We start from the raw sequence: 55,980 nt of genomic DNA on the forward strand, positions 1-55,980 counted from the left end.
TTCTTCTGCAAACTCAAAGAGTTCAAGCGCATCGCCATGCGCGCCTGCAAAACCGATCTAAGCTTCTCCGCAATGATCTACCTCGCCGCAGCCGTCATCAACTCGCGATGAATCCCCACAACCCCTAGAGCGTAGCAAGCTTGCGCTGGAGCGTTCTCGTAAGCGGCTTGCTGATGCCGAGGTCAAAATAGCAGTGGCCGCGCCGCGCCAGAAGCTTGACCCGGAAACGTAGAGTGGTATTATGATACCATGACGAGCCGTGACGCTTTGCCGCGCATCCGCTGGCACGCCGAGATCGGCGCGAACGGCTTTGACCATCTCGCGCCGGATGTAGCCCAGTGGAACGCCGAGCGTAGCCTGCGATCGATTTGCCGAGTGTTAGACGAGATTGACGATACAGACAGTCTTGCCCGCATAATCGGGGTTAGCGGGATCGAACCCCGCAATGGGCGTAAAGGGGCGGTCGGTTAGGACGCTCACCCCCGAAAGATCGTTGACCGTGAAGGTGTCGATCTTCGGTTTGTTCGGAGCCTTGCCGTCACGCTCAACCACAACACCGTCAAGCTGCTGCGCTCCCTGATGGCCGGTGTACACGACATACGGCGCGATGATCAGCGTGTGCTTCTTCTCCACGACGGAAATGCACACCCCGGCCGTGATCGCATCGCATATCGGTCCCTTGGAAACATTGGGCCGCGCTCCGCTGCCAATTCCCAACCCCAAACCTAACCCCAAGCCGACCATGATCATCTCCCGATTCGTTACGGGAATGATGCGCTTTTAGGGATGTGTTTGCAAACTACATAATCGTCCCTACAAGTCAAGAACAAAAAGAGAACTTTGTCTGAGTTCGCCCCTCACTCCGCCGCCGGCAGGTAAATCTCTCCACCCTTCTCCTTGAAGACCTCGCTCATCGCCCGCATGCCCTGTTCGGCATCGCCTGCCGCGATGAAAGTTTCGACCGGGGCGTTCTGGGTCGCGGCGAAGTCGCGCACCTCTTGCGTGATCTTCATCGAGCAGAATTTCGGGCCGCACATCGAGCAGAAGTGCGCGGTCTTCGCGCCTTCCGCCGGGAGGGTCTGGTCGTGATACTGCTCCGCCGTGTCGGGATCGAGCGACAGGTTGAACTGGTCGCGCCAGCGGAATTCGAAGCGGGCGCGGCTTAGCGCGTCGTCGCGGAGCTTCGCGGCGGGGTGGCCCTTGGCGAGGTCGGCGGCGTGAGCGGCGAGCTTGTAGGTGACGACGCCGACCTTCACGTCGTCGCGGTCGGGCAGGCCGAGATGCTCCTTCGGGGTGACGTAGCAGAGCATCGCCGTGCCGAACCAGCCGATCATCGCTGCGCCGATCGCGCTGGTGATATGGTCGTAGCCCGGCGCGATGTCGGTGGTCAGCGGCCCGAGCGTGTAGAAGGGGGCCTCGCCGCACGCTTCGAGCTGCTTGTCCATGTTCGCCTTGATCTTGTGCATCGGCACATGGCCGGGGCCTTCGATCATCACCTGCACGTCATGCTTCCAGGCGATCTGGGTCAGCTCGCCCAGCGTCTTCAATTCGCTGAACTGGGCTTCGTCATTGGCATCGGCGATCGATCCGGGGCGCAGGCCATCGCCCAGCGAGAAGGCGACGTCATAGGTCTTCATGATCTCGCAGATTTCCTCGAAACGCTCGTAGAGGAAGCTCTCCTTATGATGCGCGAGGCACCATTTCGCCATGATCGATCCGCCGCGGCTGACGATGCCGGTGACGCGCTTGGCGGTCATCGGGATGAAGGGCAGTCGGACGCCGGCATGGATGGTGAAATAGTCGACGCCCTGTTCGGCCTGCTCGATCAGCGTGTCGCGGAAGATTTCCCAGGTCAGGTCCTCGGCGACGCCGTTGACCTTCTCCAGTGCCTGATAGATCGGCACGGTGCCGATCGGCACCGGCGAGTTGCGCATGATCCATTCGCGGGTGTCGTGGATGTTGCGACCGGTCGACAGGTCCATGACGGTGTCGGCACCCCAGCGGATCGACCAGACCATCTTGTCGACTTCGGCGGCGACGTCGGAGGCGACGGCGCTGTTGCCGATGTTCGCGTTGATCTTGACCAGGAAGTTGCGGCCGATCGCCATCGGCTCGGATTCGGGGTGATTGATGTTGTTCGGGATGATCGCGCGGCCGCGCGCGACTTCGCTGCGCACGAATTCCGCGGTCACATAGTCGGGGATTTCCGCGCCGAAATCCTCGCCGTCGCGCAGCAGCTTTTCCTTGAGCGCGGCGCGGCCGATATTCTCGCGGATCGCGACATATTCCATCTCGGCGGTGATGATGCCGCGCCGGGCATAATACATCTGGCTGACATTATGGCCGGCCTTGGCGCGCAGCGGACGCTGAACGACATTGGGGAAGGGGGTGACGCCGCCCGAACGGTCGGGGCCCTTGAGGCCGTTATCCTCGGGCTTCACGCCCCGGCCTTCATATTCCTCGACATCGCCGCGCGCCATGATCCAGTCGCGGCGCAGCGCGGGCAGGCCGGCCATGATGTCGATGCGGGCATTGTCGTCGGTATAGGGGCCGGAGCAATCGTAGACGCGGACCGGCGGCTCGTTCGCGGTCGGCTCCAGCGCGATCTCGCGCATCGCAACGCGGATGGGCTTGCCGGAAGAATCGGCTGGCCCCTCGACATGGATCTTGCGCGATCCCCGGATCGGGCCGGTCGTCACCTTCATTTCGGTACGCGCGGGAATATCGGCCATGTCGTCTCACTCCATCTGGCGATTTCGACGCAGGCGCTGCCCGGCACGGAAATCGCGGCAATCGAATATCTGGCCGACATCGACGGGAAGAGAGGCCGCATGCGGCGATTCCCTTCCTACGCCGGTGCAAACCGGATCAGGTTCAACGGGTCGTGGGCATTTCAGCACCACCTCTCAGCCTTCGGCTCCCCGGGGATGGAAACAATCGTAACGGAAGACCGCCTTGTGCGAAAGCCTTCTCTGCGAGGCTGTGCAGGGGGAGACAGCTCGCCTATAGGCTGGCCTGATGACCGGCGTAGCGTGCGATCTCGCGATTATAGGCGGCGGCTTGTCCGGCGGGCTCATCGCCATGGCCGCGCGGCGTGCGCAGCCCGAGCGGCGAATCATCCTGATCGAGGCGGCGCCGAGCTTGGGCGGCAACCATCTCTGGTCGTTCATCGACAGCGATGTCGGCCCGGCGGAAAAGGCGCTGCTCCAGCCGCTGGTCAATTATGGCTGGCGTGAATTTTCGGTGGTGTTCCCGCGCTACAAGCGGTCGCTGCCGCAGCCTTTCTACTCGATCCGTTCGGACCGCTTCGATGCGGCGCTGCGCGAGGCGATGCCCGCCGAGAGCATATTGACCGGCCGCCGCGCCGCCGGGGTCAGCCCCGATGGCCTCGTGCTGGAAGACGGTACGCTGATCGCGGCGCATGGCGTGGTCGACGCGCGCGGGCCGGCGGATCTGTCGCTGCTCGATCTGCATTACCGCAAGTTCGTCGGCTATGAGCTGACCCTCGACGGGCCGCACAGCGTGCGCCGCGCCACCCTGATCGACGCCGCCGCCGATCCGGCCGAGGGCTTCCAATATATGATGATGCTGCCGATCGACAGCGACCGGCTGTTCATCGAGGATGTCCGTTACGAGGCGCATGCCGATCTCGACATGACCGATCACGGCAACCGCATCGTCAATCATGCCGCGCGCTTCGGCTGGCGCATCCGCAGCTCGGCGCGGGGACAGGCGGGGATCGTGCCGGTCGCGGTCGGCGGCGATTTCGAGAATTACTGGCGGTCGGGGGGCGACGGGGTCGCCAAGGTCGGGCTGCGCGCCGGCCTGTTCCACCCGGTCAGCGGCAACTCGCTGGGCGATGCCGCGCGCACTGCGTTGTTGATCGCGCAGGCGAAGGACTGGTCGGGCGCGGCGCTGCACAAGATGCTCCACGCCCATGCCGCGAAAGCCTGGGCGAAGCGCGACTATTATCGCCGCTTCGCGCGGCGGATGCTGCGCGATACCCCGGCCGCGGACAGCTATAAATTCCTCGAGGCTCTCTACACGATGGACACCGACCTGATCGCGCGCTTCCATAGCATGACGCTGGGCTTCACCGACCGGCTGGCGCTCAGCCTGGGTGACGGGCCGATGCCGCTCGGCGCGGCGATGAAGGGGTAAGGCGCGGTTACGGCCTCCCCTGTCATCAATCCAGCGCAGGCTGGAATCTCTTGAGGCTGGGGCGTGCATTCTCCTCCTGAGATGCCAGCCGTCGCTGGCATGACGGATGGGAGCGGAGGTGTGTGGCGAATGGATTGGGTTCGATGATCAAACGTCTCTGCGTCTTCTGCGGCTCCAGCCCCGGCCATGATCCGGTTCACGCCGACGCCGCCCGCGCGCTCGGCGGGGCGCTCGGCGCGGCGGGGATCGATCTCGTCTATGGCGGCGGGCGGGTCGGGCTGATGGGGATCGTCGCCGATTCGGCGATGGCGGCGGGGGCGAAGGCCTATGGCGTCATCCCGCACGCGCTGGCGCGGCTGGAGGTCGAGCATCGCGGGCTGACCGAGCTTCACCTCGTCGATTCGATGCATGCGCGCAAGGCGATGATGGCCGATATGTCGGACGGCTTCATCGCGCTGTCGGGCGGGATCGGCACCTTCGAGGAGCTGTTCGAGGTCTGGACCTGGGGGCAGCTCGGCGACCACCGCAAGCCGGTCGCGCTGCTCAACGTCGCGGGCTTCTACGACAAGCTGACCGGCTTCATTGACGATGTCGTCGAAGCGGGCTTCCTGCGCGATGCGCACCGCGCGATGCTGATGGTCGAGGATGATCCAGCCCGGCTGGTCGCGCGGATGCAGGCCTATGCGCCGCCCAGCGTCGAAAAATGGATCGGGCGCGAGCAGCGATAGGCCTACTCGCCATCTTGTGCGGGTGGGGCGGAAGCGGCGCCCGCAGGGCTATTGGTTGAGGCTGGAAGCAGACCGCGATCGGCGAATAAGCCCGCGATCGCGCAAGGCTTGCTATTCCTAACTTTGTTAAATGCACGTGGGCCTGAAAGGGGCTTTTTTATGAGCCAGACAGGAGATCGCCATGACTGAACATGACAGCCGTTATTATCACGACCGGCTGATCGAGGAGCGCGAGAGGGCGCTGCGGGCGGTGACGCCGGAGGCCAGCGCCGTCCACCGTGCGCTCGCCCAGCTGTATAAGCAAAGACTGGACGGCGAGATCGTCGACGCCGGGCCATCGGCATTCCGCCGCGCGGGCGAGTAAACGGCGTCCTTCGCCTCGGGGAAGCTCGTTAGTTCAGCTTGTTAGATGGAACTAACCTCGATCAATTCGGTATAGATTTACCGTCGGACCATGATGAGCGCCTGCGGCTGAGAGACTCATGTGCTCCCGCTCGACGGGGGTTTTGTGCAGAAGCGGCTATCCATATTGATCGTGGAAGACGAACCGGTGATCGCTCTCGGTCTGTCCTTCGCAGCTGAGGATGCCGGCGCCGAGGTGATCGGTCCGTTCGATTCGATCGCCGATGCGCTTGCGCTGCTCGACAAGGCCAGCGTCGACGCCGCCATTCTCGACGTAAATCTGCGCGATCGCGACATCACCCCGGTGATATTGGCGCTGCTCGGCCGGGCGGTGCCCTTCGTCGTTCAGACCGGAACCGCACTGCCACCCGAAGTGGCGGCGGCCTATCCCGATATCCCGGTGATGAGCAAGCCATCGGCCCCCGATGCGGTGGTGACGCGGCTGCTGCAGGCAATCGGCGGGTCGGAAGCCATCCCGGCCGCTTAATAGGTGATCCAGCGCGCCAGCAGGCCGCGCGCCGCGCCGCTGTCGATAGCTTCGGCCGCGACCGTGACTCCCTCATGCCAGACGGCCGCCTTGCCGGCGACGATCAGTGCGGCGGCGGCATTGAGCAGCACGGCGTCGCGATAGGCGCCGCGCTCGCCATCGAGCAGCCGGGTAAGCGCGGCGGCGTTATAGCCGGCGTCCCCGCCGCGTATCGCATCGAGCGGGTGGCGCGGCAGGCCCGCCATGGCAGGCTCGAAACGCTCGGGGCCGAAGCCGGCCCCGCCAAGACGGAAGATGCTGCTCGGCCCCGCGATCGACAGCTCGTCGAGTGGTTCGTCGCCTGCGACGAGCATTACCGCATCGCAGCCGATCCGTTCGATCGCGCCCGCGTAGGCCGGCAGGAAGTCGGGCCGGGCGACGCCGATGAGCTGGCGTGAGACCCGCGCCGGATTACAGATAGGCCCGAGCAGATTGAAGATCGTCCGCCGGCCGATGCGTTTGCGGATCGGGCCGAGCGGCCTGAGCGCGGGATGATGCTTCTGCGCGAACAGGAAGCACAGGCCGATTTCGGCGAGCGAGCCTTCGGCGCGGTCCGAGGCGCGGTCGAGATCGAGGCCCAGCGCCTCCAGCGTGTCGGCTCCCCCCGCTTTTGACGATGCCGCGCGATTGCCATGTTTGGCGACCGGCACACCCGCGCCCGCGACGACGATCGCGACGGCGGTCGAGACGTTCAGGCTGTGCGCGCCGTCGCCACCGGTGCCGCATACGTCGATCGCGCCGGGCGGGGTGGCGATCGTCACCATGCGCTCGCGCATCGCGATAGCCGCGCCCGCGATCTCCGCGCTGGTCTCGTCGCGTTCGGCCATCGTGGTCAGGAAGGTGGTGAGGCTGTCCTCGTCGTGCGCGCCGTCGAAGATCGCCGAGAATGTCTCGTAGGCGGTCTTCTGGTCGAGCGGGAAAAGGGGGTCCGGCAGCGTGCCCAAGTCAGGCGCGCTCCTTCACCTTCATACCCGCCGCGCGCATGAAATTGGCGAGCATCGCATGGCCATGTTCGGTGGCGATGCTTTCGGGATGGAACTGGACGCCGTGGATCGGCAGCGTGGCGTGGCGCACGCCCATGACCTGGCCATCGGGGGTCCGTGCATTGATCAGCAGATCGGCGGGAAGCCCCTCCTCCGGCACGATCAGCGAGTGATAGCGGGTCGCGGTGAAGGGCGAAGGCAGGCCCTCGTAAAGTCCGGTATTGTCGTGGAGGATCGGGCTGGTCTTGCCATGCATCAGCTGTGGCGCGCGGACGACCTGCCCGCCGAAATGCTGGCCGATCGATTGGTGCCCCAGGCACACGCCGAGCAGCGGCCGCCCGTTCGCGGCGCAGGCGGCGACCATCTCCAGCGAGATGCCCGCTTCATTGGGGGTGCACGGGCCCGGCGAGATCAGGAAGGCCTCTGCCCCGCTCGACATTGCCTGGCCGACGCCGATCGCGTCGTTACGCACGACCTCTACCTCGGCCCCCAGCTCCATCAGATAATGGACTAGGTTCCAGGTGAAGCTGTCATAATTGTCGATGACGAGGATCATGAACGGGCCTGTAGCGGGTCCGTGATCGCGGCGAAAGCCGGAAGTCCTGCGGCGTTGCTTTATCGGGTGCGGGGGCTATGCTTCGCCCGTCCGCCGATGGCGGGCGCCCGCGCAGGGAGAGTCCGGTACAGCCGGCGCCGAAGGAGCAACCGCCCCGGAAACTCTCAGGCACCAGGACCGGCGCGGGCCAAGCTCTGGAAAGAGACGCCGGGTGGCGTCCGCCGACGGGATAGCGATCTCAGGCACCAAGGACAGAGGGGGCACGCAGCCGGCAATGTCGCCGGAATGGAGTGCCTTATGCCCATGGCCGTTACAGACCAGCGCCCCCGCGAGCGATCACGGATCGACAGCAGCGTCGCGATCAGCGTCGCCGACCTGTTCACGATCGGCATCGGGCCGTCGAGCTCACATACCGTGGGGCCGATGCGCGCGGCGCGCGCCTTTACCGAGGTGGTGGCGAAGGCTGGCCAAAGCCCCACCCATATCACTGCCGACCTGTTCGGCTCGCTCGCGCTGACCGGACATGGCCATGCCACCGACAGCGCGATCCTGCTCGGTCTTGCCGGCGAAAAGCCCGAGACGGTCGATCCGGCTGCGATCGTCGGGATGGTCGAGGGCATCGCCGCGACGAAGCGGATCGGGACGATCGCGGGCCCGGTGGACTTCGATCCGGCGAGTGACCTGCGCTTCCGCAAGGGCGAGTTCCTCGAAGGCCATTCGAACGCGATCCGCTTCGCGGCGACCCTTGCCGACGGAACGGTGCTCGCGCGCGAATATCATTCGATCGGCGGCGGCGCGATCGTCGCGGTCGGCGAGCAGCCGGGGCGGATCGGCCATAATTTCGTCCAGCGTCACCCCTTCTCCTCGGGGGCCGAGATGCTCGCGGCGGGCGAGGAAACCGGCCTGTCGATCGCGGCGATCGTCGCGAAAAACGAAGAGGCGTGGCGGCCCCGCGCCGAGACCGAAGCGCTGCTCGACCGGATCGCCGATGCGATGGATGCGTCGATAGAACGCGGCATGCGCGAGGAGGGGTTGCTGCCCGGCGGGCTCAAGGTGCGGCGGCGCGCGAAGGCGATCCACGCCCGGCTGCGCGCCCAGCCGCCCGAGCAACAATTTGCGCGGGTGTTCGAATGGGTCAGTCTGTTCGCGCTGGCGGTGAACGAGGAGAATGCGGCGGGCGGCCGCGTCGTCACCGCGCCGACCAATGGCGCGGCGGGGGTGATCCCGGCGGTCATCCGCTATTATCGCGACTTCATCCCCGGCGCGGATGCCGAAGGGGTGCGGACCTTCCTGCTCACCGCATCGGCGATCGGCTTCCTCTACAAGAAGCGCGCCTCGATCTCGGCGGCCGAAATGGGCTGCCAGGGCGAGGTCGGCGTCGCCTGCTCGATGGCTGCAGCGGGGCTCGCGGCGGTGCTGGGCGGCACCAACGCCCAGATCGAAAATGCCGCGGAGATCGGCATGGAGCATAATCTCGGGCTGACCTGCGATCCGATCGGCGGGCTCGTCCAGATCCCCTGCATCGAGCGGAATACGATGGGCGCGGTGAAGGCGATCAACGCCGCCTATCTCGCGCTTCAGGGCGACGGCCGCCATGTCGTCAGCCTCGATGCGGTGATCGAGACGATGCGCCAGACCGGCGAGGACATGCAGAGTCGCTACAAGGAGACCAGCCTCGGCGGCCTTGCCGTCAATGTGGTGGAGTGTTGAGAGCGTAGATTCCTCCCCGGAACGGGGAGGGGGAGGAATCAATCCACCGTCATCTCGCACGTCGCGCGGAAATGGGCGTTGATCTCGTCGCAGGTCGCCAGCCACACCCCGTCATGGCCGGTGATATGTTCGAAGGCGCGGCGGAGATGCCGGATGCGGTAGGCGTGGCCCGAGATGAAGGGGTGGAGCGAGATCGGCATGACGCGCGGGATGGTAGCGCCCTCCTCATACATCTCGTCGAACTGGTCGATCAGCATGTCTGCGAAATCGCGTGCGGTGAGACCCTTGCCCAGCACCCCCGGCACGTCGTTACATTCGAGCGCATAGGGCATCGACAGCAGGTCGCCCGACGCCACCCGCATCGGGAAAGGCTGGTCGTCGCACGCATAGTCGCTGATGAACTCGATCCCCGCCTCGGCGAGCAGGTCGGGCGTGGTGGGCGTCTCGGCGAGGTGCGATCCCATCCAGCCCTTCGGGCGGCGTCCGGTCGCCTGGGCAATGGTGTCGATCGTCTCGCCGACGATCGCGCGGACCTGATCGTCGGTCATGTTGGTGAGGATATCCGCCGAGGTGCGCCCCTGCGCGTTCCAGTCCCATTTCAGCGCCTCGCCTGCGCGGATCAGCTCGGGATATTCGCGGCACACATCCGAATGGAGATTGACGCTCGCGCGGATGCCGAGCCCTGACAGCAGGTCCATCATCCGCCAGATGCCGACCCGGTTGCCATAGTCGCGCCAGCCATAGTTGAGGATGTCGGGCACCATATGCTGGGTACCCGGATAGATGGTGTGCGCGGGGAAGGGCACGTCGATCGGGAAATGCTCGATGTTGAGATAGATCAGCAGCGCGACCCGCGCGCCGCCCGGCAGCGCGAAGCGGCGGTCGCGCGTGATCGGCCAATAGGGGTAGCGCGGCGTCTGGGTCAGCGCGGTCATGACGATCCTCTCGTGGATGCAAGCGCATCCACTTTGCCGATTTACAAGCTACTGTCCAGAGGGGTTGAACCGGCGGCGGCGGCGTTCGTTGGCGCCGGCAGGGAGAGGATATGGCCGATTGGGATATCGTCGTCATTGGCGCGGGCGCGGCGGGGATCGGCGCGGCCCGCACCCTCGCGGGACGCGGCCTGTCGGTGCTGATGGTCGAAGCGCGCGACCGCATCGGCGGCCGGGCGCAAACCGTCCGGCTGGGGGATGCGGCGGTCGACATGGGATGCGGCTATCTGCATTCGGCCGAACGCAACGCCTGGGCGGAGATCGGCGCCGGGCTAGGGTTTACCATCGACCAGTCCGATCCGGGCTGGCGCACCCAATATCGCAATCTGGGCTTTCCAGCGGTCGACCGGCATGAAGCGGGTGAAGCGTTCGCGCGCTTCAGCGGGAGGCTGCGTGACAATCCCCCGCCATCGGATCGCGCCGCCGACGCGCTCGACCCCGATTGCCGGTGGAACGCCTATATCGAGGCGTTATCGGCCTATATCAACGGCGCGGCTCTCGCCGATGTCTCGGTGCGCGACTATCTCGCCTATGACGACGCCGCGAGCGAGCGGAACTGGGGGGTGCGTGAAGGCTATGGTGCGCTAATCGCCAGCGCGCTGCCTCGGCGCGTCGAGCTGCGGCTCGATACCGCTGTGACGTTGATCGATCATAGCGGGCCGGTACTCAGGCTCGAAACGGTGGCGGGCACGATCCGGACGGATCGCGCGATAGTCACCATTCCCACGCCGGTGCTCGCTGCCGGACGGCTTGCCTTCAATCCGCCGCTGGCCGCGAAGCGTGACGCGGCGGCGGCGTTGCCGCTCGGCATTGCCGACAAACTATTCCTCGCCGTCGCCAACCCCGGCGATATCCCGTGCGACGCACATCTCCTCGGCAATCCGCGCAGCGCCCACACCGGCAGCTATCAACTCCAGCCGATGGGGCATCCGGTGGTGGAGGGCTTCTTCGGCGGCGCGGCGGCGCGCGAACTCGAACGGCTCGGCCCTGAGGGCGCGGCGGCGTTCGCGATCGAAGAGCTCGCGGGACTGCTCGGCAACAGCGTTCGCCACGGGCTGCGGCCATGCGGTGGTTCAGCCTGGGGCCGTGCCGCGTGGATCGAGGGCGGCTACAGCCACGCTCTCCCGGGCGAGGCCGGGCAGCGCGCGATCCTCGCCGCGCCGGTCGACGATCGCATCTTCTTTGCGGGCGAGGCCTGTTCGCTCCAGGACTTTTCGACAGCGCATGGCGCGCACGACACCGGCCGGGCCGCCGCCCTGCTCGCTATCGGAAAACCTGATGCAGGGAACGCTTTGCCCGCCCGCGTCTTTTAGAGGTGGTGCAACGGCGGGATTAAACGTGCTCGACATCCTTCTCATGTCCGCAAGCCTTGCCGTCGCGCCGCCCATCGCTGCATCCGGCGATTTCGACGTGGACGCCGCGATCACGCGGCATATGGCGGTCGAGGAGCTTGACGAGGACCGCTGGCTGCCCTCGCTGATCGATCTACCGGAAGAGGAAGAGGGAGCACGCCTCAAGCTGCGTGGTCGCAAGATCAAGCTGAGCATGCCGATCTAGGGGGCCTCGTCCATAAAACCGAACATGGCGAGCACATGGTCGAGCGTCTGGAGCGGTTCTCCCAGCCCCATGAACAATATGACGCCAAGCGCGATGAGCAGCATGATCAGCTGGCCTCCGGGAATGCCGCCCGACTTACGCCGCCGCTGGCGCGATGAGGCCGTCCGGGGTTGCCGACGCCATCGGGTGGGACGCTGTGTCATGGTCGCGAAAATGCGCTTCTCGGCCTGAAAGGCAAGAGCTTCAAGCAACCGGCTGGCCCAATCCCGTCTCACGGTGGCTGTGCAAGGCGCGACGCTCTTCCTCCAGAATCGCTTCGCAGATTGCCTCCGGCGAGCATGTCGCCGGCCGGGCGGTGTCGATCAGCAGCACGAATTCGGCGTTGACGGGTTTCGCGGAAAACCGCTGCGAGCTTACCCGGTAGCGTTTGTACGGCTGGATGAAGCTCTGCGTCGCGCCGCGCGCGCAACTGGCCCGCGCCAGATCGAGCAGTGGAATGTTGCCGTCGGTGCTGTAACTGATCGCGATCCAGCGGGCGGCGATGCCGTCGATCAGTTCGGCGAGCGCCAGCGTGGCGAGCCGCGCGCTGTTATAAGGGCTGCGCCGCTCGGTCCGCCAATCGAGCCGGATCGCCGACTTCTCTCCGTGGCCGCCGATCTTCAGGCTGAGCGCGGGCTTGTCCCACAGCGCGACACTGTTGAGAACATGATAGTTTGAGCCATAGGGATGCTGGTTATAGGGCGGGTCGACATAGACGAAGTCATAGTCGCAGCCATGATCGCGGCCGAAGCGCTGGGCATCGAGGCGGGTGACTTCATTGGCCTGGCCATTGTCGAACAGGGCCGCGGGTTCGAGCCGCAGATCGCCGCAAATGCGGTAGCGGGCGGTGCCGTTGCTGCCGCCCCAGCCGGCATGGAAGCCCTTGAACACCCCCGATGTGTTGCTGGTGTAGCAGCATTGATAGAGCAGCGGGGCGATCAGGCAGGCGAATTGCCCGTCATCGAGATCGCCGTTCGCGCGCATCGTCTCCAGCGCCTGGCGGATCGCGTCGATCCGCATGCCATTCTTGCGCATGAAGAACATACGGTCATGGCCGATGACATAGTCGTCGTCGTCGTCGGGGCAGAGATGGTCGGTGATCCACCCCGCAACTGGCGGCAGCGCGTTGAGATAGGCGACCATCCCCGCATAATCGCGCCCGGCGAAGGACGGTGCGGCGTTGCAGCCGATATAGGCGCGGTTGATCTGCTCCGAATAAGGCTCCCAGTCGTTGGCGATGGTGCGGAAGCCCCGCGTCTTGGCGAAGCGCGCGACCACGCCGCTGCCCGAGAAGAGATCGACGAAGCTCGCGCCCGGCGCGATCCCGCTGGCCTCCACCGCATGCTGGATCAGAGGCAGCAGCTTCCGCTTGTTGCCGATATAGGGAATCAGCTGGTTGAAGACGAAATCGTCGGTGCTGCGGGCGGCGTGTTTGCGGCGGTCGTATCGCACTTCTGTCTGCCCCGGCTTTCCCCCCAATCGATAAAGCGTGGGCGGGGTGATGTCGAGCCGGGGGATGCCCGGCGCGGCCGCCGCCGACGGATGGACTAAAAATACCAACAAGGCTGGATAGGCCGGACATCGCGGGTTAAGAACGGATGTTCGAGCATGGCACGACGCCGGCAAGATGATCTGGATATACGGATCACGGCCGGTTCGGATGCGAATGCCGGGAGAGGAGTCTGTTGCGTTGGAGCCGACGAACATCGAGGCGCCGGAATATTTCCATAAGGTCGTCGATTGCCAATGGGCCTGCCCGGCCCATACGCCCGTCCCGGAATATATCCGCCTGATCGCCCAGGGCCGTCATGCCGACGCCTATATGGTCAACTGGAAATCCAACGTCTTCCCGGGAATCCTGGGGCGGACCTGTGATCGCCCGTGCGAGCCCGCCTGCCGTCGCGGCCGGGTCGACGAGGAGCCGGTCGCGATCTGCCGCCTGAAGCGCGTCGCCGCCGACAACAAGGGCGACGTCCAGGCACGGATGCCTGTCCCGCCCCAAAAGAAAATCGGCAAGAAAATTGCCTGCATCGGCGCCGGCCCCTCCTCGATGACGGTAGCGCGCGATCTCGCCCCGCTCGGCTATGACATCACCGTCTATGACGCCGACGCGAAGGCGGGCGGAATGATCCGCAGCCAAATCCCGCGCTTCCGCCTGCCCGAAAGCGTGATCGACGAGGAAATGGGCTTCATCAGCGGTCTCGGCCTGCACATGCGGATGGGCGAGCGGGTCGAAAGCCTCGCGAAGCTGCTGGCGCAGGATTATGACGCGGTCTTCATCGGCACCGGCGCGCCGCGCGGCCGCGATCTTGATCTGCCGGGCCGGCAGGAGGCCGCCGCCAATATCCATATCGGGATCGACTGGCTGTCGAGCGTGTCGTTCGAGCATGTCGACAGCATCGGCAAGCGGGTGATCGTACTCGGCGGCGGCAACACCGCGATGGATTGCTGTCGCACCTCGCGCCGGTTGGGCGGCGAGGATGTGAAGGTCATCGTCCGCTCGGGCTTCGATGAGATGAAGGCCTCGCCCTGGGAGAAGGAGGATGCCCAGCATGAGGGCATACCGATCCACAATTTCCTTGTCCCCAAGGCGTTCACCCATGAGGGCGGCAGGCTGACCGGCGTTACCTTCGAGAAGGTCGCGCCGCTGTTCGCCGACGATGGCCGCCGCAGCCTCCAGCCGACCGGCGAGCCCGACCAGCATTTCGAATGCGACGATGTCCTGATCGCGGTTGGCCAGGAGAACAGCTTCCCCTGGATCGAGCGCGATATCGGCCTCGATTTCGATAAGTGGGGTATGCCCGTCGTCGACGAGACGACTTTCCAGTCGACTGTGCCGCAGGTCTTCTTCGGTGGTGACGCCGCTTTCGGGCCCAAGAACATCATCTGGGCGGTCGCGCATGGCCATGACGCGGCGATTTCGATCGACCATTATTGCCGCGGCACCAATTTGCGGCTGCGCCCGCCGCCCGGCGTCCATGTCTCGTCGCAGAAGATGGGCATCCACGAATGGAGCTATGACAACGATATCTCGCGTGAGGATCGCCAGAAGGTGCCGCTGCTTCCGATCGCCGAGGCGCTCGCCGATGTGAAGGCCGAGGTCGAGCTGGGCTTCGACGATCCGCGCACCTGGGCGGAGACGCAGCGCTGCCTGAATTGCGACGTCCAGACGGTGTTTGCGAAGCCGCTATGTATCGAATGCGACGCCTGCGTCGATATCTGCCCGACCGACTGTATCACCTTCACCGTCAACGGCGCGGAGGAGGAGCTTCGCCCCCGGCTGAAGGCGCCCGCGCTCAACCTGACCCAGGACCTCTACGTCTCCGGCACGCTGCCGACCGGGCGGGTGATGGTGAAGGACGAGGATGTCTGCCTGCATTGCGGCCTGTGCGCCGAACGCTGCCCGACCGGGGCGTGGGACATGCAGAAGTTCCTGACCGAGATGGCGCATGCCGGCGGGACCTTGGCGGGAGGCTGCTCGAAATGACGCGTTCCGGCACGGCGGGGGCGTTCGCCCCGGGGGCGATCAGCGCGGTGAACGATTTCGTCGTCAAATTCGCCAACGTCAACGGGTCGGGGTCGGCATCGGCCAACGGCCTGTTCGTCAAGGCGATCCTGCGAATGGGCGTGCCCGTCGCGGCGCGCAACATCTTCCCGTCGAACATCCAGGGCCTGCCGACCTGGTACGAGATCCGCGTCAGCGGCCAAGGGTGGATGGGGCGGCGCGGCGGCGTCGACCTGATGGTCGCGATGAACCCGCAGACCTGGGATGGCGACATCGCCTCGATCGAGAAGGGCGGCTACCTCTTCTACGATTCGACCAAGCCGATGCCGGCGGACCGGTTTCGCGACGACATCAACATCGTCGGCATCCCACTGACCGCCTTGTGCAACGAAGCCTATGCCGAGCCATCGAAGCGCAAGGTGATGAAGAACATCATCTATCTCGGCGCGCTCACCTATCTGCTCGGCATCGAGCGCGAGGTGGTCGAGACGCTGCTGACCCAGGAATATGCCTCGAAGCCCGCCTTGATCCCGGCGAATATCGAGGCGCTGGCGATCGGCTTCGATCATGCCAGCGAGAATCTCAGGCCGCTCGGGCTGCGGCTCCAGCGCGCCGATGCTGTCGGCGACCGCATCTTCGTCGACGGCAACACCGCCGCCGGGCTGGGCGCGGTCTATGGAGGCGCGACGGTCTGCGCCTGGTATCCGATCACGCCGTCGACGTCGCTCGCCGAGGCGTTCATCGATTATTGCAAGAAGCTGCGCCACGATCCGGACAGCGGCGAGGCGCGTTATGCGATCGTGCAGGCGGAGGACGAGATCGCCTCGATCGGCATGGTCATGGGCGCTGGCTGGAACGGCGCGCGTGCCTTCACCTGCACCTCGGGGCCCGGCATCTCGCTGATGCAGGAGTTCATCGGCCTCAGCTATTTCGCCGAGATCCCGGCGGTGATCTTCGATGTGCAGCGCGGCGGCCCATCGACCGGCATGCCGACCCGCACCCAGCAATCGGACCTGCTCTCGGCCGCCTATGCCAGCCATGGCGACACCAAGCATGTCATGCTGCTGCCCGAGGGGCCCGGCGAATGCTTCGAGTTCGGTGCGCTCGCCTTCGACCTCGCCGACCGGTTGCAGACGATGGTGTTCGTCATGCTCGATCTCGACATGGGCATGAACGAGTGGCTGACCGAGCCGTTCGCATGGGACGACGAGCGCAAGCTCGATCATGGCAAGGTGATGACCGCCGAGATGCTCGAGGCCGGGGCGGACTTCGGCCGCTACAAGGATGTCGATGGCGACGGCATTCCCTATCGCACCCTGCCGGCGACGCATCCGTCGAAGGGCGCCTATTTCACCCGCGGCACCTCGCGCGATCCCTATGCGCGCTATAGCGAGGAGGGCGCGGTCTATGTCGACAATATGGAGCGGCTGCTTCGTAAGTTCGACAGCGCCAAGTCGATCGTCCCCGCGCCTGTCCACCGCAAGGCGGCCAGGCCCACCACCTATGGCGTGATCTATTATGGATCCACTTCCCCGGCGATGGACGAGGCGTTGGCGGGGCTGGAGGCGCGTGGGCTCGCCGTCGACGCGATGCGGCTACGCGCCTTCCCCTTCGCGGGCGAGGTGTTCGATTTCATCGCCGCGCATGATCTGGTCTTCGTGGTCGAACAGAATCGCGATGCCCAGCTGCGCGCGCTGCTGATCAACGAGGGCGGGGTCGATCCGGCGCGTCTCGTCAAAGTGCTCAACTATGACGGCTCGCCGATCACAGCACGCTTCATCCTCGCCGAACTGGCGAAGGGGATGGGCGTGGGGGACAAGGATAGCGTCGGGGAGATGGTGCGATGACCTATATAGCCAAGCCGGCCTTTCATCATCCGTCGCTGCACAGCAACGCGCTCGGCTTCACCCGGCGCGACTATGAGGGCAAGGTCTCGACGCTGTGCGCAGGCTGCGGCCATGACTCGATCAGCGCCGCGATCGTCCAGGCCTGTTTCGAGATCGACCTGGAGCCGCACCGGCTGGCGAAGCTCTCTGGAATCGGCTGCTCGTCGAAGACCCCGGATTATTTCCTGGGCGCGAGCCATGGCTTCAACACCGTCCATGGCCGCATGCCCTCGGTGCTCACCGGCGCCAACCTCGCCAATCGCGACCTGATCTATCTGGGCGTGTCGGGCGACGGCGACAGCGCCTCGATCGGTCTCGGCCAGTTCGCCCATGCGATCCGGCGCGGGGTCAACATGGCCTATATCGTCGAGAATAACGGGGTATATGGGCTGACCAAGGGGCAGTTCTCGGCCACCGCCGACAAGGGCAGCAAGTCGAAGAAGGGCGTGGTCAATTCCGACAGCGGGATCGACCTCGTCGCGCTCGCGCTCCAACTGGGTGCGACCTTCGTCGGGCGCAGCTTCTCGGGCGACAAGGACCAGCTGGTGCCGCTGATCAAGGCGGCGCTGCGGCACAAGGGCGCGGCGTTCATCGACGTGCTCAGCCCGTGCATCGCCTTCAACAACCATAAGGGTTCGACCAAGAGCTTCGACTGGGTGCGCGAGCATAATGAGGCGGTCAATCGCCTCGACGTGATGCAGGATCGCGCGCCGATCACCGCACAATATGAGCCCGGCGCGATGATCGAGGTGGCGCAGCATGACGGATCGGTGCTGCGGCTGCGCAAGGTGGCGGCGGACTATGAGCCGACCAACCGGGTCGCGGCGATGAGCTATCTCAACCAGCGCGAGGCGGCCGGCGAGATCGTCACCGGCCTGCTCTATATCGATCCCGAGGCCGAGGATCTCCACGACGCGCTCGGCACGGTGAAGCGGCCGTTGAACGCATTGTCCGATCGTGAGCTGAGCCCGCCGGCAGCGGCGCTCGACAAGATCAACGCGGCGCTGAGATAAGCGCGGCCCCGGCGGAGGCCGCTGCCGCCGCTAACGCTTTTGCGGTCAGGCCGCCGCATATGACATGGCGGCCCCGGCCTTCGCCGGGGCGAGGATTAATCAGCCTTCGCTCGCTGGCTCCGACTGCAGCTGGATATAATTCTGAATGCCCATCCGCTCGATCATCTCGAACTGCGTTTCGAGCGTGTCGACATGGTCTTCCTCGGAATCGAGGATGTGCTGGAGAAGATCGCGGGTGACATAATCGCGGACCTGCTCGCAATATTGGATGCCGTCGCGCAGCACCGGGAGCGCCTCATTTTCGAGCGCGAGATCGGCCTTGAGCAGCTCCTCGACGGTCTCGCCGATGCGCAGGCGGCCGAGCATCTGGAAATTGGGCAGGCCATCGAGGAACAGGATGCGCTCCGCCAGCTTGTCGGCGTGCTTCATTTCGTCGATCGATTCGCCATATTCGAACTTGGCCAGCTTCGCGATGCCCCAATGGTTGAGCATGCGATAGTGCAGGAAATACTGGTTGATCGCGGTCAGCTCGTTCTTGAGCACCTCGTTGAGGAATTCGATGACCTTCGGGTCGCCCTTCATGATGTATTCTCCGCAATAGACTGGCGGTCTGCTTAGAGCAGTAATGCATCGATTTAAAGGCCGCGCAGTTTTATTGTTTCAAAATAATCCAGTTAAAATATATACTTGAGAGCGATAGTCATTCGCAGCAAGTTGTCGATCGTCATTCGCACAAACAAAAAAGCCGCCCGAAGGCGGCTTGCTGCTGGCGATGGGTCGGCCGGTCAGGCGGCTACGCTCTCTTCCTCAACGATCGATCGGGCATAGGGAATGCACTGTCCGCAGCGGGGACGCCGGCCGAGCGACTGATAGGCGCTCAATGGGCAGCTCGCGCCGTTGCGCACCGCCTCCCGGACATCGGACTCTCTGATGGCATTGCAGACACAGACAACCATGCGGCACCTCTCGAATCATGAGATAGCGCTATTGCGACTGACTATCAATACCATTGCGACGAGTTGCTTGCATGGAATGCGTCATACTGCTCTAGGCGCGGCGATGATCGATACCCCGTCCGATCGCCGGGCCCGGATAGCCGCCGCCTTCGGCCGCGCCGACCGCTATGACGAAGCGGCCGGCGCGCAGCGAATCGCCGCGGATGCGCTTGCGGCGCGTATCGCGACGGCCCCGCTGCCGCCCGCGCCGCGCATCCTCGAACTCGGATGCGGCACCGGATTCCTGACCCGCGCGCTGCACGACGCGATCGGCCCCGCGCGCTGGACGGTCAGCGACATCGCCCCCGATATGGTCGATCGCGCCCGGGCCGCGCTGGACATCGAAGCCGATTATCGCGTCATCGATGGCGAGGCGGTCGATCCGGCGCTCGGGCGATTCGACCTGATCGCGTCGAGCCTTTCCTTCCAATGGTTCGCCGACTTGCCACGGGCGGTGGCGGCGCTGACCGCGCGGCTCGATACGGGCGGCCTGCTCGCCTTCTCGACGATGGCGGCGGACGGCTTTCCCGAATGGACGGCGGCGCTGGCGGCGGAAGGCTTGTCCGGCGGCACCCCGGCCTATCCCGACCGTGCCGCGCTGGCCGCGCTCGCGCCGCTGGGGTTCCGGGCCGATGTCCAACTCGCCGATATCCCTCAGCAGCAAGCCGATGCGGCGACCTTCCTGCGCCGGCTCAAGGCGATCGGCGCGGGCACGCCGGCTGAGGGCTATCGCCCGCTGTCGCCCGCCGCGCTGCGCCAGGCGATGGCGCGGTTCGATGCGGGGCCCCGCATCGTCACCTGGCGGGTTGCCTACTGCCTGATCAGCGGCTGACCGAGACGCCGACCTCGCCTGCGGTCATCCCCGACAGGGCCAGCGTGTAGTGGCCTGCGGTCAGTTCGAAATCGACGATCTTGGCGATGCCGCTGCCCGGCGCGCCATGGCGATGCCCGATCGAGGCGAGCAGCTTGCCGTCGCGGATCATCTCGATCCAGCCCGGCGCGCCGAGCGAGACATGATATAGGCCGGGCTCGTCGATCTCGGCCGACAGGATCGCGCCGAAATTGGCCGGGGCGTGCGGCAGCCTGGGCGGCACTGGGTAGGCGAGCTCGCCCTGCGGGCTGAGGCGGATCGTCGCCGTCTGGCCCGGATCGATCGGGACTTCGGCGAGGGTAGGAGTGGCAAGGAGGAGGGCGGCGGCGACGGCTAATGATGTCAGACGCATTTCCCGATCCCCGTCATTCCAGCGAAAGCTGGAACCTTCATTGGCGCAAAAATAAGGGAGATCCCAGCTTTCGCCGGGATGACGACGAAGAGCCTATATCAGCCGCTGTTGCGCAGCGCGGTCGCGATCGCATTGATCGAGAGCTGGATGCCTTCGCGTACGCGCGGGTCGTCCTCGCCCGCGCGGTGGCGCTTGAGCAGTTCGATCTGGAGCAGGTTGAGCGGCTCGATATAGGGCAGGCGCAGCCGGATCGACTGGTCGAGCGACGGATTCTTCTGGAGCAGCCGGGTCTGGCGGGTGATCGACAACAGGCAATCCTGCGCCATTTGCCACCCATCCCGGATCTCGCCGAAGATCGCCTTGCCCATGTCCTGATCCTCGACCAGCGCGACATAGCGTTCGGCGAGATCCATGTCCGACTTGGCGAGCACCATTTCCAGATTGGCGAGGGTCGACTGGAAGAAGGGCCAGGCTTCGAGCATCTCGCGCAGCAGGCCGATGTCCTTATAGGCCCTGAGCCCCTGGCCGACGCCATACCAGCCGGGCAGCATCACCCGCGCCTGCGCCCAGCTGAACACCCAGGGAATGGCGCGCAGATCCTCGATCCGGTCGCTCTTGGTGCGGCTGGCGGGGCGCGAACCGATTTTCAGGTCGGCGATCTCGGCGATCGGGGTCATCTGGCGGAAGAAGGTGCGAAAGCCCTCGGTCTCATAGACCAGCCCGCGATAGGCCTTGAACGCCGTCCCCGAAATCTCGTCCATCGCCGCGAAGAAGCGTTTGGCGTCGGCGGGCTTGAGCGCGGCTTCCTCCAGGCTGGCGAGCAGCGTCGCGGAGGTCATCGCCTCCAGATTGGCGGCGGCGCTCTCGCGCGTGCCATATTTGGCGGCGATCACCTCGCCCTGCTCCGTGATGCGGATGCGGCCCTGCACCGTGCCATGCGGCTGCGCCAGGATCGCCGCGAAGCTCGAGCCGCCGCCACGGCCGACAGCGCCGCCACGGCCGTGGAACAGCTGGATCGCGGTCCCCGCCTTGGCGAAGACCGGCTTCAGCGCGCTTGATGCCTCGTGCAAGCTCCACACCGAGGTCAGATAGCCGCCGTCCTTGTTCGAATCCGAATAGCCGACCATCACCTCCTGATGCCCACGCGCGGCGGTGATCTCCGAGACCTCTGGCAGCGCGAACCACTTCGTCATCACCTCGGGCGCACGCTGAAGATCGCCGATCGTCTCGAACAGCGGCACCGCCATGATCGCGGCGGTCGGCGGATTGCCGGGAACATAGAGCCCGGCTTCCTTGAGCAGGACGTTGACCTCGAGCATGTCCGACACGCTCTCGGCCTTGGAAATGAGATAGGTGGTGATCGCCTCCGGCCCATAGAGCTTGTGCGCCTCGGCAGCGGCCAGGACGATCTCCAGCTCGGACAGCGTCTCCTCCGAATAGGCGCCGAAGGGGGTGCGCAGCAGCCGCTTCGAGGCGAGTTCGCTGCGCAGCAAATCGACCCGCGCGTCCTCGTCGAGCTTCAGATAGTCGTCCTCGACCCCCGCGACTTTGAGCAGGTCGGCGATCACCCGCTCATGGACATCGGCATTCTGCCGCATGTCGAGCGTGGCGAGATGGAAGCCGAAAGTCTCGACCGCGCGGATCAGCCGGCCGAGCGAGCCGCTGCCCGACAGCGATCCCGCCCCGGTGCGGTTGAGCGCATGTGCGATCTGGATCAGGTCGGCGCGCAGCGACGCGGGGTCCTCATAAAGGCCGCCTTCGGCATCGGTCGCGGGAAGGCGCGGGGGCGTGCGTCCGGTCAGCTGCTGATAGGTCTTCGACAGGCGCGAGTAGATGCCGGTGATCGCGCGGCGATAGGGCTCGTCGCTGCGGGTCGAGCTCTTGTCGCCCGATGCTTCGGCGAGCTTCTCGACCTCCCAGGTCGCCTCGGCCAGCTCGGTCGAGATCGACAGTTCGGCGCCGAGCTCGTGAAGTTGCTGGAGATAATAGCCGACCACCGTCTCCGCCGCCCGCGACAGCGCCAGGCGCAGCGAGTCGGCATTGACGAAGGGATTGCCGTCGCGGTCGCCGCCGATCCAGCTGCCGGGGCGCAGGAAGCTGGCCGGGCGATGTCCGAGCGCGCGTTGCCAGCGCGAATAAAGCGCGGGCAGGGTCGGCAGGAAGATGTCGCGCAGAAAGGCGAGCGCGCTCTCGACCTCGTCGGCCACATAGAGCTTCTCGCGGCGCAGCGGACGGGTCTGCCACAGCAGCGCGATCTGGCGGTAGATCGCCTGGTCGATCAGGTCGCCGTCGGCGGTCTCGGTCCGGCCGATGTCCTTGAGCGTCATCAACTCGGCGATCTTGTTGCGGTGATCGATCATGCTCTTGCGCCGCACCTCGGTCGGGTGGGCGGTCAGCACTGGCGCGATCAGCGCCTTGTCGAGCATGTCGACGACGTTCGAACGCGATATGCCCTGCTTTTCCAGCCGGTCGAGTGCGGCGGCGACGTCGGCGCCCGGCTCGGCGGCGACCCCCTGCCGGTCCTCTGCAAGGTTGGCGAGCATCGAGAAGAGCATGAAGCCGCGCACGAAGGCGAGCGTATCGTCGAGGGTGAGCGCGTCGAGCCCCGAGTCGATCTGATGCGCATCGACGATCCCGCGCGCGCGATCGACCGAGGCCGAGCGGATATATTCGATCCGCCGGAACAGCGCCTCGCCGCCATAGGCCTTGATCACGTCGCCGAGCAGTCGGCCGAGGAAGCGGATGTCGGGATTCTGGGTGATCGGCGGCGTGCTGGACATGGCTGGGATGCTGCGCCGCAATATTTTGGTCGTCAACCCATCACGTCGCCCGGCGGCGGCCGGACGACCAGCGCGCGATCGCGACTTTCGGCATAGGTCCATGGTCGCCCCGGACTCCAGCCCTGCGCGGGTCAGGCGAAAATCTCGTTCAGAAAGTTCCGCATCGCCTGCCACGATCGCGCATCCGCCGCAGGGCTATACATCCCCTCGCGCGCGGGATTGGTGAAGGCGTGGACGGTGTGGCCATAGGCGTGGAGTTGCCAGTCGGCGCCCGCCTCGGTCATTTCGCTGGCCAGGCCGAGCACCGCGTCGGGAGGGGCGAGAGGATCTTCCCAGCCGTGGAGGGCGAGGATCTTCGCGCTGATCGCCTCGTTGGGGAAGGGGGGAGCGTCGTAGAGGCCGTGGAAGCTCACCACGCCGGCAAGCCCGGCACCGCTGCGGGCGAGATCGAGGACGCATTTGCCGCCGAAGCAGAAGCCGATCGCCGCGACTTTCGCCCGATCGACCGGCGCGTCCGCCGCCAGCGCGGCATCGAGCGCGACGCGCAGCCGGGCCTTCAATTCGGCGCGGTCGGCGTCGAGCGTGGCCATCCGGGCACGCGCCTGATCGGCGTCGGCGGGCCAGTGGTCGACCCCATAGACGTCGATCGCGACCCCGACATAGCCGAGCTCGGCGAGCGAGCGCGCCTTGCCCTCCTCAAATCGCGAGCGGCCCATGAAAGTGCCCGCGACCAGCACCAGCGGACGCGGCCCGGGGGCGGCGTCGTCCCAGGTGGCGAAAGCCTCGAAGATGATCCCGCCATGCGCATAGCGGATGGGCCTGGTGACGATCGGCATGATGGCGGTTCCTCTCGAAAAGCTGCTTTTGCGCCGCCTATATCCCAATGCAAGGGTGACAGATTGAAGGCTGCCCATTAAGAGGCGCGTTCCGCCGCGATTAAGGGGAAAAAATGCCGACGCTCGTTCTGATCCGCCATGGCCAGTCGGCCTGGAATCTGGAGAACCGCTTCACCGGCTGGTGGGATGTCGACCTGACCGATCAGGGCGTCGCGGAGGCGAAGGCCGCGGGCGAGTTGATGGCCGCGAAGGGCCTCGACTTCGATATGTGCTATACCAGCTTCCAGACCCGCGCGATCAAGACGCTGAATATCGCGCTCGAGGCCATGGGCCGGCTGTGGTTGCCGGTCGAAAAGGACTGGCGGCTCAACGAGCGCCATTATGGTGGCCTGACCGGGCTCAACAAGGCCGAGACGGCGGCGAAGCATGGCGACGATCAGGTCAAGATCTGGCGGCGCAGCTTCGATATTCCGCCGCCGCTGCTCGATGCGGGCGGTGAGTTCGATCTTGCCGCCGACCTGCGCTACAAGGGCATCGCCATTCCCTCGACCGAAAGCCTCAAGGACACCATCGCGCGCGTCCTGCCCTATTGGGAGGCACGGATCGCTCCCGACCTGAAGGCGGGCAAGCGGGTGGTCATTTCGGCGCATGGCAATTCGTTGCGGGCGCTGGTCAAGCATCTGTCGGGCATTCCCGACGACGAGATCACCCATCTGGAGATTCCGACCGGCCAGCCGATCGTCTATGACCTTGCCGACGATCTCAGCGCCAAGGATCGCTATTATCTGTCCGAGCGGTAAAAGAGCTTTTTGGGGGAGTATTAGCGCATGGCACAGGCGCCGCTGATCGGGATTATCATGGGGAGCCGCTCCGACTGGGAGACGATGAGCCATGCCGCGGAGACGCTGAAGGCGCTCGGCGTTCCGCATGAGACGCTGGTCGTGTCGGCGCATCGCACCCCCGACCGGCTCTATGATTATGCCAAATCGGCGGTCGGGCGCGGGCTGAAGGCGATCATCGCCGGGGCCGGCGGCGCTGCTCATCTGCCCGGCATGACCGCGTCGATGACGCGCCTGCCGGTGCTCGGCGTGCCGGTCGAATCGAAGGCGCTCAAGGGCATGGACAGCCTGTTGTCGATCGTCCAGATGCCCGGCGGCATTCCGGTCGGCACCTTTGCGATCGGCAAGCCCGGCGCGATCAACGCGGCGCTGTTCGCGGCCGCGATGCTAGCGAACAACGATTCCGCGCTCGCCGAACGGCTCGATGCCTGGCGGGCGAAGCAGACCGCCGACGTCGCGGTCGAGCCATTCGACTGATCCTGCGCACATGATTCCGCCCGGCAAGACAATCGGTATCATCGGCGGCGGCCAGCTTGGCCGGATGCTCAGCATGGCTGCGGCCCATCTCGGCTATCGCAGCGCGATCTACGCGCCCGAGCCGAGCGGCCCCGCCGCCGACGTTGCCTCGCGCTGGGTGCAGGGCGCCTATGACGATGTCGATGCGCTGCAGGCTTTCGCCGCGACTGTCGACGTCATCACCTATGAGTTCGAGAATATCCCGGTTGCGCCGCTCGAAGCGTTGCGTGCGCCGCTCGCGCCGCATCCGCGCGCGCTTGGTGTGGCGCAGGACCGCGCGACCGAAAAGGCCTTCGTCAAGGCGATCGGCGGCCGCCCCGCGCCTTGGGCGGTGGTCTCCGAACGCGCCGACCTCGATACCGCGCTCGACCTGATCGGCGCGCCCGCGATCCTCAAGACGCGGCGGTTCGGCTATGACGGCAAGGGCCAGGCGCGATTGAAGGATGTCGCCGACGCCGACGAGGCCTGGGCCTCGCTCGCCTGGGAGCCCGCTGTGCTCGAAGGCTTCGTCGATTTCGAGCGGGAATTCTCGCTGCTGATCGTGCGCGGCGCCGATGGCGCGATGGCGATCTGGGATCCGGTGCTCAACGTCCATGAGGACGGCATCCTCGCCCTGTCGACGGTGCCCGCCGCGCTGTCGCCCGCCACGGTCGCGGCGGCGAAGGCGCTCGCCGAAAAGATCGTCACCGAACTCGATTATGTCGGTGTGCTGGCGATCGAATATTTCGATACCCCCGCCGGTCCGGTGTTCAACGAGATGGCGCCCCGCGTCCACAATAGCGGCCATTGGACGATCGAGGGCGCGGTGACGTCGCAGTTCGAGAACCATATCCGCGCCATTTGCGGCCTGCCGCTGGGCTCCACCGCACGCGCCGCGCCGCGCGTCGAGATGCGCAACCTGATCGGCGATCAGGCGGGCGACTGGGACATCATCCTCTCCGATCCCGCCGCGCATCTCCACCTTTACGGCAAGGGGCAGGCTCGCCCGGGCCGCAAGATGGGCCATGTGACGAAGCTGTTCTTCGATTGATTCAGGCATCGCCCTGGCTGAGGCGGGGAGGCTGCTGAGTGTCGTTGCGGCGAGGCCGGCCCTGATGCGGCGGTCGGCCTATCCCCAGGCTGCCCTTGTCAGGCCGGGCCGTAGCGCAAATGGATCAGCGGATAGGGCCGGCCCTGCCCGTCGAGCGCCGATCGCCCGGTCGCCACGAACCCCATCCGTTCGTAGAAGCGCACCGCCTGTCCGTTCTGCTCGTTGACGTCGGTGGTCATCGCCGGATGCAGTGCCAGGCCGTGCGCCACAAGCGCGCGGCCGACACCGCGGCCATGGAAAAGAGGATCGACGAACAGCGCCTCCATATGCCCACCGTCGAGGAGCATGAAGCCGACGGCGCGGTCTGCCTGATCGACCGCAAGCCACAGCGGCGCTTCGGGCAGGAAGGCGCATAGCATCTCGTCGATCGCGGCGCGGTCCTCGGGCATCAGGAAGCCGTGCGTCGCGTCGACAGCGCCGCGCCATATCTCGATAGCGCGCATGCCGTCCTTCGGTCGCGCAGGACGGATGATCATGGTCGTGGCCATTGCCGGACGGAGGAGGCTCAGCTCCGCCGCACCCCCGTCATTGCCGCCTTGCCCATCGGGCCGATCGTCACCGTGCCTTCCAATCGGTCACCGTCGATCACGGCCTTGCCGATGAGGGTCATCGGCATCGGCTTGGTGGTCGGCATCTTCCAGACCAGCCTGTCGCCCTCGATCCGGCCGTCGATCACCGGCAGCACGCCGATATCGGCGACATTGCTGCCGGTGAAGCTGTCGCCATCGCGGACGATGGTGAACACCGACTTCTGCTCGCCGAACGGCGCCTTGGTCACGCAATCCCAGACTTCGGTTGTCATTTGCCGCTCGCCATCTTCTCGACGGGCAAGCCCAGGGTCTTGAGCTGAGGCTCGACCTTCGCCGCGTCGCCGACGACGACCCACACCAGATCGTCGGGGCGGATCGCGGCGCGGGCGGCTTCGTCCATCTGGGCGGCGGTCATTGTGCGGTAGCGGCCGGGCAATTTGGTGTAATAGTCGTCGGGCCGGCCGAGCGTGTCCATCGTCACCAGCGCGCCAAGCAGGTCGCTCGACGTCTCGAACGATCCCGGCAGCGAACGGATCTGGCCGTTGATCGTGCGTTCGCGCTCCTCGGCATTCACGCCGTCCTTCGTCAGGAAAGCCTTCATGTCGGCGAGCGCGGCGGCGATCGACGGGCCGGTCTGGTCGGTCTGTACCGGCGCGATGAAGTAGAAGGGCATCGTCTCGCGCAGCGTCTGCACCTGGCTGAACGCACCATAGGCCCAGCCCTTGGTCTCACGCAAATCCATGTTGAGCCGCGACAGGAAGCTGCCGCCGACCACCTCGTTTGCGGCCACCAGCGTCAGCGGATCGTCGGTGCCCTTTGCGGGCAGCAGATGGCCGGCCATGATATAGCTTTGCGGGCTTTGCGGCCGGTCGATCAGCACGATACGCGACGGACGCGCCATCCTGTCCATCTTGAAGACCTTGGCGCCCTTGGCAGCCTTCGGCTTGGCCCAGCGTCCGAAGCGCGCCTCGAGCAGCGGCGTCAATTCAGCCAGGGTGGTGTCGCCGGTCACGAAAATCTTGGCATTGTCGGGACGTATCCAAGCGTCGTGAAAGGCAAGCAGATCGGCCCGGGTGACGGCTTTTACGCCCTCCTCGGTCCCGCTGCCCGACAACGGCACGCCATAAGGGTGCGCCGGACCGAACAGCAGCGGCGGCAGCGTCCGCCGCGCGATGCCTCGCGGCTGGGCGTTTTCGGCGGAGATGCCGGCGAGAATCTGGCCGCGCAGCCGCTCGATTTCCGGCGGCGCGAAGGTCGGGCGCTGGACGATATCGGCGAGCAGGTCGAGCGACGGCGCGAGATTGGCCTTGAGCGCGAACATCGACACGCTGGTGCGGTCCATCGTTGCGCCCGATGCGATCTGCGCGCCGAGCCGCTCCTGCGCCTCGGCGACGCCGATCGAATCGAGCTTACCCGCGCCTTCATCGAGCAGCGATAGCATCAGCCCCTGGGTGCCGAGCTTCGCCTTGGGATCGGCGGCGTTGCCCGCGTCGAACGCGACCGAGACGCGCACCGTCGGTACCGTGGTGCGCTGGGCGAACACCACCTGGATGCCGTTCGACAATGTGGTGCGCTCGATATCGGGGAAGGTCAGGTCGTTGATCGCCTCAACCGGCGGGGGGGCGGAACGATCGACACCGGCCTTCTGTGCGACAGCGGCGACACCCGGCGCGGGGGCGCCGCCTTCACGCTTCGGATCGCGATAATAAGCCGGGCTCATGCCCTCGCGCGCGCTGCCGCCTGCGGCCGCCATGTCCGATTCGGTGCGCTCGCCGGGCTCGACCATCAGCCGGTAGGCCGGGCGGCCGAGCCACTTCTGCAATGCCGCACGCACGCTGTCCGGCGTGACGGCGGCCGCGGCGAGGAGGTCCTTCTTGTACTTTTCGGGATCGTTCGAATAGACCGCGCCCTCGGCCAGCGTCACCGCCTTGCCGCTGAAGCCGCCGACCGTCTCCAGGCCGGCTATCTCGCCCGCCACCTGCCGCGTCGCGGCGCGCTTTACCTCATCGGCCGACGGGCCGTTCCTGACGAAGTCGGCAATCAGCGCGTCGAGTTGCTTAGCGACGACCGCGGCATCGACTCCGGGCGTGACGTCGGCGGTGATCTCGACCATCGAAATCTTCTCGAACGGCTGGACCTGCGCCGTCACCGCGACCGCGGTCTTGTCCTTGCGGACCAGCGCATTGTCGAGGCGCGACGAGGCGAGCCCGCCGAGCACGTCCATGCCGATGTCGAGCGGGATCAGATCGGGATCGTTGAGCCCCGGCACCGCCCAGTTGCGGTAGATCCGCGTGGTGGCGACGCGGTCCTTCATCACCTGATCGATCGGCGCGGCCAGCGTCGGCACGGTAACGGCGGCGCGCGCCGTCTCGGGCCCGCGCGGTATGTCGCCGAACCACTTCCGAACCTTCGCCTTCGCGGTCGCGGCGTCGATGTCGCCGGCCAGCACCAGCACCGCATTGTTCGGCCCATAATGGGCGCGGAACCAGTTCTTCACATCGTCGAGGCTGGCGGCGTCGAGATCGGCCATCGAGCCGATCGTCGAGTGGCGATAGGGGTGCCCCTCGGGGAACAGCGCGGCGAGCTGGGCATATTCGACCAGACCATAGGGATCGTTATCGCCCTGCCGCTTCTCGTTCTGAACGACGCCGCGCTGGTTATCGAGCTTCGCCTTGTCGATCGCGCCGAGCAGGTGGCCCATCCGGTCAGATTCGAGGAACAGCGTCATGTCGAGCGCGCCGGTCGGCACGGTCTGGAAATAATTGGTGCGGTCGAACCAGGTCGTGCCGTTCAGATCGGTCGCGCCGATCGCCTCCAGCGGCTTGAAGAAATCCTCATTCGCATTTTCCGATCCGTTGAACATCAGATGCTCGAACAGGTGGGCGAAGCCGGTCTTGCCCTTTGGCTCGTCCTTAGATCCGATATGATACCAGACCGAGACGCCGACGACCGGGGCCTTGCGGTCGGTATGGACGATGACGCGCAGGCCGTTGTCGAGGGTGAAGCTTTCATAGGGAATGTCGACCGCCTTCACGAGGGTGGCGACGGCGGCGGGCTCGGCGGCGAAGGCGAGCTGGGGTGCGGACAGCGAGGTCGCGAGCAACAGCGCGGCCAGCGGACGGACAATGGATCGGCGCATCGGGAAAGGCTTTCCGGAAAGGGAAGATTGCCGCCACTCTAGCCGCTGGCGCGGTGGGTGCAATATCCCTGCACTACGCTGATCGAACGCCATCGTGCGTTGGTCCGGGCAATCGCTGGCAAGTGGACGCCGGGTACGCTTATATCGGCCGTAACGAATTATCAGGAGCGGCGATGCGCCTTGTCCCGGCCGAGTGGAAGACCCTGGCCCAATTCCTTTATCTCCAGCGAATCACCGGTTTCACGGTGCCGCAGCAGATATATTTCGCGGGCGCGGAAGACGCGTTCCGCGAGCGGCTGGCGCAAAGCCGCTCCTATCTTGAATATGGCAGCGGATCGTCGACCCTGATCGCGGCGCATGCCGGTGTGCCGACCGTATCGGTCGAGGGCGACCGCTTTTTTGCGCGGGCGGTGAACAAGGCGCTTCCCGCCGGAGCGTCGGTGCGCTTCGCTCTGCCCGACATCGGCCTGACCGTCGGCTTGTGCCGGCCGTTCAACACGACCCCCACCGCGCGCCGGATGCGGCGATGGGCTCGTTATGTGGCCGCGCCCTGGCCGCTGCTCGATGGCTTTCCCGATTTCATCCTGACGGATGGACGCTTTCGCCTCGCCTGCATGCTGGATGTGGTGCGCCGCGCGCGGGACGGCGGCCACCGGGCGACGTTGATGTGCGATGACTATGCGAACCGCCCGCGCTATCACGCCATAGAAGCCTATATCGGCGCACCGCGCCTCGTCGGCCGCGCCGCCTTCTTCGAGGTTGGGCCGGACGATCAAGCGCGCGCGATCACCCCGGAGATCGTCCATGCGGCGCTGACGGATTGGTACTGAACATGTTGCGATCGACACTTGTGTTGCACAAAGGCAACACCATATCGCGGGACGTAAAAGACAGGGATCAGTCATGAACCTCGAAAAATTCACCGACCGCGCCAAGGGCTTCCTCCAATCGGCGCAGACCGTGGCGATCCGGATGAGTCATCAGCGGATCGCCCCCGAACATCTGTTGAAGGCGCTGCTCGAGGACGAGCAGGGCATGGCCTCGGGCCTGATCAAGGCGGCGGGTGGCGACGCGGGCATCGCGCTGCGCGGCGTCGATGCCGCGCTCGCCAAAATCCCCGCCGTTTCGGGCGGCGGTGCGCAGCAGACGCCGGGTATCGACAACGACCTCGCCCGCATCCTCGATCAGGCCGAGCAGATCGCCCAGAAGTCTGGCGACAGCTTCGTCACGGTCGAGCGGATGCTGCTCGCGCTGGTGCTCGCCTCGACTTCGGCGGTGGGCAAGGTGCTGGCCGAGGCAGGGGTGCGCGCCGAAGCGCTCAACGGTGCGATCAACGAACTGCGCGGCGGCCGCAGCGCGGATACGGCGGGGGCCGAGGACCGTTACGACGCGCTCAAGAAATTCGCCCGCGACCTGACCGCCGCGGCGCGTGAGGGCAAGCTCGATCCGGTGATCGGCCGCGACGAGGAGATCCGCCGCACGATTCAGGTGCTGGCGCGGCGCACCAAGAATAACCCGGTGCTGATCGGCGAACCGGGCGTCGGTAAAACGGCTATTGCGGAGGGGCTTGCCCTTCGCATTGCCAATGGCGACGTGCCGGATGGCCTGAAGGACCGCAAGGTGATGGCGCTCGACATGGGCAGCCTGATCGCCGGCGCTAAATATCGCGGCGAGTTCGAGGAGCGGCTGAAGGGCGTGCTCGACGAGGTGAAGGGCGCGGAAGGTAGCATCGTCCTTTTCATCGACGAGATGCATACCCTGATCGGCGCGGGCAAGTCCGAGGGCGCGATGGATGCCGGCAACCTGCTCAAGCCGGCGCTGGCGCGCGGCGAACTGCACTGCATTGGCGCGACCACGCTCGACGAATATCGCAAATATGTCGAGAAGGATCCGGCGTTGCAGCGGCGCTTCCAGCCGGTGTTCGTCGGCGAGCCGACCGTCGAGGACACGATCTCGATCCTGCGCGGATTGAAGGAGAAGTACGAGCTGCACCATGGCGTGCGGATCACCGACGGGGCGATCGTCTCGGCGGCGACCCTCTCCAATCGCTACATCACCGACCGTTTCCTGCCCGACAAGGCGATCGACCTGATGGACGAGGCCGCGTCGCGGCTGCGCATGGAGGTCGAGTCCAAGCCCGAGGAGATCGAGAATCTCGACCGGCGGATCATCCAGCTCAAGATCGAACGCGAGGCATTGAAGAAGGAGACTGACGCGGCGTCGAAGGATCGCCTCGACGCGCTCGAAGCCGATCTGGTCGAGCTGGAGGAGCAGTCGGCGGCGATGACCACGCGCTGGCAGGGCGAGAAGGACAAGATCAACGCCGAGGCGAAGCTCAAGGAGCAGCTCGACGCGGCGCGGATGGAGCTCGACCAGGCGCAGCGGCGCGGCGATCTCGCCCGCGCCGGTGAGATCAGCTACGGCGTGATCCCCAATCTGGAGCGCGAGTTGGCCGACGCCGCCGGCGCTACCGCCGGGGCAATGCTGCGGGAAGAGGTGACCGCCGAGGACATCGCCGGCGTGGTTGGCCGCTGGACCGGCATCCCGGTCGAACGGATGCTCGAGGGCGAGCGCGAGAAGCTGCTGGCGATGGAGACCGAGATTGGCAAGCGCGTGATCGGCCAGACCGACGCGGTCGAGGCGGTGGCGCGCGCCGTCCGCCGTAGCCGTGCCGGTCTCCAGGATCCGAACCGGCCGCTCGGCAGCTTCCTGTTCCTCGGCCCGACCGGCGTCGGCAAGACCGAGCTGACCAAGGCGCTCGCCGAGTTCCTGTTCGACGATTCGGCGGCGATGGTGCGGATAGACATGAGCGAGTTCATGGAGAAGCACAGCGTCGCCCGGCTGATCGGCGCGCCTCCCGGCTATGTCGGCTATGAAGAAGGTGGCGTGCTGACCGAGGCGGTGAGGCGGCGGCCCTATCAGGTCATCCTGTTCGATGAGGTCGAGAAAGCGCATGGCGACGTGTTCAACGTTCTGCTCCAGGTGCTCGACGACGGTCGGCTGACCGATGGCCGGGGCCGCACGGTCGACTTCTCCAACACGCTGATCATCCTCACCTCGAACCTCGGCAGCCAATATCTGTCGAACCTCGAGGACGGCCAGGATGTCGAGAGCGTCGAGGATCAGGTGATGGACGTGGTCCGAGCCCATTTCCGCCCGGAATTCCTCAACCGCCTCGACGAGATCATCCTGTTCCACCGCTTGGCGCAGGAGCATATGGGCCCCATCGTCGACATCCAGGTCAGCCGGGTCGGCAAGCTGCTCAAGGACCGCAAGATAAAGCTCGACCTGACCGACGGTGCTCGCGCGTGGCTCGGCCGGGTCGGCTATGATCCGGTCTATGGCGCGCGGCCATTGAAGCGAGCCGTGCAGAAATATCTGCAGGACCCGCTGGCCGATGCGATCCTGCGCGGCGAAGTGCCCGACGGGTCGACGCTGACGATCAACGAGGGCGACGGAAAGCTGGAGCTGAAGGCGGATTAAAAACAGGTGGCAGCGCCCGCTGCGCCTGTGTTATTTCGCTACTACGCACAAATTGGGAATCACAAAGCCATGAAGTCGCTTGTCAATGTTGCCCTGATCGCCACCTTCGCCCTGTCCTCGGCCGCCTTCGCTGCCGACGGTGAGAAGAAGGAGGCTCAGGACCCCGATCGGCTGATCTGCAAATCGGAAGAAATCGTCGGTAGCCGCCTCGCCAAGCAGAAGCGTTGCCTCACCAAGGCCCAGTGGGCCGAAGACCGGCGTATCCAGAAGATGGCGATCGATCGGGCACAGACCGCGCGCTACAAGAACAACTGATCCGGCGACGGCTCATCCTGGGGCTCACGCCTCGGGATGGGCCCGCCCTCAAATCCGGTAGCCCATCCCGTCCGCCCATGGCTTGAGGATCGGCAGCACGTCTTTCATCTGCACGCGATAGCGTTCCCAGCGGCCCGCCGATCGCGTGTAGATCGGCTCGGTAACCTGCGAGTAGCTGGCGGTGCGGATATGCTCGCGCTTCGCCGCGCTGCCGCGATTGTCGAGTACCTTGTCGTCCCATGGGATGTCGAGGAAGCCGAGCAGCCGACGCATTTCCCCCTCCAAATCCTCGACCATCCGCTCATAGCGGATCCGGATGACATCGATCGGCAGGTTCGCCTCGGCGCGCGTCCAGCCGGTCGAGGCGACGTCATATAGTCGCGCCGCGCTTTCCAGGCTGGTGAAACTCAGCATCGCGCGATTCAGCTCGAAACTCGACATGAAGCCGCTGAGCACGCAATCGCAAGGGTGACGCTCGACAAAGATCACTTTCGCGTCGGGGAAGACCCTGTGAATGATCCCCATTCGGGCCATGTGAAGCGGGAATTTGTCGACCACCCGCTGTCCCGGCTGCGGTGGCGAAACCTCCGCCAGCGTGTCGAAATAACGGGCGCGCAGCGCGTTAGCCTCGATGCTGGAAATCTCGCCGATCCGCGCCGGATCGCCCAGCATCGTCTCGACCGAGCGGACGATCGGCATTTCCTCAAGCACGTGCAGCATCGGCAGGTTCATCAACAATGTGTCGAGCAGCGTCGTTCCCGAACGTGGGAAACCGACCAGGAAGATCGGCGCGGGCGGGGCCGGATCGACGCTGATCTCGCTCCAGCCGGCGATTTTCTCGGATGTCAGCTGGTCGGCATTGGCACGGATTTCGTCGAGATAGGGCGCGGGATCGCGTTGCCCAGCCGGTGCCTTGTCGAGCGAGGCGATATTCATCATTTCGAAGGCGGTGAAGGCTGTGTTTGCATCGCCGAGCCGGTCGGCAATCTCTGCGATCAACTGGGAGCGACGAACGGGGTTAATCGTCTCGGGAATTGCTTGGGCGAGGGGTAGCGCCTCCTCGAACCGGCCTTGGCGGCGAAGCAGCCACGCTTTGATGAAGCCTGTCTCTCCCACCGACAAACCACGCGCCTCGGCCTCCGCGGCCAACTCCGCAAGCGCGTCGACACGATTGAGATTTTCCAGCAGCACCGCCAGTTCGAGATAGGCCGAGATCGACTTGCCGTTGAGACGGATTGCAGCACGAAAGGCGAGCTCTGCTTCTGCGAAAGCACGCATTGAGGCTTCGGCCATGCCCAGCTCGAGCTGGACTTCGGCGTCGTCCCCGCCGCGTGCGGCGGCATCCCGCATCACCGCTTGCCGCTCATCGAAGCGCTGCATCTCGGCAAGCAGCTTTGACAGATTGACATAGGGCAGCATGATATCGGGGCGGAGTTCGATCGCCTTGCGCAGCAGCGGCAGTGCGCCCTCGCCATCGCCGATCGCGGCATGGAGATTGCCGAGATTGTTCCAGCTTTCGAAATCGTCGGGAAAGGCCGCAACGACCTCCCTATAATCGGCGATCGCCGATTCGAGCCGCCCCTGGCGATGATGAACATAGGCGGCAAGCCGCAGCAGTTTCGGATCACGGCCGCCGTCCGCGCAGATCGCGGCGGCGTCATCGAATGCCTCACTCTCGATCAGCGCGCGGATCAGATTATTCCGTGTCGCGTGGTCTTCGGGGGCGAGCGCCAGCGCCTCGCGAAGCCGGGCGATACCGGTCGGCAGATCTCGCGTACGGCAGGCGAGCATGCCCGCCAGCGCCAGCAGCGGCTGATCCCTCGGGATCGATCGCAATATCTGTTCGGCGGCGTTGAGTGCACCAGGCAGATCGCCGATCTTGATACGGGCGAAGACAGGCGCGAGATGGGGGGGCGGGAGACTCATCCGGAGCAATACTCAATCGAAGGGAAGGGCGATGTCGAAGGCGACGCTGAGGCGTTCGCCGGTCCGATAGGGAAGCGTACCGTGCCACATGGTCGATGGAAAGAGCACCAGCCGGCCAGGGCGCGGCTCGATAGTGCGGGCGGGCGCGATCGGCAGGCCGAGCTCGGCTTGGGGCGCACCCAGGGTCAGCCAGCCGGACTGTCCGCCGGCGGTCGTCTCCGACGGTAACGCGACATAGAAGGCCGAGCTGATCCAGCCCGCGGGATGGACATGATTGGCATGATGGCCGCGCCCCGCCAGTCTCACCGACCAGCTGCCGGCGAAGCGCGGTCGATCGGGACGGCCGAAGGCGAGCAGCGGGTGACGGGGATCGGGCTTCGGGAGCTTTCGAACATGATCCGCCACCGCCTCGACGATCAGCGCCCGCAACGCCTGTATCTCGGGTTCGACCCGGCTGAATAGCGGCCCGTCGGTTTGAGTGCCACCGCGCACCGACTGGTCGAGATGCTGGCCCTTGGCGCGGTGCAGTCCGCGCAGGCCGATCGCAAGGCGGGTCATGTCGGATACCCGATCTGCAAGATCGACGACGCTGACAAACGCCGGATCGTCGTCGAGCCATGCGGCGCGGGGATCGCCCGACAGCCGCCAGGCGATCGCCGCATAGGGCCACATCGCGCGCTGCGGTCCGCGCGGGGAGAGCCAGCGCTCGATGATCGGCAGCGCGGCGTCGATCCGCCCGGTCCGCAACAGATGGCGGACATGGCGCACCGCGACCGAGATGTCCGATTGCGCCGGCAGTGCCGTAAACAGCGCATCAGCGGCGGCGACATGGCCGGTCTCGGAAAGCACCGCCGCTTCGTTCGTGGTAAGCAGGGCGCTCTCGCCTACGGCCGCGCGTCCTCGCCGGATCGCATCTAGCGCGCCGTCATAGCGTTCGGCCTGGACCAGCGCGACGACCAGCGTCCGCCAGAGACGGCCATCCTGCGGATGCGCGTCAGCGGTGCGGTTGAGCGTCTCGAAAGCCCGTGCCCGATCGCCCATCATCCAGCGCAGATGCACCAGACGATCATGACCCGCATACCAGCCGGGATGCTGAGCGAGCAGATTCTCCAGCTCCGCAAGCGCGGTCGCGCCGTCGCCGACGGCAACCCGTGCGGCGATGCGGCCGAGCAGAACATCGCCATTGCTCGGCGCGAGCCTGTGGGCCGTGTCGAACAGCGCCACGGCGTCGATCCCGGCTTCGAGGGCGACCTGTGCGCGGCCTTGCGCGATCCTCGCATCTTCGGGCGCGAGCAATGCGGCGGCATTGAGCGCAGCAAGTGCAGACTCGTGCTGGTCGATCGCGCGGTGGAGTAGACCGGTCCACTGCCACAGCAAAGCGTTGTCACGCGCTCGCTCGGCTGCCGCGGTGAGGAGCGGCAAGGCGATATGCTCGGCCTGACGCGCCGCGGCAGCTTCGGCGAGCGCGGTCACCGTAGCGACGTCGTCAGGGCGAGCGTTGGCCCGCTCGACAAGCTGGTCGAATGTGCTCACAGGCCGGTGACCTCCCCGCCTTCGGCTTCCAGAAGCGCGCGCACGGCGTTTTGTTCGGTGTTGCCGAGGCCGGGATGCCAGATATCGATGATCAGGATGACGCGCAGTTCGTCGCTGGGGTTCATCGCCTCATGCTCGATCGTGTCGTCGAAGACCCAAGCTTCGCCGCGTTTCCATTCGCGCGTTTCCGCGCCGACGCGGAACCAGCAGCCTGGCGGGACGATCAGCGGCAGGTGGCAGACCAGCCTGGTGTTGGCGACGCCGTTATGTGGAGGAATGCGGGTGCCGGGCGCGAGCAGCGAGAACATCGCATTGGGCGAGCAGCGCCCGATCTGCGGCTGCGGGAAGGCGGTAAGCAGCTCCATCGTGCGCGGGCAATGCCGGGCATTGGCATCGATGCGCTCGCCATATTGCCAGAGGTGGATCGCGGTCCAGTCGCGGCTGTGGTTGAGCGCCTTCCACTGCGCGAGCGGCGCGCCCGCGGGATATTGGATATAGGGGACGAGCTCGGCGCGTTCGGCGGCGGCGACAGCCTCGAACTCGGCCTGGATGACGTCGGTCGCGGCTTCGAGTTCGCCGAGCCAGGGAAACAGGCTGCGATCGTGATATTCCCGCTCGATCAAGCCCGGATAATGGAAATGGGTCGGCTCGGCGTGCCAGACACGGGTGCGCCGCAGCGCGTTGTCGCGGAAGCGGGCGATCCGCGCTGCCTCCTCGCTATCGGCCACGCGTTCGGCCTCGGCCATCGCGGCTCGCAGCCGAGTCTCCTTATCTTCTAGCCAGCGGTCTCGAACCTCCTCGCCCCGTTTGATCGCTGCGGCGATCTGCGGATTGGCGATGCTGGCCGGGCGCTGGGCGAGCGCCTGCGCATAGGCTTCGCCGGCGTCGGCGAGGCCGAGATTGTCCTTGAGACTGGCGCGCATCAGCAGCGCCATGAAATCGAGTGGGGAAGCCGCGAGCGCAGACTCGATCGCGGCGAGCGCACCCTGCCGGTCGCCCGTGGCGCGCAGCATTGCCGATCGTTTGAGATGTAGGTCGAAATTGCCGGGGGCGATGGCCGCCGCCTTGTCGAGCAGCGCCAGAGCTTCGCCGATCGCACCACGCGCTGCGGCGGCATCGGCAGAGCGCTGGAGATCGGCTGACTGCGAGGGAGACGCCATCCGTATACCTTAGATAGTGGCTCACCAAAAGAAAGAGGCGGCGGGGTCGCCCCCACCGCCTCCTCTGGCATCGCCTCGACTGTTAGAAGTTGAGGGTCACGCCGGCATAGATGTACCGGCCCATCGCGTCATAGACGTTCGGGAAGGTGTTACCCGAGCACAGCACCGCGGTGCAGGCGTTGACCACCGACGACGAACCGTTCGCACCGATGATCGGCGGATCGTTGTCGAGGATGTTCTGGACGCCCAGACGGAAGGTGTATGCATCGGTGATCGCGAAGGTCGCCGACAGATCGAAGTAGCTCTGCGCCGGCAGCTTGCGGTTGAAGTCCGCGAAGCCACCGTTCAGCGTTGTATTCGAGCTGGTACGATCGAGCGTGACGCTGTGGAAATAACGCCACTGGAGCGACAGACCCAAGCCATTTTCCATGGTGTAGGTCGCACGCGCCTTGTGACGCCATTCGGGGTTCGGCGTACCGCAAACCAGGCCGTAGAGACCGGCGCAGTCATAAGGCGCGGACACGCCGTTATCCGTGATCAGCTTGTCGAGCCAGGTTCCGACCATGCTCAGCGACAGCGAACCGCCGGGGACCCGGGTCGAGTAAGCTGCCGTGACGTCGATACCGCGGGTCTTCAGGCCACCGATATTCAGGTCGAGATCGCGGATGAAGCCATCCGACGAGCGCCACAACGAACCGGTCGGATCGCGCTGGATCAGCGAACAGAAGGTTGGGTTACCCGTGTTAAGGCACTGATCGATGATGACGTCCTGCCCATAAGGCTGGATCAGGTTCTTCACCTTGATGTCGAACCAGTCGACCGTCGCGCTGAAGCCCGGCAGGAAGCCCGGCTGGAACACGACGCCGAGCGTCTTCGTATCCGAGGACTCTGGCTGAAGATTGGGATTACCACCAATCAGCCCATTAAACTGGCCGGCTGGGTTCGGAGCGACCGGATAGTTGCCGGGAGTGACCCCCGTCAGAGCGCACTGTGCCGGCGTTGCATCGACCGACCCATCCGGATTTTCCGTGCAAGGGTCGCTGCTGCCGTTCAGCGCAACGCGGATCGGAGCGAACAGATCCTGGACATTCGGTGCGCGGACGGCGCGATTATAACCCGCCCGGAAACGGATGTCTCTGATCGGAGCGAAGTCGAGCACGACCTTGTAGGTGTCGGTATTTACGCCGCTGCTGTAATGTGAGTAGCGATAACCACCTTCGATCGCGAGACGATGGACGAAGCCTTCGTCGATGATCGGAAGCTGGAACTCACCGAAGACTTCCTTGACGTCGAACGACCCTTTGGTCGGAAGCGTCGCTGCGCCCTGTCCGGTGAGGTCGCCGGTCTGGAAATTGATGTCGGTGTTCAGCTCGAGCGATTCCTTGCGGTACTCGACGCCGACGTTGATACCCAGGCCCTGATCGGACCACGGGGTCTTCAGGCCATATTCGCCAAGAGCACCGGTGAAGTTGGCATTGAACACGCGCTCTTGCGTGTTGCCACGCTGGAAGCCGGGAACTTGCACATAGTTGAGCGCCTCCTGCGTAACGCCACCGAGTGCGAACATGTCATAGGGACGGCAGTTCGTGTCGACACCCGAAACGAAGACGCGGCAGGCATTCTGGCCAGTGCGGGGGTCGACGATGACGTCCACGGCGTTGTTCAGCCGACGTGCCGAGAACTCGTTGAAGTAGGTCTCGGTGAAGTTGGTGCGGCCGAAGACATATGAAGCGTCGTACGACCATACCGGGCTGATCTCACCCTTCATGCCGCCGACGATGCGGAAGCTGGTGTGCTGCAAGTCGTCGCGGCGCGGGCCGCCTTCGACGTTGCGGCGCAGACCCTGGAGGAAGCCTTTGTTGTAGGGATTGCCCGTCGTAGGGTCGAAGAACGTCAACGGGGTCGACGAGAAGCGTGGATCCGAGCCGTCATCGACCAATGGAAAACCGGTTTCAGTAACGCGGGTCACCAAGTTGCCGTTTTGAACGCCTAGCCCGCCGTTGCCGCAGATCAGCCCCTTCTGCTGTGCCGACAGAAGCGGATTGTCGCAGTTGACGCTGAGCGTGTTGCCGAAGTTACCCGACTCGGCGATCTGGGCAACCGTACGGTCGTCCATGAACATCGCTTCCATATAGGGATGGAAGGCCGGGCTGATTTCATAATCGGCGAAGACGCCCGCGGTATAGCGTTCGTCGGGACGCTGGAAATAATTCAGCGGCGCGAAGTTATAGGGGGTGAACCCGGGAATGAAGGTACGGCCGGGGCCGACCTGCAGCGTGTTGGACGCCCAGTCGAAGAACGTGCCATTCGCGGAGGTGGCCGAACCACCGCAGCTCACGGCGCTCGCCGCGCTGACCTGCGAGGCGCACGACGAGTAGTCGTACTTGCTCTGTGTGACCGCCTTGAGCTTGCGATAACCGGCATAGGCCGTGAAGTGGCCCTGGTCGTCATCGCCGAACTTGCCGCCGAAGGTCGCGGTCACGTCGATCGTGCCGCCATTGACGGTGTTGCCCTTGGGCTGCGCAAAGCCACGGGGCGCGTGGGCCGCGTCGAGGAGCGAGTTGTTGTTGTTGTGCTGGTACAGGCTGTACTGGCTGTCGATCTGGAAACCTTCGAAATCGGTATCCATCACGAAGTTGACAACGCCGGCGATAGCGTCCGAGCCGTAGGTCGACGACGCGCCGCCGGTCAGAACTTCGACGCGCTTGACCAGCGAGGAAGGGATGAAGTTGACGTCGGCGGCCGACGAGGTGGGGTCGCCCGGCATCAGGCGGCGGCCGTTGATCAGAACCAGGGTGCGCTCTTCACCGAGACCGCGAAGGTTTAGCGTGGCCGTACCGGTCGCGCCGTTGGCGATATTACCACCCTGGCCCGCAAAGGCCTGCGGAAGGCTGTTGATGAGATCTTCGGTGCGGGTCGTGCCCTGCAGCTTGATTTCGGCACTGCTCATGACCGTGACGGGCGTGGCGCCGGTCAGGTTCGGCTGCGGAATGCGCGAGCCGGTGACGATGATGACGGCGTCTTCTTCAGCTGCCGGAGCGGTCTGCGCAAACGCAGGCGCACCCGCGAAGGCGATGCCGAGCGCGAGCGAAGCCGCGCTGCAGCCCAGCCCGAATCGGCTGGTCTTGTTCGTTGTAATGGTCACTTTCCAGTCCCTTTTCTGGAGTGAGCGGGGAAGAAATCTCCCCCGAGCTCAACCTTCTTGGGACGAGGCTGGCGCTGGCACGCCGCTCCCGCCCCATTCAGGCATGCGGGCAGATGTGCAAGAAATCCGATCAGGCTGTAAAGCGGAGGTTAATTGCGGGGGCACGTTGCGCCGCCGTTGTCGCCTTTTTGCAACAGTCGCGAAATGTCGTTGCTCATATATGGCGAATGATGGTTATAATGTTTCACAGTCAGGAGGATAACCGTGAATTGTGCGTCCAGAACGACATTATTTCTGACAGCGCTCGGCGCTTTCGCATCCGCCGCGTCGGCCGAACGGGCATATGCCCGGCCCGAGGCCTTCACCAAGCTGATCAATTGCCGCGCGATTGCCGACAAGGATCAGCGTCTCGCCTGCTATGATGCCGCTGCAGGCGCTCTCGAGGACGCCGAAAAGAAGAAGGATCTCGTCGTCGTCGATCGCAAGGAGATTCGGGAAACGAAGAACTCGCTCTTTGGTTTCGCCCTGCCAAAGATCGGACTGTTCGGCGATGACGGCAAGGATGACGAGAAGGATGCGATTAGCGAGATCGCCAGCACCGTCGATGTTGCGCGGGTGATCGGGAACGGCAACTGGTCGCTCAGGCTGGCGGGCGACGCCGGCACCTGGGAAACGATCAGTGCGATCACTGTCGCCCCCCGTTCGGGTGACAAGGTGCGGATCAAGAAGGCGTCGCTGGGCAGCTATCTCGGTCAAGTCGGCATGAATCGCGGGGTGCGCTTCCGGCGGGTGCAGTGATGGGAAAACCCACCCTGCGCGGCGCGCGGGGAGGGTTTACTGTGGCATGCCCCCCGCCAGCGGCGCTGGATCGATCCGTGCTTCGCGCCATTTGATCGCCCAATGGAGGTGGGGCCCGGTGGCGCGGCCGGTCATGCCGATCGCGCCCAGTGGCTGTCCCTGCTTCACCGCCTGTCCTGTCCTTACGTCGATCCGCGACAGATGGAGGAAGGCCGAGTTCAGCCCCATGCCATGGTCGATCATCAGCAGATTGCCTTCGAGGCTGAAGGGCGACGCCGCCGCAAGGATTACCACGCCGTCGGCGGGCGCGACGATCGCGGTGCCGGCCGGCCGGGCGACGTCGACCCCCGAATGATAGGCGCCCGGCTCGCCGGCATAGATGCGCTGCGATCCGAAGACCCCGCTGATCCGGCCGCTCACCGGCCAGATGAAATGCTGCCGCCAGCCTTCGCTCGCCGAGTGGATGGCGCGGGCGGCGGCGATCTGGTCGGTCTCGATCTTGCGGCGGGCGAGATATTCGGGGCTCGGACTGGTGCCGCGCGCGAGGGTGGGCAGCGATTCGATCCGCCATTGGCGCGGCTGGACCGCCAGGGTGCGGCGCAGGATCGAGCCATCGATCAGTCGCGCCTCGATCCGCGCAACCGGCGCGGCGTCGCGATCGAAGGCGATCAGGAAGCGTCCGTCTTCGGCATAGCTGACCGGTTTTCCGTCGAGCAGCAGCGCGCTTGTGCCCTTTGGAGCAACGCCCATCGCGAGGCCGCCCTGTTCAATCGACCCTGCCAGCAGGAAATCCGCATTCTCGACGATCCGGGGCGCGGTGGGTGGCGGAGTGGGCGTCGGCGGCGGCGGGATGATGATAGGCGCGCAGCCGGCAAGCGTCAGCGCGGCGAGCGCGGCGATGGGGCCGCGCGCGGCTGACCTCAAGCCTTCTGCTCCGCCTTGGTGGCTTCGATCGCGCTTACATAGGCTTCCTGGCGCTTGACGCTCCAGTAGCGCAGGTCGTCGAGCGCGATCGGATTGCCGGATATCGCGCAGACGACATGATCGCCGGGCACCAGCACACGGAAACCGTTGGCGAGATAGTTGAGCTTGGCGAGGCGGCCCGCGTTCATCAGCATGTCTGGCTCCTTACCAGCGATATGGGAATGGCGTCGCCATTTTAGAAGAGATCCTGCTGCCGGGTGGCGGCCTCTTCCGATCCCTTTTTCGCATAAGCCGGCTTGCCGCCATTCTCAACCCGGGCGTCGACCGCGCCATCGGCGAAGTGAAGGGTGAGCAGCCCCGCCGCCTTCGCCTCGGCCGCCTCGGTCAGCACGCCGCCGCCGCGTTTCTCGACGCGGACATAGCCGCGTTGCAGCGGCTTGTCGGGATGGAGCTGCTCGGCGATCCGCCACAGCCGGTCGAGCGTGGCATGGCCCTCGGCGATCCGCGCCTGAATCGGTTCGGAGCGCAGCCGGATCGCGCCCAGCCGCTCGCCGGCGCGGGCGATCCGCTGGCTGAGCAGGGCGGGGCGAAGCGCGCCTGCGGCCTGCGCCAGATCGCTGCGGGCATGGGCGATGCGCGCCCCGAGCGCGCGCGGCAGCCGCTCGGCGATATCGTCCAGCCGCTGTTGCTGGCCCGCAAACAGGCTGTCGAGCGCGGGAAAGCGGTCGGCGATCGCCTCGAAGCGCTCGCCCGCGCGCTCGCGGTAGCGGCGCGTCAGCCGCTCGACGCGCGCGCCGAGTTCGCGGACATGATGCGCGAGATCGGCGCGCACCGGCACCGCCATCTCGGCGGCGGCGGTCGGGGTCGGCGCGCGCCGGTCGGCGGCGAAATCGGCGAGGGTGGTGTCGGTCTCATGCCCGACGGCGGAGATCACCGGGATCGGCGAATCGGCGATCGCGCGGACGACCTCTTCCTCGTTGAACGCCCAGAGATCCTCGATCGAACCGCCGCCGCGTCCGACGATCAGCAGGTCTGGGCGCGGTACGGGCCCGTCCGCCGCCAGCGCACCAAAGCCGCGCACCGCCTGCGCCACCTGCGCCGCCGCGCCCTCGCCCTGTACCGCGACCGGCCAGAGGACGACATGGGTCGGGCAGCGATCCTCGAGCCGGTGAAGGATGTCGCGGATCACCGCGCCGGTTGGCGACGTTACGACGCCGATGACGCGCGGCATGAAGGGCAGGGGGCGCTTGCGGTTCTCGTCGAACAGCCCTTCGGCGGCGAGCGCGCGGCGGCGCTGGTCGAGCAGCGCCATCAGCGCGCCCTGGCCGGCCAGCTCCATCCGATCGATCACGATCTGATATTTGGACCGGCCGGGATAGGTGGTGAGCTTGCCGGTCGCGATCACCTCGATCCCGTCTTCGGGGCGGAAGCGCATCATTGCGGCCTGACCCTTCCAGATCACCCCGTCGATACAGGCGCGGTCGTCCTTGAGGGTCAGGTAGCAATGGCCCGAACTATGCCGCTTGAAGCCCGAAATCTCGCCGCGCACGCGGACATGGCCGAACGCTTCCTCGACGCTCCGCTTCAGCGCGCCCGATAATTCGGAAACGCTGAGCGCTGGCGCGTTGTCGCCCGGCTGCTCCTCGGCTAACAGGCGAGGCCCGTCGCCCAAAGGCGCGTCGGGCGATTCACCGGGGAGAAGTTCGTTCATGATCGTCCTGCTGCTGGGATCGGGGGGCCGCGAACATGCGCTGGCCTGGAAGCTCGCGCAATCCGAACGGCTGACCAAGCTCTACGCCGCACCGGGCAATCCCGGCATAGCCGAGTGCGCCGAGCTGGTCGATCTCGATCCGACCCATATCGAATCGGTCCTCGCTTTCGCGCGCGACGAGAATGTCGGGCTGGTGGTGATCGGGCCCGAGGCCCCGCTCGTTGCCGGGCTCGCCGATCTGCTGCGCGAAAATGGCATCCTCACCTTCGGGCCGAGCAGGGCGGCGGCGCAGCTCGAGGGATCGAAGGGTTTCACCAAGGATCTCTGCCGGCGCGAGAATATCCCGACCGCCGCCTATGGCCGCTTCACCACCGCGGGTTCGGCCAAGTCGGCGCTCGACAGCTTCGGCGTGCCGGTCGTGATCAAGGCCGATGGCCTTGCGGCGGGCAAGGGCGTCGTCATCGCCGAGAGCCGGGCCGAGGCCGAGGATGCGATCGACGACATGTTCGGCGGCAGCTTCGGCAGCGCTGGCGCGGAGGTGGTGATCGAGGAATTCCTGACCGGCGAGGAGGCGAGCTTCTTCGCGCTGACCGATGGCGTCACCGTGGTGCCGTTCGGATCGGCGCAGGATCATAAGCGCGTCGGCGATGGCGATACCGGCCCGAATACCGGCGGCATGGGCGCGTATAGCCCCGCCCCGGTGCTGACCCCCGAACTGGAGGCGCAGGCCATGCGCGAGATCGTCGAGCCGACGGTCCGCGCGATGGCGGCGGCGGGTATCCCTTATTCGGGTGTACTCTATGCCGGATTGATGCTGACCCCCGAGGGGCCCAAGCTGATCGAGTATAACGCCCGCTTCGGCGATCCCGAATGCCAGGTGCTGATGCTGCGGCTGGAGGACGACCTGATCACGCTGATGCTCGCGGTCGCCGAAGGGCGGCTCGCCGAGCTGCCGCGTCCAAGCCTGTCACCGAATAGCGCGCTGACGGTGGTGATGGCCGCGAGCGGCTATCCGGGCACGCCCGCCAAAGGCGGCGCGATCCGCAACATCACCGAGGCCGAGGCGAAGGGCGCAAAGGTCTTCCATGCCGGAACCGCGATGTCGCAGGGCGGCTGGCTGATCGCCAATGGCGGACGCGTGCTCAACGTTACCGCGCTTGGCCAGGACATCGAAGAGGCCCGCGACGCCGCCTATGCGGCAGTCGACGCGCTCGATTTCGCGAGCGGCTTCTGCCGCCGCGATATCGGCTGGCGCGAATTGGCACGGCAGCGGAACGCTTGAGCCGCTGTCGCATTGGATAATCGGAATATCAGATAAGAAGGACGGGGAATGTCGAACACTACCCTCATAATCGCCGCCATCGTCGCGATCCTTGCGGTCGCCGGCCTCTTCGTGCTGCTGCGCAAGCCGACCCAGCGTGTGGCGCTGTCGGACAGCCCGCCACCCGTCGCGGCACCGAAGCCCGTCACGCCGAAGCCCGTGGTGAAGGAAAGTCACGGCATCGCCGACAGCGCCGCCGCCGCGGTGCTCGACGTCTCCGGGGCGGTGATCGGGGTCGACATCAATCCGGACCTGCCCGCCGACGATATGACGCGGATCAAGGGGCTCGGGCCCAAGGCGCAGGCGGTGCTCGCCGGCATCGGTATCCATCGCTACGCCCAGCTCGCCGATCTCGATCCCGCCCAGGCGGCGGAGGTCGATGCGCGGCTCGGCGCGTTCAAGGGCCGGATCTTCCGCGACCGCTGGATTGATCAGGCGCGCTATCTCGAGAATGACGATGTCGCTGGCTTCGAAGGCGAATTCGGGAAGCTGGGGTAAAGCGGCAATGCGCCGCCCCGGCTCAGCCGGGGCGGCGGCTATATCATTCCATGCCCTTCAGCGCGGCGAACTTCTTCACCGCCGCCGCCGGACCATCGGGGTCGTTCCACACCGCGCCCGACACCGCGAGAAAGTCTGCGCCGGCCGCGATCAGCGGCGTGCCGTTGTCGGGTGTGATCCCGCCGATCGCGACGCTCGGCAATTCGAACAGGGTAGCCCACCAGCCGAGGATCGAGGGATCGGGCTGGTGCTTCGTTTCCTTGGTGTCGGTCGGATAGAAAGCCCCGAAGGCGACATAGTCCGCCCCCGCCTCTCCAGCCTCCATCGCGAGATGGCGGCTGTCGTGACAGGTGACGCCGATCTGCGCATCGGGGCCCAGCGCCTCGCGCGCCTCGCGCGGGTCGCCGTCATCCTGGCCGAGATGGACGCCATCGGCGTTAAGCCGCTTCGCCAGCCCAATCGAATCGTTGACGATAAAGGCGACCTCGCGCGACGCGCAGACCGCCTGCAGCGGCCCGGCCAGCTCGGCGATGCGATGATCGTCGATCCCCTTGAGGCGCAGCTGGAACGCCGCGACGGGCCCGGCGTCGAGCGCGGCGGCCAGCGTCTCGGCGAACCCCGCGTCGATCACGGGCGGCGAGATCAGGTAGAGCTTGCACGCGCCCCTGCTTTCGTCGCGTTCGAAGCGGTCGGCAAAGCCGGGATCGAGGTTCAGGGACTCGCTGTCGTCGTCGAAATCGTCGTTCATGCCGCCCCACTAACCTATTTCGTCACCCCCGCGAAGGCCGGGCGAGATGGGGGCGGGACGGCCCGCCCCCCTCCAAAGGCTCGATCAGGCCGTCTTGCTGGTCGACGCCGTATAGATCTCGTTGATTGCGCCGCCCAGCGAGGCGTTGAACTCCTCGTCGCTCATCTGGTGGCGCAGATCTTCGAGCAGGGCGCGGCTGAAGCTCGCGATGATACCCTTGTTTTTCGCCAGTTGGGCGCAGGCCTCCGGCCGCGCAAAGCCGCCCGACAGCGCGACGACGCGCAGCACGCGCGGATGCGCGACCAGCGGATCGAACAGTCCCGACTTGGCGGGCAGCGACAGCTTGAGCATGACTTTGTCGTCGCCGGTCAGCGCATCGAGTGCCTTGGTCAGTTCCTCGAGCAGGATCTGGTCGGCCTCGGCGCGCTCGGCGCTCTTGATGTTCACCTCAGGTTCGATGATCGGCATCAGCCCGGCGGCGAGCACCTGCTTGCCGACCTCGAACTGCTGCCTGACGATCGCGGCGATTCCCTCCCGATTGGCGAGATTGATCACCGAACGCTCCTTGGTGCCATAGACGCCGAGCGCCTTGGAACGCTTCAGCAGCGCGTCGAGCTCGGGCATCGGCTTCATCAGCTGGACGCCGTTCGCCTCATCCTCGAGGCCCTTGTCGATCTTGATGAAGGGGACGACGCCACGCTCGATCAGCGCCTGGGGCACCGACTTGCCGTTCGCCTGACCGTCCATCGTCCGCTCGAACAGGATCGCGCCGATCACCTTGTCACCGCTGAAGGCGGGGGAGGTGATGATCCGGGTGCGCATGTCGTGGATCAGGCCATACATCCCGGCTTCGTCGCTCCACGCGCCTTCCTCGATGCCATAGCCCTTGAGCGCCTTGGGGGTCGATCCGCCGCTCTGGTCGAGCGCCGCGATGAAACCGTTTCCGGCTGCGATCTTCTTGGTCATGTCCTGATCGAGCATGTGCGATATTCTCCCATCTTGTTGGTGCGCCGTGCGGGCGCGTCTCGTCCGTCCCTGGATATCGTAAACCGGCCCGTCAGGCTTCGAGTGCCTTGACGCCGGGCAGTTCGCGGCCTTCCATCCATTCGAGGAAGGCGCCGCCCGCGGTCGACACGAAGCTGAAATCCTTTGCCACGCCGGCATGGTTGAGCGCCGCCACGGTGTCGCCGCCGCCGGCGACCGATACCAGCGATCCGCCCTTGGTGAGCGCCGCCGCAGTCTTCGCCAGCGCGACGGTCGCGGTATCGAACGGAGCGGTCTCGAACGCACCCATCGGCCCGTTCCATACCAGCGTCTTGCAGGTCTTGAGCGCGTCGCCCAGCGCCTCGACTGCGGCCGGACCGACGTCGAGGATCATCTCGTCGGCCTCGACTTCATGCACATTGACGGTGCGCGTCGGCGGATTGGCGCGGAATTCCTTCGCCACCACCACGTCATAGGGCAGGTGGACGATGCAATCGGCCTTGTCGGCGGCATCGAGGATTTCCAGCACGGTATCCTTCAGGTCATGCTCGCATAGCGACTTGCCGACATCGACGCCGCGCGCCGCAAGGAAGGTGTTGGCCATGCCGCCGCCGATGATCAGATGATCGACGCGGGCGACGAGATGTTTGAGCACATCGAGCTTGGTGGAGACCTTCGCCCCGCCGACCACCGCCGCGACCGGATGTTCGGGCTGGCCCAGCGCCTTCTCCAGCGCTTCCAGCTCGTCCTGCATCGAACGGCCGGCATAAGCGGGCAACAGATGGGCAAGCGCCTCGGTCGAGACATGCGCGCGGTGCGCGGCGGAAAAGGCGTCGTTGACATAGAGATCGCCGAGCTTGGCGATCGCCTTCGCAAGCTCGGGATCGTTCTTTTCCTCGCCACTGTGGAATCGGGTATTTTCCAGAAGCGCGATGTCGCCGGGTTCGAGCTGCGTGACCGCGGCTTCGGCCTGCTCGCCGCAGCAGTCGCCGATGAAGCGAACGTCGCGGCCGAGCACAGAGCGGAAGGCGGCTGTGACCTGCGCGAGGCTCATATCGGGATTGCGCTCGCCCTTGGGGCGCCCGAAATGCGCGAGGACGAGGACGATCGCGCCCTTATCGGCAAGTTCGGCGACGGTCGGCGCGGCGGAGCGCAGTCGCGTGTCGTCACTGACGGCGCCGCCTTCCATGGGCACGTTGAGGTCTTCGCGGACGAGAACCCGCTTGCCCTTTACGTCTCCGATGTCGTCGAGCGTCTTGAAAGCCATGTTACGATCCCATCTCTATCACGTCGCCAAGGGCGATTTCGCCACCCTCGATCACTCTCGCAATCCGTCCGCCGCGCCAATCGGGCGTCAGGGCGAGCATCAGGCCATCCGCCACAGCGTCCATCCGGCGGCACGGATCGCATTCGCCGGTAATCTCGATCAGCACCGGGCCGATTCGCAGTCGGGCGCCTACCTCGCGGGGAAGGTCGATGCCCTCGCTCAGCAGGTTGACGCGCCGCTGCTCCCACGACACCGGCTGGCCTAGTTCGGCGAGTGCCGCAGTCCAGTCTTCCGCCGTCATGATCGTGATCTGGCGGCGATTGGATTTGCCTGGCCTCAGCGCCCCACGATGGTCGCCATGCACCCCGGTGTCGAGGCCGACCATGACATGATCGATCGCCTCCATCGGCGCGAGGGGGCGACCCTTGCGAGCTATGCCGATCAGGCGGCCGACCATGTTACTTTTTCCCAAATCCGTCATGCCAGCGCCGGCTGGCATCTCGTGAGGCAAGGGAGCGTCCCTGCCTCCTGAGACCCCAGCCTTCGCTGGGGTGACGGGAGAGAGGAACCATCACTCAGATCAGCTTGCCGATCGCGCCCGCGGTGTCGACCATGCGGTTCGAGAAGCCCCATTCATTGTCGTACCAGCTGAGCACGCGGACCAGCTTGCCTTCGATGACGGTCGTCTCGAGGCTGTCGATCGTCGACGAATGCGAGTCATGGTTGAAGTCGATCGAGACCAGCGGCTCGTCGGTATAGCCGAGCACGCCCTTGAGCGGGCCTTCCGACGCTGCCTTCAGCAGCGCGTTGACTTCGTCCTTCGTCGTCTCGCGCGACGGGGTGAAGGTCAGGTCGACGACCGAGACGTTCGGAGTCGGCACGCGGATTGCCGAACCATCGAGCTTGCCCTTGAGCGCCGGCAGCACCTCGGCGACCGCGCGGGCGGCGCCGGTGGTGGTCGGGATCATCGACATCGCGGCGGCGCGGGCGCGGCGCGGATCCTCGTGGATCTGGTCGAGGATCTTCTGGTCGTTGGTATAGGCGTGGATCGTCGTCATCAGGCCGCGCTCGATACCGATCGACTCGTGGAGGACCTTGGCGAAGGGCGCGAGGCAGTTGGTGGTGCACGACGCATTCGACACGATGATGTGGTCGGCGGTCAGCTTGTCGTGATTGACGCCGAACACGACGGTCAGGTCGACTTCCTTGCCGGGTGCGGAGATCAGCACGCGCTTTGCGCCGGCGTCGATATGCGCCTGGCCGCCCTTGCGATGGGCGAAGAAGCCGGTGCACTCGAGCGCGATGTCGATGCCCTGTGCCTTGTGGGGCAGCTTGGCCGGGTCGCGCTCGGCGGTGACATGGATGCGCTTGCCGTTGATGATCAGGTCGTTGCCGTCGACTTCGACGGTGCCGCTGAACGCGCCATGGACCGAGTCGCGCTTGAACAGCAGCGCATTGGCCTTGGCGTCGGCGAGGTCGTTGATCGAGACGAGCTCGAGGTCGTGATCCGTCCGCTCGAGGATGGCGCGCGCGACATTACGTCCGATGCGTCCGAAACCGTTGATCGCAACCTTCACAGCCATGTGCCGTACTCCTTCTGATTAGACGAGAGCCCCGATGATCTGCGGGGCCAGCTTGTCGGCGGTTAGGCCGAAATGGTCATAAAGCGCCTTGACCGGGGCCGATGCGCCGAAGCCGTCGAGGCCGAAGCGCAGGCCCTTGCGGCCGACATAGCGTTCCCAGCCGATCGTCGTGCCGGCCTCGATCGAAACGAGCAGCACGCCATCGGGCAGGATGCCGTCGCGGTAGCTTTCGGGTTGCGCGTCGAAACGCTCCCAGCTCGGCATCGAGACGACATCTGCGCCATGGCCGGCGGCTTCGAGCAGCTTGGCGGTGGCGAGGGCGATCTCGACTTCCGAACCGCTGGCGATCAGCACCGCCTTGCGTGGCGCTTCGGCGGCCTTGAGGCGATAGGCGCCCCTGGCCGAGAAATTCTCGCTGATGTCGGTGCGCAGCTGCGGCAGGCCTTCGCGCGACAGCGCGAGCAGCGAGGGGCCGTCGGCCTTTTCCAGGCTCAGCGCCCAGCATTCGGCGGTCTCGATGACATCGCACGGACGATAGACGTCGAGGTTCGGCATCACCCGCAGGCTCATCAGATGCTCGATCGGCTGGTGGGTCGGGCCGTCTTCGCCAAGGCCGATCGAATCATGCGTCATCACATAGACGACGCGCTGTTGCTGAAGCGCCGACAGGCGGATCGCGCCACGGCAATAATCGGAAAAGACCAGGAAGGTGCCGCCATAAGGAATGACGCCGCCGTGCAGCGCCATGCCGTTCATCGCGCAGGCCATGCCGAACTCGCGGATGCCGTAATAGACATAGCGCCCGGCATAGTCTTCGGCGGTCAGCGGGGCCTGACCCTTGGTCTTGGTGTTGTTCGATCCTGTGAGATCCGCCGAGCCGCCGATCGTCTCGGGCAACTGATCGTTGATCGGCGCGAGCACCATTTCGGACGCCTTGCGGGTGGCGACCTTCTGCGGATTGGCGATCAGGTCCTGAAGATAGGCGTCGAGCGAGAAGCTCTCGGGAAGCTTGCCGGCCATGCGGCGCTCGAACTCGGCGCGGTCCTTCGATGCGGCCAGCTTCGCTTCCCAGCCGCTGCGCACCGATGCGCCGCGCTGTCCGGCTTCGAGCCAGGCGGCCTTGATATCCTCGGGGACGACGAACGGCTCCGACGTCCAGCCCAGAAATTCGCGGGTCGCCGCAACCTCGTCGAGGCCGAGCGCCGCGCCGTGGGTCGCCGACGTGCCCTGCTTGTTGGGGGCGCCATAGCCGATGATCGTGGTGCACTGGACGATCGTCGGGCGGGGATCGGCCTTCGCCGCGTCCAGCGCCTTGTTGATGCTCGCCGCGTCATGGCCGTCGCAGCTGACGGTGTGCCAGCCGGTTGCCGCGTAACGCGCCAGCACGTCTTCCGAGGAGCTGAGCGAGACTGCGCCGTCGATGGTGATTCGGTTGTCGTCCCACAGCACGATCATCTTGCCGAGCTTCAGATGGCCGGCGAGGCCGATCGCCTCATGATTGATGCCTTCCATCAGGCAGCCATCGCCCGCGATGACCCAGGTGCGGTGATCGACGAGGTCATTGCCGAACACGGCGTTCAGGTGACGCTCGGCGATCGCCATGCCGACTGCGGTGGCGACGCCCGAGCCGAGCGGGCCGGTGGTCGCCTCGACGCCCGCCAGCTCGAAATTTTCGGGGTGGCCGGCGCACGGGCTGTGCAATTTACGGAAATTGGCGATGTCCTCGATCGTCGGACGCGCATAGCCGGTCAGGTGCAGCAACGCGTAGATCAGCATCGAGCCATGGCCCGCCGACAGCACGAAGCGGTCGCGGTCGGCCCATTTCGGCTGGGCCGGATCGAACTTCAGATGCTTCGTGAACAGTTCGGTCGCGACGTCGGCCATGCCCATCGGCATGCCGGGGTGCCCCGAATTGGCGGCCTGCACGGCGTCCATCGACAGCGCGCGGATGGCGTTGGCGAGCTGCTTCGATGCAATCGTCATAGGGAACCTTTGTGCAGACCGGCGGGATCGACCGAACAGGCCGAAAATCCTGCTCGCGCGGACCCTTTGTCGTGCCTGAGCGGTATCGTCAACCTTGCGGGACGATGATGCCCCGCTTGCGGGCCGGAACGAGCCTGCTATTCCTGCGAGTCGATGACTGACCGCCGTCTCATATTGGCTCTGGGCCGCCTCGAACGCGCACTTGCTCGGGTGGAGGCCGGAATCGAGTCCGTGCCGCCGCCCTTCGGGCATGACGAGAGCGAGGCGCTGTTCCGGCTGGCCGAGCGGCACCGCACGCTGCGCGAGGCGACCGAATCGGCTATCGAGCGGATCGACCGCCTGCTGGGAGCAAGCTGATGGCCGAAGTCGAGGTGTCGGTCTCGGGCCGCCGCTACAAGCTCAGCTGCCGCGACGGCGAGGAGGACCATCTCCGCGCACTGGCCCGCATGGTCGATGTAAAGGCCGAGGAAATCACCGGCGCACTGGGCGAGATGACTGAAGCGCGGACCCTGTTGCTGTCCGCGTTGCTGATCGCCGACGAACTCAACGATGTGCGCGGCGCGGCTGCGGTCGCCCGCAACGAGTCGCCCGCCGGGACCGAGCCCGATCCAGCCTATGCCGTCGCGATCGAGCGCATAGCCGAACGCGTCGAGCGTCTGGCGAGCCAGCTGGATCGCACGGGGGACTGACGTCTCCGTGATTTACTCACTCGCGAGAATGTAGACGCATGGCTGACGGTCCATGTGCCTTCGATAGCATCCGCAAGTCTGATGGTGGAGGCTGAAACAAGTTCAGCATGACGATTTTTAGAGGGCGAGCGACGTGTAACCCTTGAGCAAAGCCGCCGTAGCGCTTACATATGGCGGTGGCGGGTACTGCCCGGCACGAGCTGCGCGAACATCCCTGAGGCGATTCATTTCCTAAGGGGGCTGTCCCTGCCTGGACCCTGGTCCGGTGCATATGGTCCCCACCTGATGCTTTTGGCGTCAGAGGATATTCCAGGAACGACCATGGCGGTCCCGCCACCCTCCATAGTCAGTGAGCGCCCGAGATGACAAAGCCTGACAAGGCGGCATTGCGGGCCGAATTACGCGCCGCGCGCGATGGCTTCATCCTCAATCTCGCACCCGGTGAGCGCGCGCGACGCGAATCGCGGGCCGCGGCCTATCTGGCGCCCTGGATCGACGGCGCGTCCTGTGTCGCCTTCTATCATGCGATCGGCAGCGAGCTTGATTGCGGCGCGGCGATTACCGCCGCTGTGGCGCGCGGCATCACCGTCGCGCTGCCGCACGTCGAGGACCGGGACAGCGCGATGCGCTTCCTCGCCTGGACGCCGGGAAATCCGCTTGAAACCGGCTGGCGCGGGCTCATCCAACCGCGCGTCGATGCGCCCGAGGTCGAGCCCGATATCATCGTCGCCCCGCTGCTCGGATTCGATTCGGCGCTGGCGCGACTCGGCCAGGGCGCGGGTTTTTACGACCGCGCCTTCGCGGCGCTTCCGGATGTGAAAAAATTCGGTTTGTGCTGGTCGATCCAGCAGCGCCCCGTCATAGCCTGCGACCCGTGGGACGTGCCGCTCGACGCGGTGGTTACCGAGGCCGGCGTGATCGAAGGAAGCGGAACGGGATGATCGAACCAAGCTGGCGCAAGCCTGTCGGCATCTTTCTGATCTTGCTGATCATTTTCATATGGTCGGTGATCGTCGCGACCGCGTCGCCGTGGATCGGGCAACTGCATATGCTGGTGCAGGCGGTGGTCTATACGATCGCCGGGATCGTCTGGATTCTGCCGCTCAAGCCGTTGCTCGCCTGGATGGAGACCGGCCGCTGGTGACCCTGACCCCGTAAAATTACGTGGCGGCATTAACCGGATGTATCGAATCTCGCGCTATCGCTCACTCCCGAGATCAGGGGTGCAACGGTGCGCGAAGAACGAATAGCCGAAAAGTCAGCCGAACGCGACGAATGGCGTCGGCTCTATGACATGGTCGGTAAGCTCTTGTTCGATCATGGGCTCGAGCCGTCACCGGCCAATTTCGAGCTGTGCCACCGCTATCTGTCGGGCCGCGACGGCGAACTCAATGCAATGATCGACCGCGCCATCACCAAGGATGGCGGTCTCAACGAAGCCGTTACCTCGGCAATTTCGGCCAAGCTCGATTCGGGACTGTCGACCGACGAGCTATCGCGCATCGCCGTCGACGCGCAGAGCTATCTCGAAGAAATGTCGGCGATCCTCGCGCGGACCGGCGACCATGCGCGCGACTATGGCGCTGCGCTGGAGAGCGAGGCGCAAGGGCTCGCCAGGAGCGCATCGCCGGTCGTCTCGGTCGAGACGCTCGTCGAACTGACCCGCCAGATGATCGACAAGGCGCATGCCGCCGAAGAGGATCTGCGCCGCACCGAGGTGCAGATGAGCGCGATGCGCAAGGACCTCGCCGCCGCCCAGCACAAGGCGAACAGCGATCCGCTGACCGGCCTGCCCAATCGCCGCGCCTTCGATCATCATCTGCGCAGCGCGTTCGAAAATGCTCGCCGCGCCAATTCGCCGCTCGCGCTGGCGATCTGCGATATCGACCATTTCAAGATTTTCAAC

Annotated in this window: 53 protein-coding genes, 1 pseudogene and 2 riboswitches (1 of these 56 only partly in view); of the genes and pseudogenes, 26 read left to right on the plus strand and 28 right to left on the minus strand. The window is 65.5% G+C overall.

All coding sequences use genetic code 11. From position 1 onward, the window contains the following. Positions 1-111, plus strand: a pseudogene (locus WP12_RS25875) (IS5/IS1182 family transposase); the annotation flags it as partial. A 267-nt stretch (positions 112-378) separates the two neighbouring features. Here the strand turns inward: WP12_RS25875 and WP12_RS13465 are convergent. Continuing rightward, on the minus strand, positions 379-750 hold the full coding sequence (locus WP12_RS13465; protein ID WP_052730379.1) for a hypothetical protein: 372 nt from the start codon (positions 748-750) through the stop codon (positions 379-381). 107 nt (positions 751-857) lie between these two features. Continuing rightward, positions 858-2,732: a phosphomethylpyrimidine synthase ThiC gene (gene thiC, locus WP12_RS13470; RefSeq protein ID WP_046194199.1), complete on the minus strand. Its 1,875-nt coding sequence runs from the start codon at positions 2,730-2,732 to the stop codon at positions 858-860. 96 nt (positions 2,733-2,828) lie between these two features. Beyond that, a riboswitch (TPP riboswitch) is annotated at positions 2,829-2,934 on the minus strand. 84 nt (positions 2,935-3,018) lie between these two features. On the opposite strand from thiC, the gene crtY reads away from it, so the two are divergent. The 4 genes from crtY (at position 3,019) to WP12_RS13490 (ending at position 5,778) form a co-directional block, all read left to right on the plus strand. Beyond that, positions 3,019-4,161, plus strand: coding sequence for a lycopene beta-cyclase CrtY (gene crtY / locus WP12_RS13475; RefSeq protein WP_046194200.1), 1,143 nt, complete (start codon positions 3,019-3,021; stop codon positions 4,159-4,161). A 143-nt stretch (positions 4,162-4,304) separates the two neighbouring features. Next, the gene (locus tag WP12_RS13480) at positions 4,305-4,889 is read left to right on the plus strand and encodes a TIGR00730 family Rossman fold protein (protein ID WP_046194244.1); all 585 of its coding nucleotides are present in this window, start codon (positions 4,305-4,307) and stop codon (positions 4,887-4,889) included. 181 nt (positions 4,890-5,070) lie between these two features. Continuing rightward, positions 5,071-5,253 (plus strand): hypothetical protein, encoded by a 183-nt coding sequence (locus tag WP12_RS13485; RefSeq protein ID WP_046194201.1) that lies wholly within the window; start codon positions 5,071-5,073, stop codon positions 5,251-5,253. 120 nt (positions 5,254-5,373) lie between these two features. Further along, positions 5,374-5,778, plus strand: a complete 405-nt coding sequence (locus tag WP12_RS13490) for a response regulator (protein WP_052730380.1) — start codon at positions 5,374-5,376, stop codon at positions 5,776-5,778. On the opposite strand, the gene trpD is transcribed toward WP12_RS13490, so the two are convergent. Together trpD and WP12_RS13500 are read right to left on the minus strand one after the other, a co-directional pair. Then, positions 5,775-6,761 (minus strand): anthranilate phosphoribosyltransferase, encoded by a 987-nt coding sequence (trpD, locus tag WP12_RS13495; protein ID WP_046194202.1) that lies wholly within the window; start codon positions 6,759-6,761, stop codon positions 5,775-5,777. The two genes, WP12_RS13490 and trpD, sit on opposite strands and share 4 nt — an antisense overlap. A gap of 1 nt (position 6,762) precedes the next feature. After that, positions 6,763-7,356: an anthranilate synthase component II gene (locus WP12_RS13500; protein ID WP_046194203.1), complete on the minus strand. Its 594-nt coding sequence runs from the start codon at positions 7,354-7,356 to the stop codon at positions 6,763-6,765. A gap of 103 nt (positions 7,357-7,459) precedes the next feature. After that, positions 7,460-7,546: riboswitch (glycine riboswitch) on the plus strand. 113 nt (positions 7,547-7,659) lie between these two features. On the opposite strand from WP12_RS13500, the gene WP12_RS13505 reads away from it, so the two are divergent. After that, a complete protein-coding gene (locus WP12_RS13505; RefSeq protein ID WP_046194204.1) occupies positions 7,660-9,066 on the plus strand; it encodes an L-serine ammonia-lyase in 1,407 nt (468 codons plus the stop codon). Positions 9,067-9,104: 38 nt separating this feature from the next. On the opposite strand, the gene WP12_RS13510 is transcribed toward WP12_RS13505, so the two are convergent. After that, on the minus strand, positions 9,105-10,001 hold the full coding sequence (locus WP12_RS13510) for a polysaccharide deacetylase family protein (RefSeq protein WP_052730381.1): 897 nt from the start codon (positions 9,999-10,001) through the stop codon (positions 9,105-9,107). 110 nt (positions 10,002-10,111) lie between these two features. Between WP12_RS13510 and WP12_RS13515 the strand changes: the two genes are divergently transcribed. Then, entirely contained in the window at positions 10,112-11,371 is a 1,260-nt protein-coding gene (locus WP12_RS13515) for a flavin monoamine oxidase family protein (protein ID WP_046194205.1), read from the plus strand. 25 nt (positions 11,372-11,396) lie between these two features. After that, a complete protein-coding gene (locus tag WP12_RS13520) occupies positions 11,397-11,615 on the plus strand; it encodes a hypothetical protein (RefSeq protein ID WP_046194206.1) in 219 nt (72 codons plus the stop codon). Here the strand turns inward: WP12_RS13520 and WP12_RS13525 are convergent. Both WP12_RS13525 and WP12_RS13530 read right to left on the minus strand, forming a co-directional pair. Next, complete coding sequence (locus WP12_RS13525) at positions 11,612-11,818, minus strand: hypothetical protein (protein ID WP_152663996.1); 207 nt, start codon at positions 11,816-11,818, stop codon at positions 11,612-11,614. The two genes, WP12_RS13520 and WP12_RS13525, sit on opposite strands and share 4 nt — an antisense overlap. 40 nt (positions 11,819-11,858) lie before the next feature. Beyond that, positions 11,859-13,214 carry a DNA adenine methylase gene (locus tag WP12_RS13530; protein WP_235399138.1) on the minus strand — a complete coding sequence of 452 codons (1,356 nt, stop codon included), beginning with the start codon at positions 13,212-13,214 and terminating at the stop codon, positions 11,859-11,861. Between the two features lie 130 nt (positions 13,215-13,344). On the opposite strand from WP12_RS13530, the gene WP12_RS13535 reads away from it, so the two are divergent. From WP12_RS13535 to WP12_RS13545, 3 genes are read left to right on the plus strand one after another with little or no spacing between them, the layout of a single operon-like run. After that, positions 13,345-15,141, plus strand: coding sequence for an FAD-dependent oxidoreductase (locus WP12_RS13535; RefSeq protein ID WP_046194208.1), 1,797 nt, complete (start codon positions 13,345-13,347; stop codon positions 15,139-15,141). Then, positions 15,138-17,006 (plus strand): 2-oxoacid:acceptor oxidoreductase subunit alpha, encoded by a 1,869-nt coding sequence (locus WP12_RS13540; protein WP_046194209.1) that lies wholly within the window; start codon positions 15,138-15,140, stop codon positions 17,004-17,006. The genes WP12_RS13535 and WP12_RS13540 overlap by 4 nt, the downstream gene beginning before the upstream one ends. Continuing rightward, entirely contained in the window at positions 17,003-18,058 is a 1,056-nt protein-coding gene (locus WP12_RS13545) for a 2-oxoacid:ferredoxin oxidoreductase subunit beta (protein ID WP_046194210.1), read from the plus strand. Before WP12_RS13540 ends, WP12_RS13545 begins: the two co-directional genes overlap by 4 nt. Positions 18,059-18,157: 99 nt before the next feature. Here the strand turns inward: WP12_RS13545 and bfr are convergent, their stop codons facing one another. Further along, positions 18,158-18,640, minus strand: a complete 483-nt coding sequence (bfr, locus tag WP12_RS13550; protein ID WP_046194211.1) for a bacterioferritin — start codon at positions 18,638-18,640, stop codon at positions 18,158-18,160. A 203-nt stretch (positions 18,641-18,843) separates the two neighbouring features. Beyond that, the gene (locus tag WP12_RS24180) at positions 18,844-19,014 is read right to left on the minus strand and encodes a (2Fe-2S)-binding protein (protein WP_084691149.1); all 171 of its coding nucleotides are present in this window, start codon (positions 19,012-19,014) and stop codon (positions 18,844-18,846) included. Between the two features lie 103 nt (positions 19,015-19,117). Between WP12_RS24180 and WP12_RS13555 the strand changes: the two genes are divergently transcribed. Next, complete coding sequence (locus WP12_RS13555; RefSeq protein WP_046194248.1) at positions 19,118-19,885, plus strand: methyltransferase domain-containing protein; 768 nt, start codon at positions 19,118-19,120, stop codon at positions 19,883-19,885. On the opposite strand, the gene WP12_RS13560 is transcribed toward WP12_RS13555, so the two are convergent. The 3 genes from WP12_RS13560 to WP12_RS13570 form a co-directional block, all read right to left on the minus strand. Next, positions 19,875-20,276: a hypothetical protein gene (locus tag WP12_RS13560; protein ID WP_052730382.1), complete on the minus strand. Its 402-nt coding sequence runs from the start codon at positions 20,274-20,276 to the stop codon at positions 19,875-19,877. The genes WP12_RS13555 and WP12_RS13560 overlap by 11 nt on opposite strands. Positions 20,277-20,374: 98 nt before the next feature. After that, positions 20,375-23,056 carry a phosphoenolpyruvate carboxylase gene (ppc, locus tag WP12_RS13565; protein WP_046194212.1) on the minus strand — a complete coding sequence of 894 codons (2,682 nt, stop codon included), beginning with the start codon at positions 23,054-23,056 and terminating at the stop codon, positions 20,375-20,377. Between the two features lie 131 nt (positions 23,057-23,187). Next, on the minus strand, positions 23,188-23,892 hold the full coding sequence (locus WP12_RS13570) for a dienelactone hydrolase family protein (protein WP_046194213.1): 705 nt from the start codon (positions 23,890-23,892) through the stop codon (positions 23,188-23,190). A gap of 113 nt (positions 23,893-24,005) precedes the next feature. On the opposite strand from WP12_RS13570, the gene gpmA reads away from it, so the two are divergent. The 3 genes from gpmA to WP12_RS13585 are packed head-to-tail and all read left to right on the plus strand — an operon-like array spanning position 24,006 to position 26,277. After that, entirely contained in the window at positions 24,006-24,692 is a 687-nt protein-coding gene (gpmA, locus tag WP12_RS13575) for a 2,3-diphosphoglycerate-dependent phosphoglycerate mutase (RefSeq protein WP_046194214.1), read from the plus strand. Positions 24,693-24,719: 27 nt separating this feature from the next. After that, on the plus strand, positions 24,720-25,208 hold the full coding sequence (purE, locus tag WP12_RS13580) for a 5-(carboxyamino)imidazole ribonucleotide mutase (RefSeq protein WP_046194215.1): 489 nt from the start codon (positions 24,720-24,722) through the stop codon (positions 25,206-25,208). Between the two features lie 10 nt (positions 25,209-25,218). Then, positions 25,219-26,277 (plus strand): 5-(carboxyamino)imidazole ribonucleotide synthase, encoded by a 1,059-nt coding sequence (locus WP12_RS13585; protein WP_046194216.1) that lies wholly within the window; start codon positions 25,219-25,221, stop codon positions 26,275-26,277. A gap of 98 nt (positions 26,278-26,375) precedes the next feature. Here WP12_RS13585 and WP12_RS13590 read toward each other — a convergent pair whose 3' ends face one another. Genes WP12_RS13590 through WP12_RS13600 form a run of 3 tightly spaced genes read right to left on the minus strand, consistent with a single transcriptional unit; the run spans position 26,376 to position 30,006 of the window. Continuing rightward, positions 26,376-26,813 (minus strand): acetyltransferase, encoded by a 438-nt coding sequence (locus WP12_RS13590; RefSeq protein ID WP_200894530.1) that lies wholly within the window; start codon positions 26,811-26,813, stop codon positions 26,376-26,378. A gap of 29 nt (positions 26,814-26,842) precedes the next feature. Then, a complete protein-coding gene (locus WP12_RS13595) occupies positions 26,843-27,139 on the minus strand; it encodes a hypothetical protein (RefSeq protein WP_046194218.1) in 297 nt (98 codons plus the stop codon). Beyond that, positions 27,136-30,006, minus strand: a complete 2,871-nt coding sequence (locus tag WP12_RS13600) for a M16 family metallopeptidase (protein WP_046194219.1) — start codon at positions 30,004-30,006, stop codon at positions 27,136-27,138. The genes WP12_RS13595 and WP12_RS13600 overlap by 4 nt, the downstream gene beginning before the upstream one ends. A gap of 173 nt (positions 30,007-30,179) precedes the next feature. Between WP12_RS13600 and WP12_RS13605 the strand changes: the two genes are divergently transcribed. The 3 genes from WP12_RS13605 to WP12_RS13615 all read left to right on the plus strand — a co-directional run bounded on the left by WP12_RS13605 (position 30,180) and on the right by WP12_RS13615 (position 33,804). Beyond that, a complete protein-coding gene (locus WP12_RS13605) occupies positions 30,180-30,836 on the plus strand; it encodes a hypothetical protein (RefSeq protein ID WP_052730383.1) in 657 nt (218 codons plus the stop codon). A 73-nt stretch (positions 30,837-30,909) separates the two neighbouring features. Continuing rightward, positions 30,910-33,489, plus strand: a complete 2,580-nt coding sequence (gene clpB / locus WP12_RS13610; RefSeq protein ID WP_046194220.1) for an ATP-dependent chaperone ClpB — start codon at positions 30,910-30,912, stop codon at positions 33,487-33,489. A gap of 69 nt (positions 33,490-33,558) precedes the next feature. Further along, a complete protein-coding gene (locus tag WP12_RS13615) occupies positions 33,559-33,804 on the plus strand; it encodes a hypothetical protein (protein WP_046194221.1) in 246 nt (81 codons plus the stop codon). A gap of 48 nt (positions 33,805-33,852) precedes the next feature. Here WP12_RS13615 and WP12_RS13620 read toward each other — a convergent pair whose 3' ends face one another. The 4 genes from WP12_RS13620 to WP12_RS13635 all read right to left on the minus strand — a co-directional run bounded on the left by WP12_RS13620 (position 33,853) and on the right by WP12_RS13635 (position 41,568). Then, a complete protein-coding gene (locus tag WP12_RS13620; RefSeq protein ID WP_046194222.1) occupies positions 33,853-35,730 on the minus strand; it encodes a tetratricopeptide repeat-containing sulfotransferase family protein in 1,878 nt (625 codons plus the stop codon). A gap of 12 nt (positions 35,731-35,742) precedes the next feature. After that, positions 35,743-37,263: a 2OG-Fe(II) oxygenase family protein gene (locus WP12_RS13625; RefSeq protein ID WP_046194223.1), complete on the minus strand. Its 1,521-nt coding sequence runs from the start codon at positions 37,261-37,263 to the stop codon at positions 35,743-35,745. Further along, complete coding sequence (locus WP12_RS13630) at positions 37,260-38,423, minus strand: aspartyl/asparaginyl beta-hydroxylase domain-containing protein (protein WP_046194224.1); 1,164 nt, start codon at positions 38,421-38,423, stop codon at positions 37,260-37,262. The genes WP12_RS13625 and WP12_RS13630 overlap by 4 nt, the downstream gene beginning before the upstream one ends. 82 nt (positions 38,424-38,505) lie before the next feature. After that, positions 38,506-41,568 (minus strand): TonB-dependent receptor domain-containing protein, encoded by a 3,063-nt coding sequence (locus WP12_RS13635; protein ID WP_052730384.1) that lies wholly within the window; start codon positions 41,566-41,568, stop codon positions 38,506-38,508. 264 nt (positions 41,569-41,832) lie between these two features. Between WP12_RS13635 and WP12_RS13640 the strand changes: the two genes are divergently transcribed. Next, positions 41,833-42,366 carry a hypothetical protein gene (locus WP12_RS13640; RefSeq protein WP_052730385.1) on the plus strand — a complete coding sequence of 178 codons (534 nt, stop codon included), beginning with the start codon at positions 41,833-41,835 and terminating at the stop codon, positions 42,364-42,366. A gap of 36 nt (positions 42,367-42,402) precedes the next feature. Here the strand turns inward: WP12_RS13640 and WP12_RS13645 are convergent, their stop codons facing one another. From WP12_RS13645 to xseA, 3 genes are read right to left on the minus strand one after another with little or no spacing between them, the layout of a single operon-like run. Next, positions 42,403-43,290 carry a M23 family metallopeptidase gene (locus WP12_RS13645; protein WP_052730386.1) on the minus strand — a complete coding sequence of 296 codons (888 nt, stop codon included), beginning with the start codon at positions 43,288-43,290 and terminating at the stop codon, positions 42,403-42,405. Beyond that, positions 43,287-43,484: a DUF2093 domain-containing protein gene (locus WP12_RS13650; RefSeq protein WP_046194225.1), complete on the minus strand. Its 198-nt coding sequence runs from the start codon at positions 43,482-43,484 to the stop codon at positions 43,287-43,289. The genes WP12_RS13645 and WP12_RS13650 overlap by 4 nt, the downstream gene beginning before the upstream one ends. A gap of 41 nt (positions 43,485-43,525) precedes the next feature. Then, positions 43,526-45,001 (minus strand): exodeoxyribonuclease VII large subunit, encoded by a 1,476-nt coding sequence (gene xseA, locus WP12_RS13655; RefSeq protein WP_046194226.1) that lies wholly within the window; start codon positions 44,999-45,001, stop codon positions 43,526-43,528. Between xseA and purD the strand changes: the two genes are divergently transcribed. Both purD and WP12_RS13665 read left to right on the plus strand, forming a co-directional pair. After that, positions 45,000-46,283, plus strand: a complete 1,284-nt coding sequence (purD, locus tag WP12_RS13660) for a phosphoribosylamine--glycine ligase (RefSeq protein WP_046194227.1) — start codon at positions 45,000-45,002, stop codon at positions 46,281-46,283. The two genes, xseA and purD, sit on opposite strands and share 2 nt — an antisense overlap. 48 nt (positions 46,284-46,331) lie before the next feature. Then, complete coding sequence (locus WP12_RS13665; RefSeq protein WP_046194228.1) at positions 46,332-46,820, plus strand: hypothetical protein; 489 nt, start codon at positions 46,332-46,334, stop codon at positions 46,818-46,820. A gap of 43 nt (positions 46,821-46,863) precedes the next feature. Here the strand turns inward: WP12_RS13665 and thiE are convergent, their stop codons facing one another. The 6 genes from thiE to tkt all read right to left on the minus strand — a co-directional run bounded on the left by thiE (position 46,864) and on the right by tkt (position 53,385). After that, positions 46,864-47,568: a thiamine phosphate synthase gene (thiE, locus tag WP12_RS13670; protein WP_046194229.1), complete on the minus strand. Its 705-nt coding sequence runs from the start codon at positions 47,566-47,568 to the stop codon at positions 46,864-46,866. 84 nt (positions 47,569-47,652) lie between these two features. Further along, a complete protein-coding gene (locus tag WP12_RS13675; protein ID WP_046194230.1) occupies positions 47,653-48,549 on the minus strand; it encodes a fructose bisphosphate aldolase in 897 nt (298 codons plus the stop codon). Between the two features lie 76 nt (positions 48,550-48,625). After that, positions 48,626-49,819 (minus strand): phosphoglycerate kinase, encoded by a 1,194-nt coding sequence (locus WP12_RS13680; RefSeq protein WP_046194231.1) that lies wholly within the window; start codon positions 49,817-49,819, stop codon positions 48,626-48,628. A gap of 1 nt (position 49,820) precedes the next feature. Next, positions 49,821-50,276, minus strand: coding sequence for an MOSC domain-containing protein (locus WP12_RS13685; protein WP_046194232.1), 456 nt, complete (start codon positions 50,274-50,276; stop codon positions 49,821-49,823). A 118-nt stretch (positions 50,277-50,394) separates the two neighbouring features. Further along, positions 50,395-51,402 (minus strand): type I glyceraldehyde-3-phosphate dehydrogenase, encoded by a 1,008-nt coding sequence (gap, locus tag WP12_RS13690; protein ID WP_046194233.1) that lies wholly within the window; start codon positions 51,400-51,402, stop codon positions 50,395-50,397. An 18-nt stretch (positions 51,403-51,420) separates the two neighbouring features. Further along, positions 51,421-53,385, minus strand: a complete 1,965-nt coding sequence (gene tkt / locus WP12_RS13695; RefSeq protein WP_046194234.1) for a transketolase — start codon at positions 53,383-53,385, stop codon at positions 51,421-51,423. Between the two features lie 153 nt (positions 53,386-53,538). On the opposite strand from tkt, the gene WP12_RS24890 reads away from it, so the two are divergent. From WP12_RS24890 to WP12_RS13715, 5 genes are all read left to right on the plus strand, one after another. Beyond that, positions 53,539-53,742 (plus strand): hypothetical protein, encoded by a 204-nt coding sequence (locus tag WP12_RS24890; protein ID WP_152663997.1) that lies wholly within the window; start codon positions 53,539-53,541, stop codon positions 53,740-53,742. Beyond that, a complete protein-coding gene (locus WP12_RS13700; protein WP_046194235.1) occupies positions 53,742-54,074 on the plus strand; it encodes a cell division protein ZapA in 333 nt (110 codons plus the stop codon). Before WP12_RS24890 ends, WP12_RS13700 begins: the two co-directional genes overlap by 1 nt. A 362-nt stretch (positions 54,075-54,436) precedes the next feature. Further along, on the plus strand, positions 54,437-55,015 hold the full coding sequence (locus tag WP12_RS13705; protein WP_046194236.1) for a 5-formyltetrahydrofolate cyclo-ligase: 579 nt from the start codon (positions 54,437-54,439) through the stop codon (positions 55,013-55,015). Further along, a complete protein-coding gene (locus WP12_RS13710) occupies positions 55,012-55,218 on the plus strand; it encodes a DUF2842 domain-containing protein (protein ID WP_046194237.1) in 207 nt (68 codons plus the stop codon). The genes WP12_RS13705 and WP12_RS13710 overlap by 4 nt, the downstream gene beginning before the upstream one ends. A gap of 87 nt (positions 55,219-55,305) precedes the next feature. Next, positions 55,306-55,980, plus strand: the 5' portion of a protein-coding gene (locus WP12_RS13715) for a GGDEF domain-containing protein (RefSeq protein WP_052730387.1). 357 nt of this gene lie beyond the right edge of the window; only the first 675 of its 1,032 coding nucleotides appear in the window; it begins with the start codon at positions 55,306-55,308; its stop codon lies off the right edge, out of view.

The sequence above is a fragment of the Sphingomonas sp. SRS2 genome, from assembly GCF_000971055.1.
Taxonomy (GTDB): Bacteria; Pseudomonadota; Alphaproteobacteria; order Sphingomonadales; family Sphingomonadaceae; genus Rhizorhabdus.

What these genes read in the sequence shown, in the direction of transcription:
- WP12_RS13600 (WP_046194219.1), bottom strand. Translation starts at nt 30,006, where the DNA reads ATGCGCCGATCCATTGTCCGTCCGCTGGCCGCGCTGTTGCTCGCGACC.
- WP12_RS13665 (WP_046194228.1), top strand. Translation starts at nt 46,332, where the DNA reads ATGTCGAACACTACCCTCATAATCGCCGCCATCGTCGCGATCCTTGCG.
- WP12_RS13570 (WP_046194213.1), bottom strand. Translation starts at nt 23,892, where the DNA reads ATGCCGATCGTCACCAGGCCCATCCGCTATGCGCATGGCGGGATCATC.
- bfr (WP_046194211.1), bottom strand. Translation starts at nt 18,640, where the DNA reads ATGAAGGGCGACCCGAAGGTCATCGAATTCCTCAACGAGGTGCTCAAG.
- WP12_RS13465 (WP_052730379.1), bottom strand. Translation starts at nt 750, where the DNA reads ATGATCATGGTCGGCTTGGGGTTAGGTTTGGGGTTGGGAATTGGCAGC.
- WP12_RS13510 (WP_052730381.1), bottom strand. Translation starts at nt 10,001, where the DNA reads ATGACCGCGCTGACCCAGACGCCGCGCTACCCCTATTGGCCGATCACG.
- WP12_RS13630 (WP_046194224.1), bottom strand. Translation starts at nt 38,423, where the DNA reads ATGGCGTCTCCCTCGCAGTCAGCCGATCTCCAGCGCTCTGCCGATGCC.
- xseA (WP_046194226.1), bottom strand. Translation starts at nt 45,001, where the DNA reads ATGAACGAACTTCTCCCCGGTGAATCGCCCGACGCGCCTTTGGGCGAC.
- WP12_RS13675 (WP_046194230.1), bottom strand. Translation starts at nt 48,549, where the DNA reads ATGCTCGATCAGGACATGACCAAGAAGATCGCAGCCGGAAACGGTTTC.
- WP12_RS13705 (WP_046194236.1), top strand. Translation starts at nt 54,437, where the DNA reads ATGACAAAGCCTGACAAGGCGGCATTGCGGGCCGAATTACGCGCCGCG.
- WP12_RS13485 (WP_046194201.1), top strand. Translation starts at nt 5,071, where the DNA reads ATGACTGAACATGACAGCCGTTATTATCACGACCGGCTGATCGAGGAG.
- WP12_RS13710 (WP_046194237.1), top strand. Translation starts at nt 55,012, where the DNA reads ATGATCGAACCAAGCTGGCGCAAGCCTGTCGGCATCTTTCTGATCTTG.
- crtY (WP_046194200.1), top strand. Translation starts at nt 3,019, where the DNA reads ATGACCGGCGTAGCGTGCGATCTCGCGATTATAGGCGGCGGCTTGTCC.
- WP12_RS13685 (WP_046194232.1), bottom strand. Translation starts at nt 50,276, where the DNA reads ATGGTCGGCCGCCTGATCGGCATAGCTCGCAAGGGTCGCCCCCTCGCG.
- thiE (WP_046194229.1), bottom strand. Translation starts at nt 47,568, where the DNA reads ATGAACGACGATTTCGACGACGACAGCGAGTCCCTGAACCTCGATCCC.
- WP12_RS13560 (WP_052730382.1), bottom strand. Translation starts at nt 20,276, where the DNA reads ATGCGTCTGACATCATTAGCCGTCGCCGCCGCCCTCCTCCTTGCCACT.
- WP12_RS13480 (WP_046194244.1), top strand. Translation starts at nt 4,305, where the DNA reads ATGATCAAACGTCTCTGCGTCTTCTGCGGCTCCAGCCCCGGCCATGAT.
- thiC (WP_046194199.1), bottom strand. Translation starts at nt 2,732, where the DNA reads ATGGCCGATATTCCCGCGCGTACCGAAATGAAGGTGACGACCGGCCCG.
- WP12_RS13650 (WP_046194225.1), bottom strand. Translation starts at nt 43,484, where the DNA reads ATGCTGATGAACGCGGGCCGCCTCGCCAAGCTCAACTATCTCGCCAAC.
- WP12_RS13680 (WP_046194231.1), bottom strand. Translation starts at nt 49,819, where the DNA reads ATGGCTTTCAAGACGCTCGACGACATCGGAGACGTAAAGGGCAAGCGG.
- WP12_RS13585 (WP_046194216.1), top strand. Translation starts at nt 25,219, where the DNA reads ATGATTCCGCCCGGCAAGACAATCGGTATCATCGGCGGCGGCCAGCTT.
- WP12_RS13615 (WP_046194221.1), top strand. Translation starts at nt 33,559, where the DNA reads ATGAAGTCGCTTGTCAATGTTGCCCTGATCGCCACCTTCGCCCTGTCC.
- WP12_RS13620 (WP_046194222.1), bottom strand. Translation starts at nt 35,730, where the DNA reads ATGAGTCTCCCGCCCCCCCATCTCGCGCCTGTCTTCGCCCGTATCAAG.
- ppc (WP_046194212.1), bottom strand. Translation starts at nt 23,056, where the DNA reads ATGTCCAGCACGCCGCCGATCACCCAGAATCCCGACATCCGCTTCCTC.
- purD (WP_046194227.1), top strand. Translation starts at nt 45,000, where the DNA reads ATGATCGTCCTGCTGCTGGGATCGGGGGGCCGCGAACATGCGCTGGCC.
- WP12_RS13540 (WP_046194209.1), top strand. Translation starts at nt 15,138, where the DNA reads ATGACGCGTTCCGGCACGGCGGGGGCGTTCGCCCCGGGGGCGATCAGC.
- WP12_RS13605 (WP_052730383.1), top strand. Translation starts at nt 30,180, where the DNA reads ATGCGCCTTGTCCCGGCCGAGTGGAAGACCCTGGCCCAATTCCTTTAT.
- gap (WP_046194233.1), bottom strand. Translation starts at nt 51,402, where the DNA reads ATGGCTGTGAAGGTTGCGATCAACGGTTTCGGACGCATCGGACGTAAT.
- WP12_RS13590 (WP_200894530.1), bottom strand. Translation starts at nt 26,813, where the DNA reads ATGATCATCCGTCCTGCGCGACCGAAGGACGGCATGCGCGCTATCGAG.
- WP12_RS13505 (WP_046194204.1), top strand. Translation starts at nt 7,660, where the DNA reads ATGGCCGTTACAGACCAGCGCCCCCGCGAGCGATCACGGATCGACAGC.
- WP12_RS13525 (WP_152663996.1), bottom strand. Translation starts at nt 11,818, where the DNA reads ATGACACAGCGTCCCACCCGATGGCGTCGGCAACCCCGGACGGCCTCA.
- tkt (WP_046194234.1), bottom strand. Translation starts at nt 53,385, where the DNA reads ATGACGATTGCATCGAAGCAGCTCGCCAACGCCATCCGCGCGCTGTCG.
- WP12_RS13555 (WP_046194248.1), top strand. Translation starts at nt 19,118, where the DNA reads ATGATCGATACCCCGTCCGATCGCCGGGCCCGGATAGCCGCCGCCTTC.
- WP12_RS24890 (WP_152663997.1), top strand. Translation starts at nt 53,539, where the DNA reads ATGACTGACCGCCGTCTCATATTGGCTCTGGGCCGCCTCGAACGCGCA.
- clpB (WP_046194220.1), top strand. Translation starts at nt 30,910, where the DNA reads ATGAACCTCGAAAAATTCACCGACCGCGCCAAGGGCTTCCTCCAATCG.
- WP12_RS13545 (WP_046194210.1), top strand. Translation starts at nt 17,003, where the DNA reads ATGACCTATATAGCCAAGCCGGCCTTTCATCATCCGTCGCTGCACAGC.
- WP12_RS13595 (WP_046194218.1), bottom strand. Translation starts at nt 27,139, where the DNA reads ATGACAACCGAAGTCTGGGATTGCGTGACCAAGGCGCCGTTCGGCGAG.
- gpmA (WP_046194214.1), top strand. Translation starts at nt 24,006, where the DNA reads ATGCCGACGCTCGTTCTGATCCGCCATGGCCAGTCGGCCTGGAATCTG.
- WP12_RS13515 (WP_046194205.1), top strand. Translation starts at nt 10,112, where the DNA reads ATGGCCGATTGGGATATCGTCGTCATTGGCGCGGGCGCGGCGGGGATC.
- WP12_RS13700 (WP_046194235.1), top strand. Translation starts at nt 53,742, where the DNA reads ATGGCCGAAGTCGAGGTGTCGGTCTCGGGCCGCCGCTACAAGCTCAGC.
- WP12_RS13500 (WP_046194203.1), bottom strand. Translation starts at nt 7,356, where the DNA reads ATGATCCTCGTCATCGACAATTATGACAGCTTCACCTGGAACCTAGTC.
- purE (WP_046194215.1), top strand. Translation starts at nt 24,720, where the DNA reads ATGGCACAGGCGCCGCTGATCGGGATTATCATGGGGAGCCGCTCCGAC.
- WP12_RS24180 (WP_084691149.1), bottom strand. Translation starts at nt 19,014, where the DNA reads ATGGTTGTCTGTGTCTGCAATGCCATCAGAGAGTCCGATGTCCGGGAG.